Origin of the sequence: Aureimonas sp. Leaf324 (assembly GCF_001423245.1) — a bacterium.
Taxonomy (GTDB): Bacteria; Pseudomonadota; Alphaproteobacteria; order Rhizobiales; family Rhizobiaceae; genus Aureimonas.
This window is the reverse complement of the sequence record NZ_LMOH01000007.1, coordinates 53,947-109,730: the sequence shown is the minus strand read 5'-3', so window position 1 is coordinate 109,730 and position 55,784 is coordinate 53,947. Positions and strand designations below refer to the sequence as shown.

The window sequence follows — 55,784 nt, the reverse complement described above, 5'->3', positions numbered from 1 at the left end:
TCGAGGAGATAGGTCGTCTCCTCCTCGCTGATCGCCGCCTTCGCCGGATCGCCGGTGTAGTCGCGGTCGGTCGTGCCGACCAGCGTGAAGGCGCGCTCGTAGGGGATCGCGAAGATGATGCGGCCGTCGGCGTTCTGGAAGATGTAGGCCCGGTCATGGTCGAAGAGCTTGCGCATGACGATGTGCGAGCCCTGGACGAGGCGGATGTTGTGCGCGTCGTTCCGTCCCATCGCCGATCGGATCACCTGATCGACCCAGGGGCCGGCCGCGTTGACGAGGAAGCGGGCAGCGACGGTCTCGACCGCGCCGGTCTCGGCGTCCTCGAGCGTGATCGTCCAGCCGTCGGCCTCGCGCCGTGCGCCGGTGACGCGGGTTCGCACCCGGATCGAGGCGCCGTGGCGCTGCGCGTCGCGGGCGTTGAGCACCACCAGCCGCGTGTCGTCGACGCGTGCGTCGGAATATTCGAAACCCTTGGCGAACTCGCGCTTCAGCGGCGCGCCTAGCGGGCCACTGAGGTCCACCGTGCGCGTCGCGGCCAGCTTCTTCCGGCCGCCGAGATGATCGTAGAGGAAAAGGCCGAGGCGCAGCAGCCAGGATGGGCGCAGGCCCGCATGATGCGGCAGCACGAAGCGGAGCGGTTCGATGATATGGGGCGCGATGCCCCAGAGAACCTCGCGCTCCATCAACGCTTCGCGCACGAGGCGGAACTCGTAGTGCTCGAGATAGCGCAGCCCGCCGTGGATCAGCTTGGTGGACCAGGAAGACGTGCCGCTCCCCAGATCCTTGGCTTCCGCCAGACCCACCGAGTATCCGCGACCGGCCGCGTCGCGGGCGATGCCGCAACCGTTGATCCCGCCGCCGATGATGAAAACGTCGAACCGCTGCATGGCCTCACCGCTTTCGCAGTGCAGCAAAAACCGCGCAAATGCGAAAGTAACGTGATTACAAACGAAAATAAACGAAAGTCAAGCTGCGTCAGGTGTCGTCCGCCGCAACCGCCGTTTCGATCAGCCGAACCCCGGCTTGATGGCAGATGTCGCGCACCTCTTCCGAACCGCAGCGGTCCGTGACGAAGCTTTGCACCTGCGAGATATGACCGATTCGAACGGGTGCGCTGCGCTCGAACTTCGACGAGTCGGAGACGAGGATGACATGGCGGGCATTGGCCATGATCGCCTGCGCGACCCGGACCTCGCGGTAGTCGAAATCGAGAAGCGCGCCGTCGGAATCGATGGCCGAAACACCGACGATGGCGAAGTCGACCTTAAACTGGCGGATGAAATCGACTGCAGCCTCGCCGACGATGCCGCCGTCGGTGCGCCGGATCACGCCGCCGACCACGATCACCTCGATCTGCGGGCTCGCGCGCATCACGTTGGCCACATTGAGATTGTTGGTGATGACGAGGAGGCCGGCGTGATGCAGCAGCGCCTGCGCGGCCGCTTCCGTCGTGGTGCCGATGTTGATGAACAGCGAGGAGCGGTCGGGCACGAGATCGGCGGCGGCGCGGCCGATCTCCAGCTTCTCGGCGGCGGCGATGGCGCGGCGCGCGTCGTAGCCGACGTTCTCGGCGCCCGAGCCGAGTACGGCGCCGCCGTGGATGCGCGACAGGAGACGCTGCTCGCAGAGCTCGTTGAGATCCTTGCGGATCGTCTGGACGCTGACATCGAACCGCCCGGCCAGCGCGTCGACGAGAACCTTGCCCTCACGCTTGGCCGTTTCGACGATTCGGGCCTGGCGCTCGGACAACATGGGCAACCTCGATCGAAAACAGGCAAAAAGCGAAACCGAAATGCTACGAAACGAAACATACTGTCAGTTGCAGGCGAAAGGAAACGGGACCATCCTTTTTGCCGGAAACCATTGTCGGGAAAAATCGGCCTCGTCCTTTTGACGGGAGCTCCCGCTGCCCTATAGAGCGGCCCCGTCGCATGGTTGACCAAATGTTGTGATCCAGAAGACGGGAGGGACTGATGGATATCGTGAAGGAAAATCGAATGATGAAGGCAGCGAATTTCGCCCTGACGCGTGACGACATCGTGCGCATGGAAGGCGAGGATGCAGCCCGCAGCAGTCGGACGCGTCGGGACAACCCCTACCGCCCCGGCAGCGCCGACTGGCGCGCCTGGTGCAACGGTTTCGAGGCCGTTCGCTGACCAGCGAGCGCGCCTGATCTTGGAAGATCGACCGGGTCGGCTTGCGTCGGCCCGCTCACATCCGCCGGCTGCGGCCTTACCAGGTATGGCGCCCGCCTTCGCCGGAATGGTCGCTGATCGGCCCTATTACGTGCCGCAGAAGGTGCGGTAGGGCGCCGCCGGACCCGGATCGGCCCACCGCGACGCCTCCGGCTGGTCGTCGTATGGGCGCATCAGCACGGCGAGGAACGCCTCGAACGGCGCGAAATCCTCGTTCTGAACCGCGGCCGCAATCACCTCCTCGACGCGCTGATTGCGCGGGACGAAGGCCGGATTGGCAGCGCGGATCGTCGCGGCCACGGCCTGCGTGTCGAGGTGCTTCTCCAAGATCCGCTCGCGCCACGCGCCGACCCAGGCCGTGAACGCTGCGGGTTCGCGGAAACCCGCCCCCACGTTTTCTCCGTTCGCGCCTGCCGCGAGCGACGCCAGTCCGCGGAATGTCGCGGTGAAGTCGGCTTCGCCCGCCTTCATGATCGTCAGAAGGTCGTCCGCCAACGCCGAATCGCGTTCGTCGCCGCCCGGAAGGCCGATCTTTGCGAGCAGCCCCTCGCGGTAGGTCGTATTGAACGTCTCGGCGTAGATCGACAGCGCACCGGTCGCCTGTTCCATCGCCTCGGCTTCCACGTCGGACAGGAGCGGCAGCAGGCACTCGGCGAGGCGCGCGACGTTCCATTGCCCGATCGCCGGCTGGTTGCCGTAGGCGTAGCGGCCGCCGCGATCGATCGAGCTGAAGACCGTGGCCGGATCGTATCGGTCGAGAAACGCGCAGGGACCGTAGTCGATGGTCTCGCCCGACACGGCCATGTTGTCCGTGTTCATGACGCCATGAACGAAGCCGAGAAGCATCCAGCGCGCGATCAGGGCGCCCTGCCGACGCGCGACGCCCTCGAGAAACAGGCGATAGCGGTCGGGCGCCCCGAGCGCGTCCGGTTGGTGGCGGGCGATCGCGTGATCGGCGAGGGCGCGCAGGTTGTCGTCCTCGCCGCGCGCGGCGAAATACTGGAACGTGCCGACGCGGATATGGCTGGCGGCGACGCGCGTGAGGACGGCGCCGGGCAGTTCGGTTTCGCGATAGACGCTCTCGCCGGTCGTCACGATCGCCAGCGAACGGGTCGTCGGGACGCCGAGCGCATGCATCGCCTCGCTGACGAGATATTCGCGCAGCACCGGCCCCAGCGCCGCCAGCCCGTCTCCCTGCCGCGAATAGGGCGTGATGCCCGAGCCCTTCAACTGCAGGTCGCGCCGGCGTCCGAAGCGGTCGACGACTTCGCCGAGGAGAAGGGCCCGTCCGTCGCCGAGGCGCGGCACGAACTGGCCGAACTGGTGCCCGGCGTAGACGAGGGCGATCGGCTCCGCCCCCGCCGCGGCGCGAGCACCGGCGAGGACGGCGGCGCCCTCCTCGGTTTCGAGCGATGTCGGGTCGATCCCAAGGTCGTCGGCCAGCGCGTGGTTGACCTTCACGGTGCGGGGGGCGGCCAAAGCCTTCGGTGCGATTGGAGCATGGAACGCTTTGGGCAGGCGCGCATAGCTGTTGTCGAACGGAATGGCGATGCCCATCGCTTCTGGCCCCCGAGTTCAAGATTGCTCTTCGCAGATGGGACCGCGCCGGCGATCTTTCCACCGCGCTGGTGCGGTCGCAGGCAAGCTTCCGCTGGCATCTGGTATCATGAGCATTTATGACGTTCGTTGCGCGGGGATGGGCGCGGACGGGTGATCCTGCGGGAGGGGTGTGGCGATGCTGATCGGGATCGACTGGGGTGGCACCAAGATCGAGGGCGTGGCGCTGTCGCCGGACGGCCAAGAGCTCGCGCGCATCCGCGAGGACACGCCGCGCCACGACTACGACGGCTGCATCGCGATGATACGCGGCATCATCGACCGTCTGGAGGCGACCACGGGTCAATGGGGCTCGGTCGGCATCGGCATTCCCGGTTCGCTGGAGCCGAAGTCGCGTCTGGGGAAGGGCGCGAGTTCCACCTGGCTCCTCAATCGCCCTGTCGAGGCCGATCTTCACGCGCGCCTCGGCCGCCCGCTCCGCGTCGAGAACGACGCGGACTGCCTCGCCGCCTCCGAGGCGGTGGATGGAGCCGGCGCCGGCTACAATGTGGTCTTTGCGGTCATCCTCGGCAGCGGCGCGGGCGCCGGTATCGCAGTCGGCGGCCGGGCCCATCACGGTCCCAACAATTCGGCCGGCGAGTGGGGACACAATCCCCTGCCGATGCCGCACGCGTCGGAACTTCCCGGCCAGCCCTGCTACTGCGGCAAGCACGGATGCCTCGAGACCTGGGTCTCCGGCCGCGCCTTCGAGGCGGAGTATGCCCGCCACACCGGCACGGAGCTGAAGGCGCGCGAGGTGATGGAGAAGGTGCGGGCCGGCGATCGGCTGGCAGGCCTCATCTGGGACCGCTACTGCGACCGGACGGCGCGCGGTCTCTCGGTGGTCGTCAACACGCTGGATCCCGACGTCTTCGTCATGGGCGGCGGCATGTCGAACATTCCGGAGCTTTACGACGAACTGCCGGGTCGTATCGCGAAGTATACGTTCTCGACCGTCTTCCACACGCCGATCGTCCCGTCCCGCCATGGCGATTCCAGCGGCGTGCGCGGTGCCGCCTGGCTGTGGAAGGACGGCTGACGACGGCACGCTCCTCGCATCTTATCCGATTCCCGAAAGGCCTATCATGCAGTCCAGCGAACTCGACCGCCGCTTCGACCTTGCCCTCGCGCTGATCCGCGAGGCCGGAGCGCTGGCCCTCGACTATTTCGCCCGTGTCGAGACCCTGACGATCGCGTCCAAGGGCCTCCAGGACGTCGTCAGCGAGGCCGACGTCGCCGTCGAGAAGCTGATCCGAGGCCGGCTGGCCGAGAGCTTCCCGGACGATGCCTTCTTCGGCGAAGAGAGTGGGCGCAGCGAATTCGCGCCGGGCCAGGGCATCTGGGTGGTCGATCCGATCGACGGCACGCAGCCCTTCGTCTGCGGCATGTCGAGCTGGTGCATCTCGATCGCCTTCGTCGAGGGCGGCATCAACCGCTTCGGGCTGGTCTTTGCACCCGTGCGCGACGAGCTCTTCGCCGGCGGCGCCGGGCGGGGCGCGACGCTGAACGGCAAGCCGATCCGTGTCCGCACCGCTGCCAGCGTGCGTGAGGGGCTGGTTGCGACGGGATACTCGACCCGCCGCCCGCCGTCGGATCTCCTGCCGGTCTTCCAGCGCCTGCTCGAAGCCGGCGGCATGTTCTATCGCGACGGATCGGGGGCACTGTCGCTCGCCTATGTCGCGGCGGGCCGGCTGATCGGCTACGTCGAGTCCCATATCAACGCCTACGACTGCCTCGGCGCGATGGCGGTGATCGAGGGGGCGGGCGGACAGGTCAGCGATTTCCTGTCCGGCGACAGCCTGTTCTCCGGCAATGCGCTGGTGGCCGCCTCGCCGGAACTCTTCCCGTCCCTGAGCGATCTCGCCCGCTACGACTGAGCTTGCTTCGGCGCCGCAACTCGGCAACCTTCGGGGGGCGAGGCGGCGCACGCAACGACATCGCCCGATCGAGGAAGCGAACTGCGATGAGTGCCTACGACTACGTCATCGCCGGAGGCGGAACGGCGGCCTGCGTCGCCGCCATGCGGCTCGTGAAGGAGCACGGGGCCCGCGTCCTGATCCTGGAGCGCGGGCCGGCCAAGACCGCACGGTTGATGCGCATGCCGGCCGGGTACATGAAGTATCTCGCCCGCGACGACTTCCTCGAGATGCATCGGACCGCCGCCCAGCCGCGCCTCGGCGGGCGGGCGCCGATCGTGCCGCAGGCGAAGGCGCTCGGCGGCGGCAGCGCGGTCAACGCCATGGTCTACATGCGCGGCCAGCGCGAGGATTACGACGGCTGGGACGCCCATCTCGGCGGCGGTTCCGGCTGGGCCTACGAGGACCTGCTGCCGCATTTTCGCGCGCTCGAGCGCAACACCAAGTTCAACGACCGCTATCACGGGATCGATGGGGGGCTCCTCGTCTCCGATCCCGGCGCGCTCTGCGACACGACGCAGGACTATCTCCTGACGGCGCAGGGAATGGGCATTCCGCTGAACCCGGACTTCAATGGTGCACGGCAAGCCGGCGTCGGGGTGATGCAGCACACGATGGGCCTGCGGAATGGGCGGATGGAGCGCTGCGACGCCGTCACTGCCTTCATCGCCGACCTCCTGAACGACCGTCGCCTGACGATCGTCACGGGGGCGCAGGTGGACCGCGTCCTGTTCGAGGGAGGGCGCGCGGTCGGCCTGTCCTACCGCGTGGGCGGACAGGCGAAGACCGTCAACGCGACGCGCGAGGTGCTCCTTGCTGCGGGCACCTACAACACGGCCAAACTGATGATGCTGTCGGGCCTCGGGCCCGCCGATCATCTGCGTGAGCACGGGATCGACGTCCGCGCCGACTTGCCGGGCCTCGGCTCCAGCCTGCAGGACCACCACGAGGTTCCGGTCATCGCGACGACCAAGGGGCCGAGCGGCTATTTCGGTCAGGACAAAGGCTGGCCTATGGTCCGCAACGGCCTGCAATACATGCTCTTCGCCTCCGGTCCGGTGACGACGACGGGCATCGAGTCCTGCCTGTTCTATGACCCGGACGGGGGTGAGCGGCCGACGATCCAGCTCTATTGCGCGCCGATCGTCTATCTCGACCGCGACGTGTCGAGCGCCAAGCCCAGCCACGGCGTCACCCTGACGTCCTGTCTCCTGCGTCCCAAGGCGCGCGGCACCGTGCGGCTGCGCTCGGGCGATCCCGACGCGATGCCGCTGGTCGATTCGAACTTCTTCGGCGATCCCGACGACCTGCGCCTCACGGTCGCCTCGCTGCGCTTTGCGCGCGAGGTGCTGGCGTCGCGCCCGCTGTCGGACAGGATCCGGGACGAACTCCTTCCTGGCCGTGACGTGACGGACGACGCCGGCCTCGAGGCGTTCTGCGGCAAGACGGTGAAGACGAACTATCATCCGGTCGGCTCGGCGCCGATGGGCCCGGACGACGATCCGATGGCCGTGCTCGACGCGTCCTTGCGCGTGCGCGGCGTCGAGGGCCTGCGCGTGATCGACTGCTCGGCGATGCCGATGATCCCCTCCGGCAACACCAACGCGCCGGTGATGGCGCTGGCGAGCCGAGCGGTGGACCTGATCGCGGGGGTCTCGCAGGAAAGGGGCGCGGCGGCCTGACCGCCGCGTCCGGCTCCGTCAGGCGGCGTTCGAGACCTTGAGGCTGCCGTTCTTGTAGCGCTTGGCCATGTCGGCGAGGTCGATCGGCTTGATGCCGCCGGCATGACCGGCGGTGCCGAATTCCTCGAAGCGCTGGGCTGCGAGCTTGGTGATCGCGGCCATGCCGGGGCCGAGATACTTGCGCGGGTCGAACTCTTCCGGGTTCTCCGCGAAGACCTTGCGGATCGCGCCGGTCAGCGCGAGGCGGCAGTCGGTGTCGATGTTGATCTTGCGCACGCCGTGGCGGATTCCGCGCTGGATCTCCTCGACCGGCACGCCCCAGGTCGGCTTGATCTGGCCGCCGTACTTGTTGACGATTTCCTGCAGGTCTTCCGGCACCGAGGACGAACCGTGCATGACGAGATGCGTGTTCGGCAGCTTCTGGTGGATCGCCTCGATGACGTTCATCGCCAGGACGTCGCCGTCCGGCTTGCGCGAGAACTTGTAGGCGCCGTGCGAGGTGCCCATGGCCACCGCCAGTGCGTCGACATGGGTGTCCTCGACGAAGCGGGCGGCCTCCTCGGGGTCCGTCAGCAGCTGGTCGTGGTCGAGCGTGCCCTCGAAGCCGTGGCCGTCCTCCTGCTCGCCGCCGCCGGTCTCAAGGCTGCCGAGAACGCCGATCTCGCCCTCCACCGAAGCGCCGCACCAGTGCGCCATGTCGGACACCCGGCGGGTGATCGCGGCGTTATAGGCGTAGTCGGCGAGCGACTTGCCGTCTTCCTTCAGCGAGCCGTCCATCATCACCGAGGTGAAGCCGTGCTGGATGGCGGTGATGCAGGTGGCTTCGTTGTTGCCGTGGTCGAGATGCATGCAGATCGGGATGTCCGGGTGCATCTCGGACAGGCCTTCGATCAGCCGGGCGAGGATGAGGTCGTTGGCGTAGGCGCGCGCGCCGCGGCTCGCCTGCAGGATCACCGGCGAGTCCGTCTTGGCGGCCGCCGCCAGGATCGCGAGGCCCTGTTCCATGTTGTTGATATTGAAGGCGGGCACGCCGTAGCTGTGCTCGGCGGCATGGTCGAGAAGCTGGCGAAGCGTGATCAGGGCCAAGGGGTTTCTCCGGGCGGGGTCAGGACAGGGACGAGACGACGTCGGACACGATGGAGAGATAGCCCTCCGCATTCCAGGCGGAACGGCCGATGAAGAGGCCGTCGATATGCTCTTGATTGGCCAGCTCGACGCAGTTGCCGGGATTGACGCTGCCGCCGTAGAGGACGGGCAAGGCGAAGCCCAGTTTCTCGCGGGTCAGCTCCTTGATGCGGGCATGCTGTTCGTTCGCGAAGCTCGGTTCGGCCGGCGTCCCGCCTTCGCCGATCGACCAAACCGGTTCATAGGCGATGATGACCTTGGCGGGCTCGCTCCACTCGACGCGCGAGATCAGCGCCTCGGTCTGGCGACGCAGCGCCTCGGCCGTGCGGCCGGCGTCGTATTCCTCGCGCGTGTCGCCAATGCAGACGAGGGCGACGAGCCCGTGGCGCACGGCGGCCTCCGTCTTCAGCGCGACGGTCTCGTCGGTCTCGCCGAAATGTTCGCGCCGTTCGGAATGGCCGATCTCGACGAGGCGGCCGCCGCAGTCCTTGACCTGAACCGGGGACACTTCGCCGGTCCAGGCGCCGGCGTCCTTCCAGTGCGCGTTCTGTGCGCCAACGATGATGTCGGTCTTGTCGAGCGACTGGGAGACGCGATGAAGGACGGTGAAGGGCGGGATCACGAAAAGCTGGGCGCGATCGTCGCTCGCCCACGAGGATTTCGCGACGGTCTCGCAGAAGGCGTCGGCCTCCGCGATCGTCTTGTTCATCTTCCAGCTGGTGCCGATCCAGGGACGCTTGGTCATGCGGGTCGCCTTTCCTCCCGTAAGCGACTGAAGAAACGATCGGGGCCGGTCGATGGTGCTCGGCCGGCCCCGTTCGGGTGTATTCGCAGCCGTCAGGCGCCGGCCTTGGCGCGGGCCTTCTCGGCGACCTTCTCGGGCGTCAGCCCGAAATGCTTGTAGAGATCGCCGCCGGGCGCCGAGGCGCCGAAGCCGGGCAGGCCGACGACGTCGTCCTCGTCCTCGACGAAGCGCGTCCAGCCGAACGGCGAAGCGGCCTCGACCGCGATGCGCGGCGCCGAGCCCAGCACCTCGTCGCGATAGGATTTCGGCTGCTTGGTGAAGAGCTCCCAGCAGGGGAGGGACACCACCGCCGCGCGAACGCCGCTCTCGGTGAGCAGCTTCTGCGCCGCCACCGCGATCTCGACTTCGGAGCCAGTGGCGAGGATCGTCACCTGGCGCGCGCCGCCCTCGGCTTCGACCAGAACGTAGCCGCCCTTGGCCGACAGGTTCTCGCCCACCGTGCCGGTGCGCAGCGCCTTGAGGTTCTGGCGCGACAGGACGAGCGTCGTCGGCGACTTGGTGTTGACGAGCGCGGCTTCCCAGCACTCCGCCGTCTCGACGCCATCGGCCGGGCGCATGACCAGCATGTTCGGCATGGCGCGCAGCGAGGCGAGGTGCTCGATCGGCTGGTGCGTCGGGCCATCTTCGCCCTGGCCGATCGAGTCGTGCGTCATGACGTAGACGACAGGCTGGTGCATCAGCGCCGACAGGCGCATCGCGGGCCGCGCGTAGTCGGAGAAGCACAGGAACGTGCCGCCGAAGGGCGTGAAGCCGCCGTGCAGCGACAGGCCGTTCATGACGGCGGCCATGCCGTGCTCGCGCACGCCATAGTAGATGTAGTTTCCGGACGCATCCTGCACTGTCACCGGCTTCATCGCGCCAGCCTTGGTGAGGTTCGAGCCCGTGAGGTCGGCCGAGCCGCCGATGAGCTTGGTGGACTTCGCGACCAGCGCCTCGATCACCGTCTGGCTGGCCTTGCGGGTGGCGACCGACGCTGTGTCGGAGGCGAACTTCGCCTTCACGTCGGCGAGGATCGCGGCGGCGTCGCCGTCGAAGCCGTCCGCCATGATGGCCTTCCAGGCGTCGGCATGGGCGGAAGCGGCGAGGCGCTTCTCCCAGGCATCGGCTTCCGCCGCGCCGCGCGTCCCGACGGCCTTCCAGAAGTCGGTGACGACGTCGGGCAGGACGAAGGGCTCGTGCGCCCATTCGAAATGCTCGCGGGCGAACGCGATGCCCTCGGCGCCGATCGGCGAGCCGTGAACGCCCGACGTGCCGGCCTTCTTGCCCGCGCCGTAGCCGATCGTGGTGCGACAGGCGATCAGCGTCGGCTTGTCGGAGCGGCGCGCCGCGTCGATCGCGGCGGCCACCGCCTCCGGGTCATGGCCGTCGACCGCGGCGCTCGCCCAGCCCGACGCCTCGACGCGCTTGGCGAGATCGTCCGATGTGGTGATGTCGGTCGCGCCGTCGATGGTGATGCGATTGTCGTCCCACAGGACGATGAGCTTGTTCAGCTTCAGGTGGCCGGCGAGCGAGATCGCCTCCTGGCTGACGCCCTCCATGAAGCAGCCGTCGCCGGCGATCGTGTAGGTGTAGTGCGAGACGAGGTCCTCGCCGAAGCGCTCGCGCAGGATCTTCTCGCCGAGCGCCATGCCGACGGCCGTGGCGAGACCCTGGCCGAGCGGGCCGGTCGTGGTCTCGATGCCGGCGCCCTCGCCGAACTCGGGGTGACCGGCGGCCTTCGAGCCGAGCTGACGGAAGCGCTTCAGCTCGTCGATCGTGAAGTCCTCGTAGCCCGTGAGGTGCAGCAGGCTGTAGAGCAGCATCGAGCCGTGGCCGGCCGACAGCACGAAGCGGTCGCGGTCCGGCCAGTGCGGGCGCTTGGCGTCGAACTTCAGGAACTGGCTGAACAGGACGGTCGCCGCGTCCGACATGCCGAGCGGCATGCCCGGATGGCCGGAATTGGCCTTCTCCACCGCGTCCATCGACAGGAAGCGGATGCCGCTCGCCATGGCGCGGATCTGCTTGGCATCCAGGCTGGGGGCTTGTGTCGTGTCCACTTGTGTCGTCTCCCTCGATCTTGGTCGCGGCGCTTCCGCACGGTTCGGGCGGAGCGACCGGAGGTGCCGGATTCGCCCCATGCTGCGCCAGCAGAAACACGCCCCGCCGCTTGAATCAATCACCGCGACATGAAAAACGTTCATATGAACGCATGTCTGGCATATGAACAGGCATGGGATTTCGTTGCCCAACATGAAGCCTGATCTGCGGAAGCGAACATGGACGCCTTAGCACCCGCCGATGTCGATGCCATGATGCAGGTCGCCCGCCGCTACTACGAGGGGCAGGCCACGCAGGCCGAGATCGCCGCCGAACTCGGGCTGTCTCGCATGAAAGTGAACCGCCTGCTGCGCCAGGCGCGCGAGGCGGGAATCGTCGACGTACGGATCCGCGTCCACCGCGCGGTGGAGGCCGACCTCGAACGGCGATTCAGGGAGCGTTTCGGCGTCAAGACGGCGCTGATCGCGGTGGACCGGCGGGAGTCGGACGCGCAGCGCGCCGAGGTGGCGCTGCTGGTGGCGGATTATCTGGAGCGCGAGCTTTTCGAGGGTGCGGTCGTCGCCGTCGGCATGGGCCGCAACATCGCGGCCGTCGCCGAGACGCGCGGTCGCCCGTTCCTGGAACATGCGACCTTCGTCTCCGCCACGGGCGGCGCGCATCAGGCCGGCGAGCCGTCGAATGCCGACCACATCTGCCGCAAGCTCGCGCGCCGCTTCGGCGGGGTGCCGGAAACGCTCTATGCGCCGGCCTATGTGCCCGACGCCACGCTGCGCGCCGGATTGATGGCGAACCCGACCGTGAAGCAGACGCTGGATCTCGGGCGAAGCGCCGCCTTCGCGCTGGTCGGCATCGGCGACCTCGGCGAGGAAAGCCACATGGCGCGGATGGGCTGGTTTCGCCGGGAAGAACTCCTCAGCGCCCGTGCCGCCGGGATCGTCGGCGATCTCATGGGCTACGACTTCTACGACATCGACGGGCGCGAGCGGAACGAGATCCTCGGCGGCCGTGTCGTCGGCCTGCGCCTCGCCGACATCCGAGCGATCCCGACGACGATCGCGGTGGCCGCCGAGCCGACCAAGGCCATGCCGATCCTGGCGGCGCTGCGGACCGGAGCGATCGATGTCATCGCCACCTCGCTCGCCAACGCGCATGGCATTCTCGCGCTCGATCAGGCGACCAAGGGTGGCTGAGATATCTTGATCGTTTGAACAAGGCTACGATATTATGAACGGGAGGGCGCCCCGGCGTCGTCGGTCCGGATCCGCGGACCCGCTCCTCAACCATCAGGTGAGACCCATGAAGATCATTCTCGGCGGCGACAGCGCCGGCCAGCCCCTCGTCCAGGCCATCAAGGACCACCTCGCCGGCCGCTCCGGCCTGACGGTCGTCGACGCCAGCCAGGCGCCGGACGGCGCTTCGGAGAAGTATGCGACGACCTCCGAGCGCATCGCGCGGTCGGTGGTGGAGGGCGAGTACGACCGCGCGATCCTGTGCTGCGGCACCGGCATCGGCGTCAACATCTCGGCCAACAAGGTGCCCGGCATCCGAGCCGCGCTGACGCACGACACCTATTCCGCCGAGCGCGCCGCCAAGAGCAACAACGCGCAGGTGATTACGATGGGCGCCCGCGTGATCGGCCCCGAGCTCGCCAAGGCGATCGTCGACAAGTACCTGGAATCCGAGTTCGATCCGGCCGGCTCGTCGGCCGCCAATGTCGACGCGATCGACGCGCTCGACCGGAAGTACAACGCGTCCTGAACATTCCCGACGACGTCATGAAAAGGCCCGCCGCGTCCTTCGACGCGGCGGGCTTTTTCGTTTCGGAACGCTCGATCAGTTGAAGCGGTAGGACAGCTTCGCCGTGATCGTGTGGAAGTCGAAGTCGCCGCTCGAGCGGAAGTCGGTGAACTGGCCCGGGATGACCGCCGCGCCCGAACCNGAAGCGGTAGGACAGCTTCGCCGTGATCGTGTGGAAGTCGAAGTCGCCGCTCGAGCGGAAGTCGGTGAACTGGCCCGGGATGACCGCCGCGCCCGAACCATCGAACGGGCCGCCGTTCAGGATGGTCGAGGAACCGCCGTCGCCGAGGTTGGTGTAGAGGTACTCGGCGCCGAACGAGATGTTCTGCGTGACCTTCACTTCCATGCCGCCGCCGACCGAATAGCCCCAGTCGTCCTCGTCCGAGTTGATGACGGCCGGGAACGCGGCCGTGACGGCCGGGCTGTTGGTCGAGAAGCCGTAGTCGATCTCGCCGTAGGCGACACCGCCCGTGGCGTAGAGAAGCGCCATGTCGGTGACGAGGTAGCCCGCGCGCAGGCGGCCGGTCGCGAGGTAGTCGAGGCTGCGCTCGGCGGTGTAGAAGGCCGGCGTATTGGAGAAGGCGCTGGAGCGCTGCGCGATGTCGAGGGCGTTGATGTCGACGAGGGCGCCGACCACGAAGCGGTCGACCTGGTAGTCGTAGCCGATGTGCGCNGGAGAAGGCGCTGGAGCGCTGCGCGATGTCGAGGGCGTTGATGTCGACGAGGGCGCCGACCACGAAGCGGTCGACCTGGTAGTCGTAGCCGATGTGCGCGCCGCCGATGAAGCTCGACTCGAACTCCGACGAGAAGTTGTTGCCGAAGGCGTTGGTCAGGAAGGCAGCGCCGGCGCCACCGAAGTTCGGGACGATAGCGAGGTTGTCGCCGTTGTCCGGGTTGAACGCGCCGCCGCCCTGGATGCCGAGATAGAGGCCGGTCCAGTTGGAGACCGGGGCCATCACCGCCATCGGCGCTGCCGGCTCTTCGTAGACGACGTCGGCGGCCAGAGCCGGGGAGGCGAGGGCGGCGGAGGCGAGCAGCAGGGCAAGGCGCTTCATGGTGATCTCCAGCGTGCCGTCCTCCGTCGGTGCGGGGCGGCCGTTCTTTTCGAAACGGGAAGGTCGGTGACGCTCCCCCTCGTGAGTGAACCAGATAATGTCACGCGAGATGACGCAAGGCGGGCTCCGGCACCCCATCCCGAGCTGTTGCCGGCGGGACACGCAGGCGCCGAAGTGAATGGCTCCCCTCAGGAGGGATTGGTAAGTATTATGAAGCCTTTAGCGAACGTTCTCGCATGGGCCGACGAAGTTTTCACCACTGTGTGATCGGATGACAGGCGTGCCCCTGCGGCTGGCGGAGGCGCGATCGGCGGCACCGCGATCACGCTGCCCTGCCGGAACGTGAAAATTGCGGAGGTTTCGAAGGCAGCCTCTTAAGCATGTTCGGCAGTTTACGCACGATTGTCCTTTGTTTTACCGTGGGGAAACCCCGCCGCGAAGATAGTCCACCGCAGCTGACAGAGCCTCGGTAAGGACATCGTCATGGACACCTACGTCACGCGAACGGGACGACCCTTGTTCGTCGACCTCGACGGAACGTTGATCCGTGGGGACCTTCTCTGGGAAAGCCTGTTTCACTTCGCACGCCAGCAGCCGCTCGGCTTCTGGCGCCTGTTCGGGTGGGCGTTCCAGGGCAAGGCGGTTCTCAAGGACGAACTGGCCGCGCGCACCGAGATCGACGCGGCGACGCTTCCCTACCGCGAGGAGGTAGTCGCCACGCTGCAGGCCGAGCGCGAGGCCGGCCGGCCGATCATTCTCGCCACCGCTTCCAACGAGCGCCTCGCCCATGCCGTGTCGGCCCATCTCGGCCTCTTCGACGAGGTGATGGCGAGCGACCGGGCGACCAACCTGTCCGCCGACCGCAAGCTCGAGCGCATCCGCGCGCGCTGCAACGGCCAGGCCTTCGACTATGTCGGCAATTCGCACGACGACGTCTGCCTGTTCGAGGCGGCCGAACGCGCGACCGTGGTCCAGCCCGACCGCTCGGCGCGCCGCTGGCACGGTGCGGCGAAGAGGCCCTCGCGCCTCATCGTCGACCCCGGCTCGCTGGCGCGCGGCATGGTGAAGGCCATGCGTCCGCACCAGTGGACGAAGAACGTCCTGGTGTTCGTGCCGATGGCGCTGAACCACGAGTTCCTCGACGTGCCGATGGCGCTGAAGGCGCTTCTGGCGTTCGTCTGCTTCTCGCTCGCGGCTTCCTCGGTCTACATCCTGAACGATCTTCTGGATCTCGCCGCCGACCGTCGTCACAAGACCAAGCGCAAGCGCCCCTTCGCGAGCGGCCTCGTTCCGATCCCGGTCGGGCTGGCGCTGGCGGCGGGCCTGTTCCTGTCGTCCTTCGCGATCGCCGCCGTCCTGCCTTGGGAGTTCATGGCGACGCTCGCCTTCTACATGGTCGCGACCACGGCCTATTCCTTCGCGCTGAAGCGCATGCTCCTGATCGACGTCCTGACGCTCGCCGGGCTCTACACGACCCGCATCATCGCCGGCGCCATGGCGATCGACTCCAACGAGTCCTTCTGGCTCCTCGCCTTCTCGATCTTCTTTTTCCTGTCGCTGGCGCTGGTGAAGCGCTTCGTCGAGATCATGGATTTCGGCGGCGGCGCGAACCGTTCCTCGACCGGCCGCGGCTATGTCGACGTCGACCTCGACACGGTCGGCCAAGCGGGCATGGCATCCGGCTTTGCGGCGGTGATGGTTCTCGCGCTCTACATCGACAGCGCCGAGGTGCGCGAGCTTTACACGCATCCCTACCTTCTCTGGCCGCTCTGCCCGCTGGTCCTCTACATCATCGTGCGCATTTGGGTGCTCGCTCGCCGCAATCACATGCACGAGGATCCGGTCGTCTTCATCATGCACGACTGGCGCTCGCAGATCATGATGGTGCTCGGCGCCTGCATGTTCCTGGTGGCGGCCTATGCCTGAGCTCTACGAGAACTGGGGGCGGATGCCGCCCCCGCCGGAGGGGCGACGGTCGGTCCAGGCGCCGCAGGCTGACGTCTTCCCCGCAGTTTGGGATGCGGCCGGACTCCTGCCGCGCGGCAACGGTCGCTCCTACGGCGACACGTGCCTCAACGAAGCGGGCGTCCTCGTCGACATGCGCGGGCGCAACCGCATCCTCTCGCTCGACCTTCAGGACGGGGTGATCGAAGCGGAGGCCGGTGTCCTCCTTCACCACATCACTGAGCGGATCGCCCCGCACGGCTGGTTCCTGCCGGTCACGCCCGGCACCCAGTTCGTCACGCTCGGCGGGGCTCTGGCCAACGACGTCCACGGCAAGAACCATCACCGCCGCGGCACCTTCGGGGCCTGGGTCGAATCCTTCACGCTGACGCGCTCCGACCTCGGCACGCTCGTCTGCTCGCGCTCGCAGAACGCCGACATCTTCGCCGCCACGATCGGCGGGATGGGCCTGACCGGAATCGTCACGCGGATCCGCCTGCGGCTTCTCGCCGTGCCGTCCCTGACGATCCGCGAGACGACGCACCGCCTGTCCTGCCTCGACGACTACTTCGCGCGGGCCGCGGAGGCCGACGAGCGGCATGAATACGCCGTCGCCTGGATCGACCAGCTGGCGCGCGGGGCCCGTTTCGGCCGCGGCCACCTGATCTGCGGCGACCACGCCGGCAAGGGCGATCACACGGGCCGGGCCCGGCGCCCGCTGTTCTCGGTGCCGTTCACGCCGCCGGTCAGCCCTTTGCGGGGGCTCGCGCTGAAGGCCTTCAACGAGCTGAACTTCCGCAAGCTCCGCCGGGCGGAGGTCACGCGCAACGTGCCCTTCGACGGCTTCTTCTATCCGCTCGACCGTATCGGCGGATGGAACCGCCTCTACGGACCGCAGGGTCTCCACCAGCACCAGAGCGTGGTGCCGGAGGAGATGGGTCGGCAGGCCGCGCGGGCGCTGATGGAGTGTGCCGTCGCCCATGGGCAGGGCTCGTTCCTCACCGTGCTCAAACGCTTCGGCGACCTACCGAGCCCGGGGCTCCTGAGCTTCCCGCGGCGCGGCTACACGCTGACGCTGGACTTCCCCAACCGCGGTCCCTCGACGCTCGCCCTGATGGATGAGCTCGACCGGATCACGATCGAGGCCGGCGGTGCGGTGAACCCCTACAAGGACGCCCGCATGGCGCCGGAGGTTTTCGCCGCCTCCTTCCCGCGCTGGCGCCGGCTGGAGGCGATGCGCGACCCTGCGATCGTCTCGGACTTCTGGCGCCGCACGGCGCTGCGGCTCGACGCGGGACGCCAGCGCTACGGTGCGGCCGCGTAGGCAAGGATTGATTGACGCTGGCGGGGGAAATGCGGGTTCACAACCGCGCGAGCCCGCCCCGTCTTTACCCCATGGCATACCGGCTCCGGCAAGGATCCGGCCCGACACCCAACAGCCGGGAGGCGAGGCGTGAGCCGCTACATCCCCTTCATTCTCTTCACCGTGTTCACCAATGCGGCCGCGCAGATGCTCCTGAAATACGGGATGATGCAGCTCGGCCCTCTGAGCTTCGCCGGTGTCAACCCGATCCTCAAGATCCTCTCGATCGTCTTCAGCCCCTTCGTCTTCCTGGGGCTCCTGACCTTCGTGATTTCGATGGCCTCGCACCTCTACGTGCTGTCGAAGGTCGAGCTGACCTACGCCTATCCCTTCCTCAGCCTCGCCTATGTCGTCGTCGCCTTCGCGGCCTGGTTCCTCTTCGGCGAGGAACTGAACGCGGCCCGCATCGGCGGCATCGCCCTCATCTGCGCCGGCACGATCCTCATCGCCCGCACGGGCAGCACGATCGCCGACGACGTCCCGGTGACCATCACCGCCAAGACCCATTCCACCGAAGGAGCCATTCGATGAAGCACGTGATCTTCGGCGGCGACGGTTTCGTCGGCCGCCATCTCGCCCAGCGCCTCGCCTCGGACGGCGAAGAGGTCGTGGTCGCCGACATTGCCAAGGCCGACCTGCCGCACTACGCCCGCGCCACGCATCTCAACGTCGACGTCACCGATGCGGCCGCCGTGAACCGGGTGCCGATCACGCCGGACGACATGGTCTACAACCTGTCGGCCAAGATGCTGTCGCCGCTGCAGGTGCGCGCCAAGCGCCGCGAGTTCTTCTACCCCGTCAACTACGACGGTACGAAGCACATCATCGAGGCGATGGACCGGGCGGGCGCGGGCCGGCTCGTCCATTTCACCACCGACATGATCTACGGTCACACGGTGACGACGCCGATGACCGAGGACCATCCGGTCGCGCCGCTCGGCGAGTACGGCCAGTCCAAGCTCGATACCGAGGTTCTGGCGGCCGACTGGCGCCGCCGTGGCATGAACATCTCGCTGTTCCGCCCGCGCCTCATCATCGGGCCGGGGCGTCTCGGGATCCTCGAGAAGCTGTTCAAGCTGATCGACGCCAACCTTCCGGTGCCGATGATCGGCTCGGGTCGCAACCCGTATCAGTTCATCTCGGTCTTCGACTGCGCCGAGGCGGCGCGTCTCGCCTGGAAGGCGGGGGTGCCGAACGAGGCCTACAATCTCGGCTCGCTCAACCCGCCGCCGGTGAAGAAGCTTCTCGGCGACCTCGTGCGCCATGCCGGCTCGAAGTCCATCCTGATCCCGACGCCGGGCTTTGCGGTCAAGCGCACGCTCGACTTCCTCGATTGGCTGAACATGCCCTTGATGGACCCCGAGCAGTACCTCATCGCCGACGAGGAGTGCGTGCTCGACGTCTCGAAGGGCAAGCGCGACCTCGGCTGGGTGCCGCAGTATCGCGACGAGGACATGCTGATCGCCGCCTATACCGAGTACCGCGCGAAGAAGGAGGGCCGCTCGGCCGCCCGCTCCGCCTATCCCCATCCGGCCGAGTGAGGAGCCCGCGCCATGCTTGATCGTCCGACGACCACCGCCCCCGCGCTCGACGACGCCCCGCGCCTCGGGCCGCCCAAGCCCGACATGCTGACCCTCGACCAGGCGAAGGCCATGGACGTCGGCACCATGGCCGACGTGTTCAAGGAGCACATCAACCCCGGCCAGTTCCACTTCATGAAGCTGCTCGGCTTCCACAAGGTGAAGGTCGAGCGCGCCGAGGGCATGTTCTACATCGACCAGAACGGCCGGAAGATCCTCGACTTCTTCGGCGGTTTCGGCTCGCTCGCCTTCGGCCACAACCACCCGCGGATCGTGGGCGCGCGCAAGCAGTTCCAGGACGAGAAGCGCCACGAGATCGCCATCGCCTTCCTCTCGCAGTACGCGGCGGCGCTGGCCAAGAACGTCGCGGCCTGCTCGCCCGGCGACCTCGACATGGTGTTCCTCGGCTCGTCCGGCTCGGAAGCCATGGAAGCGGCGATCAAGGTCGCCGAGCGCGCGTCGGGTCGCAAGAACTGCAAGATCGTCCACGCCGAGAACTCGTTCCACGGCAAGACCAAGGGCGTCCTCTCGATCACCGATTCGCCGCTCTACAAGGGCGAGTTCAAGCTGGTCGAGAACACCTATCGCGTGCCCTTCGGCGATCTCGCGGCGCTGACCGCCGTCGTGCGCTCGGACCCGGACGTCGGCGTCGTCGTGCTGGAGACGGTGCAGGGCGGCGGCGGCATCGTCGAGGCGCCGACGGAATACTGGCAGGGCGTTCGCGCGCTGTGCGACCAGCACAAGGTCATCTGGGTCGCCGACGAGGTGCAGTGTGGCTACGGTCGCACCGGGCGCTTCTACGCCTTCGAGCATCACGGCGTCGTGCCGGACGTGACCGCGCTCGCCAAGAGCTTCGGCGGCGGCAAGGCGGCGATGGCGGCGATGATCGCCAAACGCGACGTCTACATGAAGGCCTACGGCACGCCGAAGACGGCGATGATCCACGCCCATGCCACGTTCGGCGGCATCGGCGAGGGCTGCGCCACCTCGATCGAGGCGCTGAACACGCTCTACGACGAGGATCTGATCGGCAACGCCGAGGTGGTCGGTGCGTACCTGAAGGAACGCCTTCAGGCGATCCAGCAGAAGTACCCGTCGATCATCAAGGACGTGCGGGGCAGGGGGCTGATGGTCGGCCTCGAGTTCCACGACTTCTCGCAGACGCTGCCCTTCGCGCTGCGTCCGGTGGTGGCGCTCCTCGACGACAAGCTCAAGGGCTCGCTGTCGGGTTTCATCGGCGCGCTGCTCCTGAAGGACTACGACTGCCTCGTCGCCTTCACCGAGTACAACCGCAACGTCATCCGCTTGGAGCCGCCGCTGATCTGCTCCCACGAGAACGTCGACCAGTTCTGCGACGCGCTCGACGAGCTTCTCGGCCGCGGCATCGTCTCGATCGTCAAGGACTTCGTGAAGACGCAGATGGGCTGAGCCTGGGCGCAGCTCCGACATGAAGAAAGGCCGGGTCGCTCGACCCGGCCTTTTTCGTTCGAGCCTTTAGCGGGCGGGAAGCAGTCCCGGCCGGATATAGGCCATCCAGCACCGCGAGAGCGGCACGGCGACGTGGTCGCGCAGGCCTTCCGCGTAGATCTTCTGGATCGTCTGGTTCGCCACGGTCACCGGGCAGAGCGGCAGGAGCGCGAGGTCCGTGTTGCGGACGGCCTCGATCGTCCGGGCGTTCGGCGGCGGCACGGCGCGGAACGGATCGGCGCCGATCGCGATGAGCGGCGTGCCCTGACGCCCCAATGCGTAGGGGAAGGGGTTCACGAAGTTGAGGTTCATGATCGTCTCGAACCGCACCCCATGCGCCGTCTCGTAGGCGCGGATCGCATCCACCGCCTCGTTCGCCGCCATCAGCCAGGCTGCCTGGAAATCGAGCTCGGAATAGAGGCTGAAGATCGGCAGCTGCCCGTCGGCGGCGAGCGCCTCGTAGGTCCGGGGATAGGCGACGTAGTTGTCGATCATATGCGCCGCCCGGTCGATCACCTCCGGCCGCTGCGTCACGCTGTCGAGCGCCTTGAGGTTCTGCGCTGGCACCTTCACGTACATCAGCTGCCCCACGACGGCCCGGGCGGACCGATGGAGAACGTTGACGAGCGGGGGCATCGCGACGGCGGCGACGAGGACGAGAATGACTGCCGTCGCGCGCTGGGAATGGCGCGAGGCGTCGCAGGCGATGCGCACCAGCACCGGCCAGATAAAGATGAAGGCCTGGCCACCGGTGTTCTGCGTCTCGAAGAAGAGGCCTGCAAGGAGCGCCATGCCGAGCCAGACGACGTTCCGGTCGAGAAGTGCGATCCAGGGCGCCGTACGCAACGGATGGCGCACGGCGGCGCCAAGCGCCGAGGCGATCGGCCGGCGGTCGAGGAACAGGAGGGCGGCGACGAGGAGGCAGCCCGAGGCGAAGATGCCGAAATGGATCGAGGCCGCCTGGATGAAGCGACTGGCGAGGACGCCCTCGTTCATGCCGACCAGCGAGGCGATATCGCCGAGATAGGCGCTGACGACGCCGGTCGTCAGCTCCAGCCCCGCCAGAACCGCGGCGAAGGCAGTCAGCGCACCGACCGCCGTCGACAGACGCACCCGCCCGGCCGCAAACGCGAAGGCGCACAGGCCGCCCGCCGCGATGAAGCCGGTGATCTTCGACAGGAACAGCGCCGCGCAGATCCAGGCGATGACGAACAGGAGCACGCGCTGCCGGCGCTCGAACACGAGCGCGACCATCAGCACGTAGAGAAGCTGCGTGCCGTGGCGGTTGTAGATGCCGAAGCCGTCGACGCCGGGATAGGAGGAGAACTGCTCGAGATTGGTCGGCAGCAGCTGAAACACGAGGAACGGCAACAGCAGCGCCAAAGCCAGCGTTCGCGAGCTTCGGTCGATGCGCACGAGAACGGGAAGGAGACCGGCGAGCGTCATCGGCAGCAGCATCCACTGCGCCAGCAGGAGCGGCTGCGGCTTGGCGAAGACCTCGAGCCCCGCCGCAAACAGCCAGTAACCGAGCGGGCCGACCGGCGCGAAGAAGTCCACCGAAGGCGTCTGGCCGTTGAGGACCCGCCAGCCGCCGTCGACGAACACGACGACGTCCCAGTACATCGCGCCGATCGGCAGCGAGATCGGCAGGGCGAGGAGCGCGAACGCGAACAGGAGGGTCGCAAGACCGATCGCCATCGGCGACAGGGCGGCGGCAAGCGGCGACACGCGCGGCAGGCCATGGACGCCGGCACGGGTTTCGAGGGGAAGGGACATGGACACGTTCCAGCGGTTGCGCGGCGTCCCCAATCTTGCAAACCGAGCTTAAGCCGCCATTAAGCAGCGTCGCGCTTTGCCACCTCTGGTCGCAGTGCCGCGATCGGGACTTGCATCCGAATCGGAATGGGCGGACGCTCGGCCCATGCTGAAGCTCGTCGCCCTTGCGATCTGCGGATCGCTCCTGAGCTCGATCCCCGCCGTAGCCGCGGGCGAGGAGCCGGTCGACGTCGAGCTGGTGATCGCGGTCGACGTGTCGTGGTCGATGGACTACGGCGAGCTCGACATTCAGCGCAACGGCTATGTGGCCGCCTTCCGCTCGCCGGAACTGCAGCAGGCGATCACCGACGGCATGCATGGTCGCGTGGCGGTCACCTATGTGGAGTGGGCCGGCGACACCTCGCAGCAGGTGGTCCTGCCTTGGACGCTGATCGACGGCAAGGATGCGGCCGAAGCCTTCGCCTATCGTCTCTCCGAGGCGCGGCCCGATCGGATGCGACGCACGTCGATCTCCTCGGCGATCGATTTCGCGGCCGGGCTGTTCGACCGCAACGGGTTCGAGGGCATGCGCCGCGTCATCGACGTGTCGGGCGACGGTCCCAACAACCAGGGCCGTCCCGTGACCGACGCGCGGGATGCCGCCGTCGCGCGCGGCATCACCATCAACGGCCTGCCGCTGATGACGCAAGGCGACGATCTCAGGGGCGGCTGGGGTTCGATCCGAAATCTCGACCGCTACTACAGCGACTGCGTCGTCGGAGGGCCGGGCTCCTTCGTGATCCCCGTGAATGACTGGGAGCAGTTCCCCCAGGCGGTGCGCCGCAAGCTCGTACTGGAACTCGCCGGGCTCTGGCCGATCCCGGCGAAGCCCCGCGCCGTCGTTCCGATTGCCGCCGATGGTCCGCCCGCCAATTGCCTCGTCGGCGAGGCGCAGTGGCAGGAGCGCTGGCAGCGCTGAGCGCGGTCAGGTCCGCGGAGCGGTGACGCCGGCCGCCGACCGGCGACGCTGTCGCATGACGCTCTGCTCGAAGCTCAGCACCATCACGATGGCCACCGCGAACGGGATCAGGAGATAGAGGATCCGGAACACGAACAGCGCGGCGAGGACGTCGGTCTCCGGCACGTCGGACAGGCCGGTCAGGAACGTGACCTCCAGAACGCCGAGCCCGCCCGGCGCGTGCGACACGAGCGCCAGCGAAAACGACACGACGAAGATCGCAAGCACGATGACGAAGCCCGGATTGGTCTCGGGCGGCAGCGCGAAATAGATGATGCCGGCGGCAGCCACGATCTCGAGCGGCGCCGCGATCAGCTGGCGCAGGACGACGTCGCGCCGCGGATACTGAAGCAGGAACCCGCCGATCTTGCGGGGCGGGAAGCCGCGGAAGCTCCCGAACACATAGAGCCCGACGAGAACCAGGATGAGGATTGCCAGGCCGACCGGCACCCATGGATCGACGTCGACATAGCGGCGGATCATGGTCGGGTCGGCAAGCTGCGTCACCGCCGTGAGGACGAGGATGCCGAGCGCAAAGGTGAACGAGCAGAACGCGATGAGGAGCGCGATCTCCGATGGCGTCAAGCCGCGCGAGCTGTAGGCGCGGTATCGCACCACCGCCCCGGAGAACACCGACGCTCCGATGTTGTGCGAAAGGGCGTACGTCGTGAAGGACGTCGCCGCTACGAATGGCAGCGAGACCTTCCGCCCGAGATGCCGGAGAGCCAGCCGGTCGTAGTAGGCCAGCACCGCATAGGCGAGAAGCGCGCAGACGATCGAAAGCGCCCATTGGTGGACGCTGACGTTCTGGAAGCTGACCCAGATGTCGTCGAGCGACAGGCCTCGCACTTCCTTGTAGAGGATCCAGCAGGAGAGGACCACGGCCGCGAGACCCACGATGGGCCAGATGGCGTCCTTCCACTTCATGCCTGTTCCTTCCCTCGCCGAATGGCTCCCCGGACCGTGCCGTCGAGCGAGCCGTCCCACAGACATAAGCCTCACGCCCTGGCGAGGAAAGCGATACGCCTTCAACTGTCGGACAGGTCGCGCGACGGAATGGCGCGCGCGGCGACCGCAACGGCAGATTTGATGTCCAAGTCGCGGCAAATTATGTCGAGACGTCGGGAACCGAATGTCGCCGTTGCCGTTACTTCGCCGCAATCGGGACCCTCAGGAGTTTGGTCATGATCCGTCGCATTTCCGCCGTCGCTGCAACGCTCGCCGCCGTCATGGTGGTCTCGGGTTGCGCTAATACCGTGCGCGGCGTGGGCCGTGACGTCGGCAACACGGTCGATGCGACCGGCGCCGCTGTGAAGGACGTGGCGCGCTGACCAGCGCGGCCGCCGACGGCGAGGAATACGGAAAGGCCGGCTTGCCGGCCTTTTTCGCGTGAGCATATCGTTCACGACAGCGCGTTAGTCGATTGGTAAGCATAAGGAGCGATCCTCAGTCCGTCGCCGTGCTGGCGCGCTCCGGATCAGGTCTCGCGTCCCGGAGCCAGCGCGGAGACAGTCGCCGCGCCCTCCCTAGCTCCCGCGTTCAGGCCGTCGTCAGCGCCCGAACGATGTCGTCGTGACGATAGGGCTTTGCGATCTTCGGGATGCGGTTGAAGCGGCTCGGCACGTCCGAGAGGCTGCCCGACACGAAGCAGAACGGCACCTTGAGCTCTTCGAGCGTCCGCGCGATCGACGCGGAGTTGTCTCCACCGAGATCGAAATCGAGAAGGGCGAAGTCGACACCCTCACGAATGTGCTGCAGACCGTCGTGGAGGCTGCTCGCCCAGACGCAGTCGGCCTGCAGCGTCTCGACCACGATATCCTCGAGGTCCATCGCAATCAGCGGCTCGTCTTCCAGGATCAGTACGCGCATCGAAGAAGCCCTCGTTTCCTGGAGAACGACCTGCTCCGCACAAGGTTCGCCTTAACAGGAAATAAATTTTCCGAGACTTATTGACTTCTCGTTTACCATTCTACTCGTCGGCGACGCGCGTTGGGAACGGTCAGGCGTTCGAGGCAAGAGGCAGGGAAGCCGTGGCTTCGAGTTCCAGCAACGGAGACCGATCCACGCGATGCGACAGTCGCGTCAGCAGTTCGGCCGCCACGCGCTCCGCCGCGACAGGCTTTCCAAACAGGTAGCCCTGCAGCTGATCGCAGCCGATCTCCATCAGCATCTTCGCCTGCGCCGCGGTCTCGATCCCTTCCGTGACGACCTTCAGCTTCATGTGGTGACCGAGATTGACGATGGTCCCGATGATATGCCGGATGTTCGGCTCGCCCTGCTCGAAAGCGATCATGAAGGACTGGTCGATCTTCAGCTTGTCGAACGGGAAACGCCAGAGATAGCCGAGCGACGAGTAGCCGGTGCCGAAGTCGTCCATGGCGATCGACACGCCGAGCGTCTTCAACTGCTGGAGTTGCTTGAGGATCGCGTCCGAGCGATCGAGGAGCAGGCTTTCGACGACCTCGATCTCGAGCCGATGACCCGCGATCCCGGCCGCCTTCAGGGCGCCGCGCACGATCGACACGAGATCCCCGTCGCGGAACTGGACGGCCGAGAGGTTGACCGAGATGAACAGCTCTTCCGGCCACAGCGCGATCTGGCGCGTCGCCTCGCGCAGCACCCAGTCACCGATCGCCTTGATGTGTCCTCGCGCCTCGGCGATCGGGATGAACACCGACGGCGGGATATAGCCGCCCTGACCGTCGGGCAGGCGGATCAGGCTTTCGAAGCCGAGGATCGTCTGGTCGCTGGCCCGCACGATCGGCTGATAGAACAGCTCGAACTGCTCGTGCTCCAGCGCCTCGCGCATGCGGCGCTCGATCATGCGCCGCCGCGTCGCCTCCTCGTCCATGGAGGGCTCGAACAGAACGAAATCGCCTTGCTTCGAGCTCTTGTGAACGAGCACGGCAAGCTCGGCATTCTGGAACAGCTCGCCGATCGTGCGCCCGTGCTCGGGCACCAGCGCGACGCCCATGCAGAGCTGCGGCGTCAACTCGACGCCCTCGATGGTCACGGGGGTCTCGATCTCCTGGCGGATGCGGCGGGCGAGGGCTTCGACGTCGTTGAGCCCCCTGAGGTTCCGCTGGACGATCATGAAGTCGTCGGCGCCGGTCCGGGCGACGAGGTCGTTGCGATCGATGATCCGCATGAGCCGGTCGGCGACCGTGCGCAGCAGTTCGTCGCCCCCCGCCTGATTGACCGTCTTGTTGATGTCGCCGAGGCCCTTGATGTCGACTGCCCAGACGGCGAGGCGCTCGCGCGTCGCGCGACAGGTCGCCAGAATGCGGCCCGCGTCCTCTTCGATCCGCTTCCGGTTCAGGAGCTTCGTCAGTGTGTCGTGGTTGGCGAGAAACTGGATGCGTTCGTCGGCCTGCTCGATGCGCCACTTGCGGCGCATGTAGATGAGGCTGGGAACGCCGGCGCCGGTGACGAGAGCCCCGATCAGCCCGGCCACCGCGAGCCCGACGGTCTTGGCGAGATTCTCCTCGACGCCCGTCATGTCGGGCGCGATCGACACGAAGCCTTGCCGGGTTCCCTCGCGTTCGACGGGCGAGATCACGAGGCTTTCGCCGGTTCCGGACCGGACGGCTTCGCTCCAGTCGCCGGGTCGCTCAACGGCGCTGGCCGCGAGCTTTTCGAGGCCGTTGATGCCGCCCGGGCGTTCGCGCAGCAGCCAGGCGTGGGCCTCGGACTTCAGGGCGAACTGCGGTTCGCCGGACAGATCGAAGACCGTGAAGTTGGTCAGACCGGAGGCAAGCGCCACCGCGCGGATTTCGCTCTCGAGCTCGGGATCGCGGGAGATGCCGGTGAGAAGGGCTTCCACCGCCCCGTTGGTCTCCTCGAGATACGTCACGAACCCCTGGACACGCTGCTGCGCCGTCGAGGCGAGCAGGCTCGAGACCGTTTCCTTGCTGATATAGACACCCGCGACCGAGACGGCCGCGAGCACTGCGCCCGCACCGATGGCCGTTGCCGAATACCGTTTCAGGAATGTGATCATCGCACCTGGATTCCTTCGCCCGGCGAACCTAGGCGACGAAAGTTAAGGAAGCGGATCGAATGTTCAGGCGAGCGGCGTTCGCTTCAGATCTGCCAGCGACGATGGAACCACATCCACTGGTCGGGATGCTCGCGCACCCAGCGCTCCACGACGTCGTTCAACTGCTGGCAACTCGCCGCCACGTCGATCGCCCCGTCGGCTCCCCGAGCCAGATCGAGACGAGGCTCCAGGACCAGGCGATAGCGACCGTCCGGCAGCCGGATGCAGCGGGCGGGATGGATGTCGCAGTCGAACTTGCGGGCAAGCTTGGGGACGAGAGGATTGGTGCGGCAGGGTCGGCCGAAGAAGGTTGTCGGCTCGCCGCGCTTGAACTTCTGATCGACCAGCATCCCGACATTGCCGCCGGCTTCCAGCGTGCCGGCCAAAGCCCAGGCCGCGCCGGCCTTGGAGGGAACGAGATGGCCACCGCTCGTGCGCCGTGCGGACAGGACCTCGCGGGCGATGTAGCGGTTGTTCGGCTGGCGGAAGAGCGCCGTCAGGTCAAGTCCGAAGGTCGCCGCGCAGATCGGCAGGAGCTCGAACGACCCGAGATGCGCCGTGAAGAAGATGATCGGCTTGGGGTTGTCGCGCAACGCCAGGAAGAGGTCGATCCCCTCCACGTCGACCATGCCCGATCCGGGCTCGCGCGCCGGGTCGAAGTCGAAGATCTCGTCGAGGAACACGTATTCGGCAGCGATGCGGCCCATCTGGCCCCAGTTGCGCCGGGCGATGTCCTCGATCTCCGCGGCGCTCTTCTCGGGGTAGGCGAGCGTCAGGTTCTCGATGGCGATCCGGTGCCGCGAGGTCTTCGGCCCGATCCACTGCGCAAGCCGATCGGCGAAGGCCAGACCCTTGCGCGCGGGAAACCGTCTGAGCACCGCGAGCATCGCGAACAGGGCCTGCGCGACCAGCCAGTCGCGCGACTGCCGCTGCCGCTTCCAGGCGCGCTCCAGAAACCGTCCGCTCATGCAGCGAGGTCGCGATCCACGTGCAGCACGATCTTGCCGAAGACCTGCCGGCTTTCCATGCGCTTCAACGCGACGTCGATGTCGTCGAAGCCGACCTCGGTGTCGATCACCGGCTTGACCCAGCCGCGCGCCATCTTTTCCATCGCGTCGGCCATGTTCTCCATGCGGCAGCCGAACGAGCCGAGGAGCTTCAACTGCTGCTGGAACAGCATCATCAGATTGACCTCGGTGGAGACGCCTGAGGTGGAGCCGCAGGTGACGAGCCGCCCGCCGCGCTTGAGGCACAGCATCGAGCCCGCGAACGTGTCCTTGCCGACATGCTCGAACACGACGTCGACGCCCTTCTTCTTCGTCAACTTGCGGACGACGCCCTCGAAGCGGTCGGAGCGGTAGTTGATGACGTGATCGGCGCCGAGTGCCTTGGCCGGTTCGATCTTCTCGTCGGAGCCGACCGTCGTGATCACCGTCGCGCCGTGGCGCTTGGCCAGCTGGATCGCCGCCGTGCCGATGCCGGAGCCGCCGGCATGGACGAGAATGGTCTCGCCGGGCTGGAGCCTGGCGTTGTCGAACAGCATGTGCTCGACCGTGCCGAAGGTGACCGGCGCCAGCGCCGCGCCGACCGCGTCGCAGCCGGGAGGAGCAGGCACGAGGAGGCGTGCCGGCAGGTTGATGCGCTCCTGCGCGAAGCCGTCGAGATGGAAGCCGTGGACGCCGCCGACATGCTCGCAGAGATTGTCGCGGCCCTCGCGGCAGGCATGGCAGAGCCCGCAGGTGCGCGCGCCGTAGATCGAGACGAGTTGCCCCGGCACCAGCCCGGAGGTGCCCGCACCCAGCGTCTCGACGACACCCGATGCTTCCGCACCGATCGTCAGCGGCAGCTTGCGCTTGGCAAAGGCCATGCCCCGCCAGCCCCAGACGTCGATATGGTTGAGCGCGACGACCTGGATGCGAACCGTGACCTCGCCGGGACCGGGGGCGCCGGGCGCGTCGACCTCGACGGTGCGAAGGTCTCGATCGGCGACGAGTTGCAAGGCTCGCATGGAGGCTCCTGGAATAACGGTCAGCGCGGCTCGCGGCCGAGAACGAGCGAGACGTTCTGGCCGCCGAAGCCGAAGGAATTGGACAGGACGGCCGAAACGTCGGCCGCGCGCGCCCTGTTGGGCACCACGTCGAGCGGGATGGCCGGGTCGGGCTGCTGGTGGTTGATCGTCGGCGGAAGCGTGCCGTTGCGCATCGACAGGATCGAGACCACGGCCTCGATCGCGCCGGCCGCCGTCAGCGTGTGACCGATCATCGACTTGTTGGACGAGATCGGCACCGAGGCGATCGCATCGCCGAACACGGCCGCAAGACCGGTATATTCCATCCGGTCGTTTTCCGGCGTCGAGGTGCCGTGGGCGTTGATGTAGCCGATGTCGGCCGGCGTCAGGCCGGCATCCTCGAGACCGGCGCGGATGGTCGAGATGATCGGCGAGCCGTCCGGCTTCGAGCGGGTGCGGTGAAAGTCGTCCGCCTGCTCGCCGATGCCGTGGATGACGCCGAGGATCTCCGCGCCACGCGCGCGGGCGGAGGCGAGCGACTCGAGCACGAGCGCGCCCGCGCCCTCGGCCATCACGAAGCCGTCGCGATCCTTCGAGAACGGCTTCGAGGCGCGCTCCGGGTTCTCGTTCTGCGTCGACAGAGCGGACAGGAGCGAGAAGCGGATCAAGGCTTCGGCGCCGACCGACCCATCGGTGCCGATGGCGATGCATCGCTCGGCATCGCCGCGCCGGATGGCTTCCAGCCCGAGCTGGATCGCGCTGGCGCCGGACGCGCAGGCGGTCGACAACGTGATGGGAAGACCGCGCGTGCCGAGCGTTTCCGACAGCCGCTCCGAGATGCCGCCGAAGAGCGTGAGGTCGTAGATCGAGGGCGAGCGGTTGGTGCGGGCGAGTTCGAGAAGGCGGTCGTAGCCGGCCTCCTCGCGCGCCTCGCCGGACATCTTGTCGAGCACAAGCCGCTGCGACCATTCCAGCTCGATCGGCGGGGCGGCGAGGAACAGTGGCGCGCCAAAGGCGGCCGGGTCGAAGCCCGCCATCGCGATGGCTTCCGTCCCGGCGGCTTCCGCCAGCGCATAGGACAGTGCGATGCCGCTCCAGGGCTCGACGGCCATGAAGTCGATCGTGCCGGCGATCGTGGTGCGAAGGTTGTCGGTGGGAAAGCGGGTGATCCGGTGGATGCCCGAGCGGCCCGCTGTGAGCGCCGACCAGTTGTCGGCGACGCCGCGCCCGAGCGACGACACGATGCCGACGCCCGTCACCGCGACCACCGGCCGCCCCTGAAAATCGAGATCACGAGACGTCATCCGTTCCATCCGTCCTGCGCCGGAGCGCCCGGCTCACACATCATGCTTCAGCGCGGCTCGATCGCCTCGACGAGGGCGACCCCTTCGCCTCGGACGTGGCCGACGCCGGTGACGAGCGCGCGAGCGGGCGCGAACTCGGCCGGGCGTTCCTCGCCGCCAGCCGCCGGACCCGGCAGGCGGCCCGCCGACAGGTGAATCGCGGCGAGCGCCACGCCGGTCGGAAACTGCGCTTCCATCGCATGGCCGACGGCGCTGCCGTAGGTCCGCAAAGCCGCGTTCGGAAAACGGCGGCTGAGAAGCGAGATCTCCTCGCCCGTCGCGCCGGAGATGCCGGTCGCGCCCGACAGGATCAGAAGTTCGTCGTCTCCGACGCCGCTCTCGTCGAGAAGCCGCCCGAGGCGCTCGGCGAGCCGTCCATCCCCGCGCGGCCCGCGATCGCCGGCGACGAAGCTGAGACGCCCGTAGGCCGTCGCGCCGCGCGAGTGGGCGTGCTCGGCATCCTCCAGCACCAGGAAGGCGCCGACGCTGCCGGGCACGAAGCCCGCGTCCTCGCCCGTGCGGGCGGGAACCGGCCGCCACTCGCCGCCGAGGAGATGGCCGCCGAGTTCGTAGTTGACGAGAAGGTCCTTGCGGGCGGCGGAAAAGGCGCCGCCGACGAGGCAGATGCGGCTCTGGCCCGCGCGGATGCGCGCCGCCGCCACCTGCACGGCGGAGATGCCGGCGCTCTCCTCGCCCATGAAGGTGCGCGAGGAGCCTGTCACCTTGTGAACGATCGAGATGTTGCCGGCCATGAGGTTGGAGAGCTGCGCGAGAAACAGCGTCGGGCGCAGTTCGCTCGACAGAAGCTCGTTCATCATCGGCAGCGGATCGTTCTGCCCGCGCGCGCGCGCCATCACCAACGCGTCGACCTCGGGATCGCGTTCGCCGCCGCCCGCCGCGACGATCATGTCCACCTTCGCGCGCGTCGCCTCGTCGGCCGCGACATCGGCATCCGCCAGCGCGAGGCCCGCCGCATAGACACCGAGCTTCTGCCAGGTTTCCATCTGGCGCTGGTCGCCCTTCTTCGGGATCTGCAGCGACCAGTCGATCGGGGGGAGGGGATGGACGAAATGCCCGGTCGGCTCGACGCTTTCGATCGCCGGCTGAAAGCTGCCGTGCGGGGCCAGCCGAGCCAGATGCGTCTCGACGCCCTCGCCGAGCGAGGAAACCAGGCCGACCCCGGTGATCAAGACGTCTCGCGCGGGCTGATCCATGGTCGGTTCCGTCGAAGGGTAAGCACGGGCGCGCCAGGCGCCCGCGATGGGGAAATGGTCCGTCGAGCGGTCGGCCGCGTCAGACCGCCTTGGCGGCCCGCAGCTCGTCGATCTTGGCGCAGAGGTTCTTCATGACGAAGTACTCTTCCGTCGTGGCCGCGCCCTCGTTGACCTGCTGCGTCCACTTTTCGAGCGGAATCTTGATGCCGAATTCCTTGTCGATCGCGAAGACGATGTCGAGGAAGTCGAGCGAATCGATGCCGAGGTCGTCGATCGTGTGGCTCTCGGGGGTGATCTGGTCGCGGTCGATCTCGCTGGTCTCGGCGATGATGTCGGCGACCCGGTCGAAGGTTGAAGACAAGGGATCTTCCTCGTAAATCTGTCGGATCGTTCGTGCGGCGAACCTATATGCAATCCTCCAGCGTTTGCAAAGCGAACCCGCCGGCTCCTCTTTTGCCCCATCGCTCGCGGAAATGGCCCGGACTTCATGCGCCCATACCTTCCCGTCCGGTTCGCCGTCGCACCGATGATCGACTGGACCGATCGTCATTGTCGCTACCTGCACCGGCAGCTGGCGCCCCGGGCGCTCCTCTATACCGAGATGGTGGTCGCCGACGCGATCCTGCATGGCGACCGGGATCGGCTGCTCGGCTTCGACGCCGCCGAACACCCGCTCGCGCTCCAGATCGGCGGATCGGACCCGGCCAAGCTGGCTGAAGCCGCGCGGATCGGCGAAGCCTTTGGCTACGACGAGATCAACCTGAATGTCGGCTGCCCGTCGGACCGGGTACAGTCGGGTGCCTTCGGTGCCTGCCTGATGCGCGATCCCGAGCTCGTCGGGCGCTGCCTCGCCGCAATGCGCGAGGCGGTCGCGATCCCCGTCACGGTGAAATGCCGGATCGGCGTTGACGATCAGGACCCCGAGCCGGCGCTCGATGCGCTCGCCGATCGGGCGGTGGATGCCGGCGTCTCCGCGATCTGGGTCCACGCGCGCAAGGCCTGGCTGCAGGGGCTGAGCCCCAAGGAGAACCGCGAGATCCCGCCGCTCGACTACGAGCGCGTCTATCGGCTGAAGCAGCGCCTGCCGGACATGTTCATCGGGCTCAACGGCGGCCTCGCGACCACCGAGTCCGCGGCATCGCATCTGACCCGCGTCGATGGGGTGATGATGGGGCGGGGCGCCTACCAGACCCCGTCCCAACTCGCGCGCGTCGGCGAGCTCTGCCATGGCGAGCAGCCGGTGCCGGTCGACTACCCCGCTTTGATCGACGCGATGGTCGCCTATTCCGAGCGGCACATGGCCGCCGGCGGCCGGTTGTCGAACGTCACGCGCCACATGATCGGGCTGTTCACAGGTCTGCCGGGCGCTCGCCGCTGGCGGCAGCTTCTGTCGGAGCGCGCGGTGCGTCCCGGCGCAACACCCGATCTCCTGCGCGAAGCCTTCGCCGAGGTCCAACTGACCCCCGCCGGCGCAGCCGCGGCCTGACGACGGGAAAGATCGAGATGGATTGGGCCGACATCGGAATGCTCGTCGGCCTGCTCGCGGCCGGCGCGCTGCTCTCTGGCTTCCTTGCGGGACTTCTGGGGATCGGTGGCGGCGCCGTCACGGTTCCCGTCCTTTATCAGGTGCTCACGACCCTCGACGTCGCGCCCGATACGCGGATGCAGATCGCGGTTGGAACGTCGCTGGCGCTGATCATTCCGACCTCGATTCGCTCGTTGCGCGCCCACATGGCGCGGGGAGCGGTCGATATGGTGCTCCTCCGGCAATGGCTGATCACGGTGCCGCTCGGCGCCCTTCTCGGCGGCGCGGTGGCGAACCTCCTGCCGTCCGACGTGCTGGCCGCGATCTTCGCCGCCATCGCGCTCGTTCTCGGCGTGCGGATGCTGATCGGCAAGCTGCCCTTCGTGCTTGGCAGCGATCTGCCCGGGCGCGTCGGACGCACGGTCTCGGGGTCCCTGATCGGCGGGCTGTCGGCGATCATGGGGATCGGCGGCGGAGTTCTCAACAACACGTTCATGACGCTCTACGGCCGCTCGATGCACCAGGCGGTGGCGACGTCGGCCGGCGTCGGCGTGCTGATCGCCGTTCCGGGCGTCGTGCCTTTCATCGTCGGCGGGTGGGGGCATCCCGACCTTCCGCCGCTCAGCCTCGGCCATGTCAGCCTCGCGGCGCTCGCGATCCTCATCCCGATGTCGATGCCGACGGTCCGGCTCGGCGCGACGCTGGCGCACCGTCTGACGAAGCGTCAGCTGGAGGTCGGCTTCGGCTTGTTTCTCCTGACCGTTGCGATCCGCTTCATGATCGGCGCCTTCTGAGGCGGCCTCAGTCCGAAAGGACGAGGCGGTCGCCGCGGAAGTCGAGCGACGACAGGGTGCCGAGGAAGCTCATTCCGAGAAGGTTGACGCCGATCCCGTCGCCCTGCGTCACGACCGCAGGCACGCGACGGCGTTCGATCGAGCCGACGCGCACGCTGTCGAGCGTCACCGGCGCGGCGACCGTGTCGCCATTGGCGGTGCGGATCCGGGCGGTGTAGCGAAGGCTCGCCGGATCGATGCCGATGGCCGCCGCCGTATCTGGATCGATGGCGACGACGCTGGCGCCGGTATCGACCAGGAACGGAGTGCGCCGCCCGTTCACCTCCGCATCGACGGCGAAATGACTGCCGTCGCCGCGCGCGACCATGACCTGACCGTCTGCGCCGGCGAGCGTCACCGTCCGACCGGGGACGAGCACCGCCATCATCCGGTCCCCGACGCCGCGAAGCTCGGGACCGAACGCGTAGGCCGCGATCAGGACGGCGAAGGCCACGACCCAGATCGCGGCGCTTTTCGCCGCCTCGCCCCATCGTCCGCGAAAGGCGACGAGGAGACCCGAGCCGAGGAGCGTCGTCCAAAGGCCCATGTAGACGAGCGAGGCGAAGGCGTCGTCCCGCATTCCCAGCACTTCGCCGCCGCCGAACGTCAGGGCGAGGAGGGCGATGCCGATGACGGCGAAGACGAGGAGAAGCAGAGTTCCCGATCGCATCTCAGAGCGCCTCCACCGAGCGAAGGCGCTCGTCGAGCACGCCCATCACGGCGAGCCGTGCACCCTCCGACATGCTCGACCAGCCGGAGATTTCCTCGATCGTGCGTCCGCAGCCGATGCAGAGGCTCCCCGCCGCGTCGAGGACGCAGATGCGGACGCAGGGCGAGGCGAGGGGGGACGGCGTCGATGTCATGCCGGGGAGATATGGCGCCGCCCGACCCGCCGCAACGCGCCCTCTCCGCGACGTGTTCGCCGCTTGGTCAGGAGAGGTCGCCAAGCGCCGGCATGACCTCGAGAACGCGGGCGTGCGGGAAGGTCGCCAGCGCCTCGGTGCCTTGGCCGGGCGCCGAGTTCAGCTCGAACGAGCCGTTGTGGAGGTTCACCAGCGCCTGAACGATCGGCAGGCCGAGGCCGGTGCCCTGTTCGGCGCTCTTGATGGCATTCGTGCCCTGCCCGAACGACGATAGCACCAGCGGCATTTCCTCCTTCGGGATGCCCGGCCCGTTGTCGCGCACCGACACGTACTGCCCGCCGCCCGCCGTCCATCCGACACGCACGAGGATGCGCCCCTTCGCGGGCGTGAACTTCACCGCATTGGACAGAAGGTTCAGGATCACCTGACGGAGCGATCGCGGATCGCCCCAGAGCTGCGGCAGGTCCGGCTCGAACTCGGCGCGGATTTCGATCCGCTTCGTATCGGCCTTCATCTGCACGAAGCCGATGGCCGCCTTGGCGATGGCGACAAGGCTCACCGCCTCCTCGTTCAGCGTGTAGCGCCCCGCCTCGACGCGCGACAGGTCGAGGATCTCGTTGATCAGGTCGAGGAGGTGCTGGCCGGAATTGTGGATGTCGCGGGCGTAGTCGCGATAGGTCTCGTTGCCGACGGGGCCGAGGATCTCCTCTCCGATCACTTCCGAAAAGCCGAGGATCGCATTGAGCGGCGTGCGCAATTCGTGGCTCATCGTGGCCAGGAACTGCGACTTCGCCAGGTTGGCCTCCTCGGCGCGCTGGCGGGCCTGATCCGACGCGATCCGTGCCGCCTCGATCTCGAAGGTGAACTGGTCTCGTTCCGTGCGGTGGCGGATGCGATCCGTCTTCGACGAACGCAGCCGGCTCGACACGACGGCAAAGAAAGGCACGGCCGAAAGAAGCACCCCATGCAGCGCCATGCGCGACGGGTCGTCGGTGGTGACGGCGAGGTAGGCGGTGACCAGCGCGAGCGGTCCGAAACTCCAGAGAACGACGCCCTTCAGGCTCGCGCCGATCAGCGCGAGCGTTCCGATCGCGGCCGCGACGACGGCGAGCCGGACCGGATCGAACGCCTCGAAGCCGCAGGCCTCGCAGGCCGGCCACAGCATCAGCACCGCCCAGGGCAGGCCGAGAACGAGATGCCCGATCTGGAACCGGCGCCGCCAGGTGAAGGCGGCGACCATCGACGGGGCGGCCTTTTCGAAGCCGCGCAGCAGGAAAAGAAGCGGAAGGGCGGTGATCAGGTTCAGCCCGATCCAGGCGACCATGATCGGAAGGTCGGCGAGGGCGAAGAGCGCACCGGCGGCCCCGACGATGACCGCCAGTACGGGCAAGCCGGCCGAAAACTGGGGAACGTGCTGGCGCAGGAGCTCCAGTTCGATTCGCGGCGGCATGCCGTCGGCCGAGATCAGCTGGTCGCGGGTCCTGCGAAGCGTGCGCGCCAGTTCCACGCGCTGGCCGGCCGCTCCGCCGCGGGGCATGCTCGACTTGTCCAGGGATGGCGGGGCGGCAAGCGACATCGAAACGGTTCGGGCAAGGGTTGCATGCAGTGGTTCGGCATCATCCTGTTGCGGAAAACTTAAAGAATTGGCTTAAGAAACCGCGAAAGATCGTGGTTCGACGGTGGGATGGCGGCGAAGGGTCGCGCGAGACCGCCGTTTGCCGGAAAGAGGTGGGGATTGGACAGGCTCGACAAGAAGATCCTTCGGCTGCTGCAGGAAGACGCCACGCTGGCCGTCGCCGACGTCGCCAAGCGCGTCGGTTTGTCCACGACGCCGTGCTGGCGACGTATCCAGAAGCTGGAGGAAGAGGGCGTCATCGTCCGGCGCGTCGCGGTCCTCGATCCGGTCAAGGTCAATGCGCGCGTCACGGTCTTCGTCTCGGTGCGCACCGGTTCCCATTCGGTGGAATGGCTGAAGCGCTTCTCCGAAGTGGTCCAGGAGTTTCCCGAGGTCATCGAGTTCTACCGCATGAGCGGCGACGTCGATTACCTCCTGCGGGTCGTGGTGCCGGACATCGCGGCCTACGATTCGTTCTACAAGCGGTTGATCGCGAAGATCGAGATTCGCGACGTCTCCTCGGCTTTCGCGATGGAGCAGATCAAGTACACGACCGAACTGCCGCTCGACTATCTCGTGCTCGACAAAGACCAGCGGGAGAGCTGACGCCTCCCGCCGGCCCGTGACGCTCAGCGATTGAGGCGCGCCAGCAGCGAGGACGTGTCCCAGCGCTTGCCGCCCATCGCCTCGACCTCGGCATAGAACTGGTCGATCAGCGCGGTGCCGGGCAGCGAGGCGCCGTTGCGCTTGGCTTCCGCGAGGCAGATGCCGAGGTCCTTGCGCATCCATTCGACCGCGAAACCGAAGTCGTAGCGGCCTTCGTCCATGGTCTTGTGGCGGTTCTCCATCTGCCACGAACCCGCCGCGCCCTTCGAGATGACCTCGACGACCTTCTTGATGTCGAGGCCGGCCTTCTGGCCGAAATGCACGGCTTCCGACAGGCCCTGGACGAGACCCGCGATGCAGATCTGGTTCATCATCTTGGTCAGCTGACCGGACCCGGCGGGACCCATCAGCCCGATCATCCGCGCATAGGACTCGATCACCGGGCGGGCCGCGTCGAAGGTCGCAGCCTCACCGCCCACCATCACCGTGAGGACGCCGTTCTCGGCACCGGCCTGACCGCCCGACACGGGCGCGTCGAGGAAGCGCAGGCCCTTCTCGCCCAGGGCGCCTTCCAGTTCGCGCGCGAGTTCGGCGGACGCCGTGGTGTGGTCCACGAGGATCGCGCCGCTCTTCATGCCGGCGATCGCCCCGTCGTCGCCGTAGATCACGGAGCGCACATCGTCGTCGTTGCCGACGCAGACGAAAACGATGTCGGCGTTCGCCGCGGCCTCGCGCGGCGTCGGAGCGCTGCGCCCACCGTGCTGGGCCACCCAGGCCTCGGCCTTCGCCGGGTTGCGATTGAACACGGTGACGTCGTGGCCCCTGGCAGCGAGATGCCCGGCCATCGGAAAGCCCATGACACCGAGGCCGATGAAGCTGGTTGCAACCATTCGAACGTCCTTCCGTTTGCGAAACATTGCGAAAAGTTTAGCTGCCGAACGAGCGGCATCTTCCGAATCGCATCGGGTGAGAGAATGATGGCGGAGAGGGCGAAAGATCCAGTTCCGAAAGTCGGAAAGAGGTCTCACACCGTCTCGCGTCGGGGTCGTATCAAGCGGGAAGGGCGCGCTCGTGGGCGGCAGTGAGACGACGCAGTTGAGTTTGAGTGACGGTACGCCGCACGCGGCGAGGTTGGAGCGTCGAAGAGGCCGCCCGACCAAATCGGCGGCGGCCAGCCTGTCCCACACCATTCTCGAGATCGCCTTCCGCCAATTCCTCGACGCCGGCTACAGTGCCACCAGCATGGATTCCGTCGCTGCCGAAGCTCGAACGTCGAAGCGGACACTCTACGACCGGTTTCCGTCGAAACAGCGCCTGTTCGAAGCGGCGCTGCATCATCAAATCCTCTTCAATTACGACGCCCTTCGCGTGCTTGAAGCGAAGACGGGCTCGATCGGCGAGACCCTTCCCCAGGTGGCCGCTTGGCTGCGCACCAACACGTTCGCACCCCGCACGATCGCGCTGTTCCGCCTCCTCGCGGCCGAAGGGCACCGTCATCCAGAGCTTGCCGACTATTCCGAAAGCCGTGTGCTCCGGCCGATCGTCGTCGCGCTGACCCATATCTTCGAGCGAGCCCGCGAGCGCGGCGAGGTCCGCGACATGCCGCCGGAGTTTCTGGCCAACCAGTTCATCCAGGCGATCTGCGGCGGCGACATCCGAGCCAGCATCTACGGCATTCCGAAGGGTGAGGATGCCGACGCGGTCGCCAGACGGACCGACCAAGCCGTCGATCTGTTCCTCCACGGCGTCGCCCGCCAAAGCTGATGGGTGATAGCCCGGCGCCGCTCGGCGTCAGCGCTTGAGGTGTCGGGTCAGCCGCGCCTCGGCACGGTTGGTCAGTCGCCGGACGATCTCGACCAGCATGAGGTAGAAGATCGCAGCCCAGACATAGGTCTGGAAATCGAAGCTGCGGGAGAAGGCCCGCCGCGTCTCGCCGAAGAGATCGAAGACGCTGATGATGGCGACGATCGCCGAGGCCTTGACCATGAGGATGAACTCGTTGGCGTAGGGCCGCAGCGCGACGATCATCGCTTGCGGGGCGATCACGCGACGGATGATGACGCGGCGCGGCAGCGCGAGCGCCCGCGCGCCTTCCCACTGGCCCTGTCGCACGCTCTGGATGGCACCGCGCAAAATTTCGGCCTGATAGGCAGCGGTGTTCAGGGACAGCGCGAAGATCGCGCAATACCAGGCGTCGCGGAAGAACCACCAGAGACCGACGGTCTCGAACGCGGACCGGAACGTGCCGAACCCGTAGTAGATCAGGAAGACCTGCGCGATCAGCGGCGTGCCGCGAAAGAACGAGACGTACGAGAAGGACGCGCCGCGCGCGAGCCCGTTCTTGGCCATGCGGCCCGCCGCGATCGGCACCGACAGGATCGCCCCGAGCACGTAGGACAGCGTGACGATCGTCAGCGTCGTCCAGAGGCCCCGCAGGTACACGGGACCATAGGTCGCGATGAGGTCCGGATTCCAGACCTCGATGAGATAGGCGACGAGCGCGAGGGCGCCGGCCGCCCACAGCCCGAGCGTCAGGAGACCGGCGACACCGGGGCGACGGCGCACGGCGGGGGGAGGAGCAAGGCTCATCGTGCCACCTCGCCGCGCTTGGTCCAGAGTTCCAGGCGCCGGAGGCCGACCGCGGAAACCAGCGTCAGGACGAGATAGAGGACGCAGGCGAAGCCGAAGAAGAAGAACGGCTCGCGCGTCACGCGCGCCGCGACGCCGGTCTCGCGCATGATGTCCGCAAGACCGATCACTGACACCAGCGCCGTATCCTTCAGGAGGTTCAGCCAGACGTTGGAGAGGCCGGGAAGGCTGATGCGCAGGAGCTGCGGCAGGATCACCAGCCAAAGGATGCGCCGATGCGGCAGGCCGAGCGCACGCGCGCCCTCCCACTGGCCGTCGGGGATGGCGCGGAAAGCCGAAAGAAAGACCTCCGACGAATAGGCAGCGAACACGAGCCCGAGCGCGACCATGCCGGACACGAAGCTCGACAGCGTCCACTGTCCGAGGCCGAGCGCCCCGGTCGCCGCGTTCAGGAGGTTCTGCCCGCCGTAGTAGACGAGGAACAGGGTGAGAAGCTCGGGCAGGCCCCGAAACAGCGTCGTGTAGATATCGGCGGACAACCGCAGGCCGGGATCCTCGCCGCGCTTGGCGAGAGCGAGCCCGAGACCCAGAAGCAGCCCGAACGGAAGCGTCGCCAAAGCCAGCGAGACCGTGACGAGCACGCCCCGGGCGATCTCGTCACCCCAGCCGGTGTCGCCGTAGGCGAGTAGCGAAAGATAGTCCATCTGCCGATCGCGACCCGCCGACGCTGGAAAGCCAGGGCGCCGGACCCGGGGCGATGGCCCGGATCCGGCGCGGGTTCAGGAGGTCCGGATCAGCCGCCGTAGACGTCGAACTTGAAGTACTTGTCGTTGATCGTCTTGTAGGTGCCGTTCTGACGGATGGCGATGATCGCGTCGTCGAACATCTTCTTCAGCTTCTCGTCGTCCTTGCGCAGCGCGATGCCGGCGCCCTTGCCGTAGATTTCCTCATCGACGGGAAGCGTGCCGAGCAGCTTGCAGCAGGCACCGGCCGGGCTGTCGAGCCACTGGCTCAGAACCACGACGTCGTCGCTGACGGCATCGAGGCGGCCGTTCTCGATGTCGAGCTTGTACTCCTCGGCGGTCGGATAGACCTTCACGTCGGCGTCCGGGAAGAACTTCTGGACGGCCTGCGAGTGGGTGGTCGACCCTTGCGCGCCGATCGTCTTGCCGGAGAGCGAGGCGGCGCTCGTATCGGTGATCGTCGAGTCCTTGGGCACGGCGATCGCGCCCGGCGTGTTGTAGTACTTGTTGGTGAAGAGCACCTGCTGCGAGCGCTCCGGCGTGATCGACATCGAGGCGATGATCGCGTCGAAGCGGTTGTTCTGGAGCGCGGGGATCATGCCGTCCCAGTCCTGCGTCACGAAGGTGCACGTCACCTTCATCTGCTCGCAGAGCGCGTTGGCGATGTCGATGTCGAAGCCGAGCAGCTTGCCGGAGGCGTCGAGGTAGTTGAACGGAGGATAGGCGCCCTCCGAGCCGATGCGGATTTCGGTCCAGGTCTTGTTCGCGTCGCTCTCCTGCGCCGCGGCGGGCCCGGCGACGAGGGCGGTCAGCGCGACGGCTGCCAGAAGGTTCTGAAACATTGTCATGGGCGTGAGTTATCCTGCCGAGCCGAAAATGAACCGTGCCTGCCTTATGAGCATGCTTCTCGATGGGGCGATGTTGCCGTTTCCGTCAATTTTGGCAACCCGTCCGGTCGCGGCCTCTGCGCCTCATCCCCGAGAAACGGCGAAATCGCGAGCTGTCGCCAGATCCTGCGGCGTGTTGACGTTGAAGAACGGGTCGCCGCCGGGCGCTGATAGGGAGATCGGAAACGCGATGTCCTCGATCGCATAGGTGGCCATGACCGATCGGAGCGAGGGCGCCCTGGTCGCGTCGAGGGTGAGGCTCGCGAGGTGATCGATGGCCGTCGGCGGCCAGGTGGCACATGCGGGATGCCATCGGTCGAAGCTGGTGGCAACGCGCAGCCCGTCGAGCGTTGCGCCATCGAGGAGGCGAGGAGCGAAGTCCGCAGGCAGGAACGGCGTATCGGCCGGTGCCGTCACGAGCCGCAGATCGCGATTCGCGGCGGCTTGCAGGTGGTTGGCGGCGGCCTGCAATCCGGCGAGGGGACCGGCATATCCCGGCACCGCGTCGCAAACGCAGAGGCCGCCGAGATCGCCATAGAGATCCGGCCGGTCGGTCGCGATCACGAGCTCGTCGACATAGGGGGCCAGTCGGTCGGCGACGCGGCCGATCATGCTGCGCGCACCGATCTCAAGACAGGGCTTCGGCGGGCCGGGCCCCATCCGCGACGACCGACCACCGGCGAGGATCAGGCCGACGAGGCGCGTCGGAGCGCGGCTCACGCTGCGCTCTCGGCCGGGCGCCTGCGAGCCTCGCGGTGCAGTGTGTAGAGCCCGCTCCCGACGACGATCAGCGAGCCCAGCGTCTCGCGCGGCGTCGGACGCTCGCCGAAGGCGGCGATGCCGAGCAGGATCGAAAAGAGAAGGATCGTGTACCGGAACGGGGCGACGAAGCTCATCTCCCCGAGCCTCACAGCCGCGACGATCAGGGCGTAGCCGCAGGCGAGCGTGAACGACGCACAGACGAGGACGATCCAGACGGATCCCGACATGGGGCGCCATCCCATCACCGGCAGGAGCGCGAAACCGGTCAGCGTCACCGCGATCGAGGTCACCAGCGCGATCTGCGGCGAAGACAGGTCCGGCGGCATCCGGCGGGTCGCAAGATCGCGCATCGCGGCGAAGACCACCGAGGCGAGAACCCACAGACCGTAGGCGTTGAAGCCGTCGACGCCGGGCGCCAGGATGACGAGAACGCCCGCAAAGCCCACCGCGATCGCGCTCCAACGCCGCCAGCCCACCGTCTCGCCGAGAAACAGGAAGGCGCCGAGCGTGATGGTGAGGGGCAGCGCCTGAAAGATCGCGGCGGTGTTGGCCAACGGCAGGTGCCGGAGCGCGTTCAGGTAGGTCAGCGTGGTGCAGATGTCGGCGAAGGCGCGCACGAGCACGATCGGATGGCGCAGGACCGAGACGGACAGCGCCGCCCTCCGCCACTTCGCGAACAGGAACAGGAGGATCGACGCCATCACGCCGCGCACGGCCATGATCTGCACCGGTTCGATCGACTGCGTGGCGAACTTGGTCAGCATGTCGTTGGTGGCGAAGGTCGCCATCGACAGCGTCATCAGGATGCTCGCCTGCACGTTGGCGCCGAGCGATGCGAAGCGAAGGGAAGCAGAGGACACGGAGCGGAACCGGACGAATCGTCAGTCAGGCGTAGCGTGTCCGCCGCGCATTGGCGAGGTCTGGCGGTCGATTGTGCACCCGATGAAAAAAGCCCCGCAGCGAATGCTGCGGGGCTCGACCGACGCGAAGCGTCGGATGGATCAGTAGCGGGAGTAACCGCGGTCGCGGCGGCCCATGTCGCGGCCGACCAGAGCGCCCGCCGTACCGCCGGCCAGACCGCCGATCACGGCGCCGCCCGAGCCGCCGATGGCATTACCGATCACGGCGCCGCCAGCGCCGCCGACGACAGCGCCGCCCACGGTGCGCTCGGTCGTGGTGCAGCCAGCCATGGTCAGGGTCGCGGCGCCGAGCACCAGCGCGATCTTCCAGGTGGACGTCATATCCGTCTCCAGTCCTCAACAAGGTTTTACTGCGGCGGAAATGCGCAGCCCCTCGTTCGGTTCCCTGGAATGAACTCAGCCGCCGGTCACGCTCATGTGCCGGGAGACGCTCGGACGGCTCGTGGCGCGGTCGATCACGAAATCGTGGCCCTTGGGCTTTCGGGCGATCGCCGCGTCGATGGCACGGTGCAACGTTTCGTCGCTTTCGCTTGAGCGCATCACCGATCTCAGATCGGCGGCATCCTCCTGACCGAGGCACATGAAGAGGGTGCCGGTGCAGGTGAGGCGAACCCGGTTGCAGCCTTCGCAGAAGTTGTGCGTCATCGGCGTGATGAAGCCGAGCTTGCCGCCGGTCTCGGAGACGGAGACGTAGCGGGCCGGACCCCCGGTCCGCTCCGGCAGGTCGGACAGCGTGAACTCCTGCGACAGCCGCTCGCGCACCACGCTGAGCGGCAGGTAGCGGTCGGTGCGGTCCTCGTCGATCTCGCCGAGCGGCATCGTCTCGATCAGGGTCAGGTCCATCCCCTGTCCGTGCGACCAGCGCACCATCTCGGACAGCTCGTCCTCATTCACGCCCTTCAGCGCGACGGCATTCAGCTTGATGCGGATGCCTGCCGCCTGGGCCGCGCGGACGCCGTCCATCACGGTGGCGAAATCGCCGCGCCGTGTGATGCGGCGGAAACGATCGGGGTCCATCGTGTCGAGCGACACGTTGATGCGGCGGACACCGCAGTCGGCGAGCTCGCCGGCGAACTTCGCCAGTTGCGACCCGTTGGTGGTGAGCGTCAGTTCCTGCAGCGCGCCGGTTTCGAGATGACGCGAGAGCCGGCGCACCAGCTGCATCAGGTTGCGGCGGACGAGCGGCTCGCCGCCCGTCAGGCGAAGGCGCTTCACGCCCCGGTCCACGAAAGCCGACGAGATCCGGTCGAGCTCTTCCAGCGTCAGGAGATCGCGCTTGGGCAGGAACTGCATGTCCTCGGCCATGCAGTAGACGCAGCGGAAGTCGCAGCGATCGGTGACCGAGACGCGAAGATAGGTGACATGCCGACCGAAGGGATCGACCAGCCCCGCCTTGGACGGCGCTGCACGTTGGACGGTGGGAATGTCGAGCATGTCGCCGGGCGGAAAACCGCCCCCTTCTCGTTGCCTTGCCTTGTGAATGTGGCTTCGGGGGTGCATGGGGTCAACCCGAGCGAAGACGAGAACGGACGCAGACCATGACCGGAGCGATCGCACCCGAACAGTTGGCCGTCTCGCGCGACCGCCGCCTCCTGACGGTTCGCTACGCCGACGGGCGTCGCCATGAACTGACGGCGGAGATGCTGCGCGTCCTTTCGCCCTCCGCCGAAGTGCAGGGGCACTCGCCGGACCAGCGCGTGACGGTGGCCGGCAAGAGCGAGGTGGCGATCAGCGACATCAGGCCCATCGGCCACTACGCCGTGCGTATCGTCTTCGACGACGGGCACGATTCCGGGCTCTTCACCTGGTCCTACCTCGACCGGCTGGGAACCGAGAAGGATGCGCTCTGGCAGGCGCACCTCGACGACCTCGCGAAGAAGGGCCTTCGGCGCTAGGCGCCGATGGCGATCAGCGGCGCGTCGGCACGAAGGGCGGCAGGCTTTCGAAGGCCGACTTCAAGGCATCGGACCAACCGTCCGAAATCGTGCGGTAGTACGGGTCGCGGTCGTCGAAGCGCTGGCGGAAACCCGCTTCCAGGCTGTCGGTCTCGTACACCTGGACGTCGATCGGCAGGCCGACCGAAAGGTTCGACTTGATGGTGGAATCGAAGGACACGAGAAGGAGCTTCACGGCGTCCTCCAGCGGCATGTCGGGGTCGTAGGTCCGCACAAGGATCGGCCGGCCGTACTTGTGCTCGCCGATCTGGAAGAACGGATTGTCGGGCCCGGCTTCGATGAAGTTGCCTTCCGGGTAGATCATGAACAGGCGCGGCTGGCCGCCCGCGATCTGCCCGCCGAGAATGAAATTCCCGGTGAAGCGGCCGCTGGCCTCCTGTCCGCTGTCGGCGGTGTAGGAGATGACCTCGCGCAGCGTTTCGCCGACGAGTTTGGCTGTCTGGAACATCGACGGCTGGGCCAGGAGCGCCGACTTGCGCTGCGCCGGCGCAAGGCCGCGCTCCTCCAGAAGCGAGATTGTCGACTGGGTGGTCGCGAGGTTTCCCGCGCTCAAAAGCGTGATGAAGCGGTCGCCCGGCACGTTCCAGGAGCGCATCTTGGTCACGACGGAGATGTTGTCGATGCCGGCGTTGGTGCGCGTGTCGGACATGAAGACGAGGCCACGCTTCAGGAGAAGCCCGACGCAATAGGTCACGTTGCAGTCTCCGCATCCACGCCGCGCCCGGCGTTCCTCCACCATCGGACAAGCGGTATCCCCGGCGGCGGGCGTGCGGGCAAGTGGGCTCCGACGAACATATTCCGGGTGCGGCTTTCGGGCCGCACGGGAAAGCCTCAGGAGTAGAAGCTGTAGGAGCGGGCGATCTCGTTCGAGAGCCTGTTGTTTTCGGTAATCAGCGTCTCGATGAATTCGTGCAGGCCGCCATCGATGATCTCCTTCACCGACCGGTCCTCCAGCCGCGCGGCGATCGCGCGCGCCGTGGCGTGGCACTCGTGCTCGACACCGTAGGCGCGGGCGAGGAAGTCCAGGCTGTCGTTGATGCAGCGGTAGGAATAGGCGAGCGAGCGCGGCATGCGCTTGTTGAGGAGCAGGAAGTCGATGATGTCCATCGCGCGGAAATCGGCGTCGTATTCCCAGGCGTAGGAGCGCAGGGCCGAGACCGAGCGCAGGATCGAGCCCCACTGGTAGTTGTCGAGCGACGAGCCGATCGAGGAGTGCTCGGGCAGGAGCACCCAGTACTTCACGTCGAGGATGCGCGCGGTGTTGTCGGCGCGCTCGACGAAGGTGCCGAGGTTGCAGAAGTCGAAGATCGTGTTGCGCAGCATCGTGCCGTAGAACGTGCCGCGGATCAGCGCCGTGCGCGCCTTCACGAAATCGAGGAGGGCGGGCAAGTCCTCGACGGGGCGGGACAGACGCTGGCGCAGCATCATCCAGCTTTCGTTCAGCGCCTCCCACGTCTCGCGCGTCAGGGCCGTGCGGACCATGCGACCGTTGGTGCGCGCCACGCCGATCGAGGATAGGACGCTGGACGGATTGTCGAGGTCGCGCAGCATATAGTCGATGATGTGCTCGGGATCGTATTCCGGATACTTGGCGAGGTAACCGCTCTCGACGCCCGCCGAAACCAGCACGGACTGCCACTCGTCGGGTTCCGCCGACAGGTTGGTGAGAGACAGGCGCAGGCCGGCATCGAGAAGGCGCGCCATGTTCTCGGCGCGCTCGATGTAGCGCTGCATCCAGAAGAGGCCGTTGGCGGTACGTCCGAGAAGAGGCATGGGCGGTCGACGATCCTTGGTGAGCGGTGCGGTGCGGGTGGCGGGGCGTCGTTTCCGTCAGTCCTCCAGAACCCAGGTGTCCTTCGTGCCCCCGCCCTGGCTCGAATTGACCACCAGCGAGCCCTCGGTGAGGGCGACGCGGGTGAGCCCGCCCGGAATGATCTTGACGGTATCCGACACGAGCACGAAAGGGCGCAGGTCGACGTGGCGCGGCGCCAGGCCCTTTTCGGTCAGGATCGGCACGGTCGACAGGGCGAGCGTCGGCTGGGCGATGTAGTTGCCGGGCCGCTCGCGCAGCTTCGCCGCGAAGGTCTCGCGCTCGGCCTTCGACGCGGCCGGTCCGACCAGCATCCCGTAGCCGCCGGAACCGTGCACCTCCTTCACCACCAGATCGGCGAGGTGCTCGAGCACGTAGGCGAGGCTGTCCGCCTCGGCGCAGCGCCAGGTCGGCACGTTCTCGAGGATCGCCTTGCGGCCGGTGTAGAACTCGACGATCGCCGGCATGTAGGAGTAGATCGCCTTGTCGTCGGAGATGCCGGTGCCGGGCGCGTTGGCGATGGTGATGCCGCCGTTCTTGTAGACCTCCATGATGCCGGGGACGCCGAGAAGCGAGTCCGGCTTGAAGGAGAGGGGATCGAGATAGGCATCGTCGACCCGGCGGTAGAGGACGTCGATCGGCAGGTAGCCCTCGGTCGTCCGCATGGCGATGCGGCCGTCGATCAGCTTGAGGTCCGATCCTTCCACGAGTTCCACGCCCATCTGGTCGGCGAGGAAGGCATGCTCGTAATAGGCGGAGTTGTGGATGCCGGGCGTCAGGATCGCGACGCGCGGAACGCCGGTCGTCGCGGCCGGGGCCGTCGCCTGGAGCGAGCGGCGAAGGTGGCGCGGATAGGTCTCGACCGGGCGCACGCGGTTCTGCGCGAAGAGCTCGGGAAACATCTGCATCATCGTTTCCCGGTTCTCGATCATGTAGGACACGCCGGACGGGGTCCGCGCGTTGTCCTCCAGGACGTAGAACTGGTTCTCGGCGGTGCGCACGATGTCGACGCCGATGATGTGGGTGTAGACCCCGCCCGGCGGCCGAAAGCCGACCATCTGCGGAATGAAGGCCTCGTTTCCCTCGATCAGGCGCTGGGGCACGATGCCGGCCTTCACGATCTCCTGATCGTGGTAGATGTCGTCGAGGAAGGCGTTGAGGCCGCGGACGCGCTGCTCGATCCCTTCGGCGAGCACCGACCATTCCGAGCCCGAGATGATGCGCGGCACGAGATCGAACGGGATCAGCCGTTCGGCGGCCTCCTCCTTGCCGTAGACATTGAAGGTGATGCCGGTGCGGCGGAAGAAGCTTTCGGCCTCGCCAGCCTTGGCGGCGAGCGTCGCCGGCACCTGCTTCTCGTACCAGGATTGGAAACGACGATAGGGAGCGCGCACGCCGTCGCTTCCGTTCAGCATTTCGTCGAATCCAGCCACGCCCCGTCTCCTCGCTGCTGTGCAGCATCAGAATGCGCGAAATGCGCGAGATTCCAAGATGCCACGGGCTGCCGATGCGATATTCTGCCGAGGAACGTGGTCGGGCGACTGTGATGCGCGGCTCTCCGGCGTGGGAGGGCGGTCGGCGCGGCGTCCGGCATCAAGACGAGGGAGCAGGCGAGGATGAGCAAGGCGACGGAGGAGGCTTCGGCCCGTCTCGACGACGCGGCGCGCGCCGGCTGGCTCTACTACATCGCGGGCAACACGCAGGAGGAGATCGCCGTCAAGCTCGGCATTTCGCGGCAGGGCGCCCAGCGGCTCGTGTCGCTGTCGGTGTCGGCGGGTCTGGTCAAGGTTCGCATCGACCATCCCATCGCCGCCTGCCTGGAGCTCGGCGCCCGCCTGATGGATCGCTTCGGCCTCCGCTCCGCCGAAGTGGTGCCATCGGATCCCGAATCGCCCTCGACGACCCTCGGGATCGCGGAAGCCTGTGCGGCGCGGTTGGAGCGCACGCTCCTGCGCCCCGATCCGCTGGTGATCGGCGTCGGCACCGGGCGGACACTGCGAGCCGCCGTCGAGAACCTGCCGCGGATGAAGTGCCCGCAGCATCGTCTCGTGTCGCTGACGGGAAACATCGCCCCGGATGGCTCGGCTGCGATCTACAACGTAATCTTCTCGCTCGCCGACAAGATCGACGCGGCACATTACCCGATGCCGCTGCCGGTGGTCGCCACCTCGCCGCAGGAGCGCGCGCTGCTGCATCAGCAGAAGGTGGTCCAGGCGTCGCTGGAACTCGCGCGGCAGGCCGATATCGCCTTCGTCGGGATCGGCGAGGTCGGCCCGCAGGCGCAGCTTCTCATGGACCGCTTCATCTCCGAATCGGAGCGGGACGAACTGGTGGCGACCGGCGGGATCGGCGAGGTCGTTGGCTGGGTCTACGATGCCGACGGGCGCATTCTCGATTGCGCCTTCAACAAGCGCGTCGTCAGTCCGGCGTTCCCGCTGGCGACGGGAACCGAGGTGATCGGCGTCGCGATGGGTGCGTCGAAACGCGACAGTATCCTTGCCGCCCTCAAAGGGGGTCTGATCGGAGGTCTCATCACGGACGAGGTCACGGCATCCGCGCTGGTGGAGAGTTAGTTTTGGCGCCGGCAGCCGTTCGACCTGAAAGTTCGTGGGATACGCTGCAATGCAGCGTCTGAATCATTTGACACCTGCGCAAGCGGGTGAGAATTTGCTCGCAGAGTGGGTATTTGCCCATGTGGGGCTGGGAGGCTTCTGATTATGAACCAACGGTTTTGGATCGCCGGCGCCATGGCGCTTGCCGCTTCGGTCGCGCTGCCCGCGCAGGCGCAGACGACGCTGACGATCGGCACGGTCAACAACAGCGACATGATCCGCATGCAGGGTCTGACGGGTGAGTTCACCAAGGCTCATCCGGATATCCAGGTGAACTGGGTGACCTTGGAAGAGAACATCCTGCGCCAGCGCGTGACGACGGACATCGCCACCAAGGGCGGCCAGTTCGACATCATGACGATCGGCACCTACGAGGTTCCGATCTGGTCGAAGCAGCAGTGGCTGGCGCCGCTCGACAATCTCGGCGCCGAGTACGATGCCGACGACCTCCTGCCGCCGATCCGCGCGGCGCTGTCGACCGACGGCAAGCTCTATGCGGCACCGTTCTACGCGGAGAGCGTGATGACGCTCTACCGCAAGGATCTGCTCGAGAAGGCCGGGCTGACGATGCCCGAGAAGCCGACCTGGGACTTCATCTCGCAGGCCGCCGAAAAGATGACCGACAAGAATGCCGGCGTCTACGGCATCTGCCTGCGCGGCAAGCCGGGCTGGGGCGAGAACATGGCCTTCCTCGGCAACATGGCCCGCGAGTTCGGCGCCAACTATTTCGACGCGTCCTGGAAGCCGCAGTTCGAGAGCGAGGGCTGGAAGAAGGCGGTCACTCTCTACGTCGACCTGATGACGAAGTACGGCCCTCCGGGCGCCGCCGCCAACGGCTTCAACGAGAATCTCTCGCTGTTCGGCCAGGGCAAGTGCGGCATGTGGATGGACGCCACCGTCGCCGCCTCGTTCGTGACCGATCCGAAGCAGAGCCAGGTGGCTGACAAGGTCGGCTTCGCGCCGGCACCCTGCGGCACCGACAATTGCCCGAACGAGGGCGCGAACTGGCTATGGGCCTGGTCGCTCGGCATCCCGGCCTCCTCGCAGAAGAAGGAAGCCGCCGAGACCTTCATCTCCTGGGCGACCTCGAAGGCCTACGCCGAACTCGTCGCGGCGAAAGAAGGCTGGGCGAACGTTCCTCCGGGCACGCGCTCCTCGCTCTACGCCAACGAGAACTACACGAAGGCCGCTCCCTTCGCCGCGCAGACGCTCGCCGCGATCAACAAGGCCGACCCGTCGGCCGGTCCGGACAAGCCCTATGTTGGCCTTCAGTTCGCCGCGATCCCCGAGTTCCAGGGTCTCGGCACCGCGGTGGGTCAGGTGATGGCTGCGGCGCTGTCGGGCCAGCAGACCGTCGACCAGGCGCTCGCCGCCGCGCAGGCGCAGGCCACCCGCGAAATGACGCGCGCCGGCTACATCAAGTAAGCCGTCTCCAGCTCCCCGGCCTCGCAGCCGGGGAGCCGCCGACCGTTCGGACGGCAGGCGCGGCCCGAACGGTCGCGCCGCTTCCGCTTTCCCCCGTGAGAATTTCCCGTCGCCGCGTTGGACGCCGACCGAAAGGGTTCGGTTCGTCGCGCTGCATCGGCCTTTTTCGGAGCGATCCCATGGCGACAACGCACACGCGGTCCGCAGCGCGCCTGATGGTGGCGCCGTCCGTCATCGCGCTCTTCATCTGGATGATCGTCCCGCTGGCGCTGACGCTGTGGTTCTCGACGCTCCGCTACACGTTCTACGATCCGCTGACGCCCTTCATCGGCATCGAGAACTACACCTACTTCCTGACCGACCCGCGCTTCATCAGCGCCTTCCAGAACACGCTGATCCTCGTCGCGGGAGTGCTGTGCATCACCGTCATCGGCGGCACGCTGATCGCGCTCCTTCTCGACCAGCAGTTCTTCGGCCAGTCGCCGGTGCGCCTCCTGGTGCTCGCCCCGTTCTTCGTGATGCCGACGGTCGCCGCGCTCGTCTGGAAGAACATGATGATGAACCCGGTCTACGGCGTCATCGCGCAGGGGCTCACTGCGATCGGCCTGCCGCCGATCGACTGGCTGACCAACTATCCGCTCCTGTCGATCATCATCATCGTCGCCTGGCAGTGGCTGCCGTTCGCGACGCTGATCCTCCTCACCTCGCTCCAGTCCCTGTCGGAAGACCAGAAGGAGGCCGCGGAGATGGACGGCGCGAAGGCGCTATCGATCTTCTGGTACATCACGCTGCCGCACATGAAGCGGGCGATCACGGTCGTCATCCTGATCCAGACGATCTTCCTCCTGTCGGTCTATGCCGAGATCTTCGTGACGACCGGCGGCGGCGTCTCCTCGTCGAACCTGCCGTTCCTGATCGCCTCGATCATCTCGCTGGAAGGGGATGTGGGCACGGCGTCGGCCGGCGGCATCGTCGCCGTGGTGCTCGCCAACATCGTCTCGATCTTCCTCGTGCGCCTCGTCGGCAAGAATCTGGAGGCCTGAGATGGCGCGCCGCGTTTCCACCCAGCGCAAGATCGGCATGACGGTTCTCGCCTGGGCCGTCGGTCTCCTGATCTTCTTTCCGATCCTCTGGACGGTCCTGACCTCGTTCAAGACCGAGCTCGACGCGATCTCGATCCCGCCGAAGTTCCTGTTCTTCGACTGGACGACCGAGAACTACGTGGCGATCCAGGAGCAGCGGAACTACTTCGCCTTCCTCCTGAACTCGGTCTACCTGTCGCTCGGCTCGACGGCGCTCGGCCTCGTCTTCGCGATCCCCGCGGCCTGGGCCATGGCCTTCTCGCCGACGCCGAAGACCCGCGGCGTTCTTCTCTGGATGCTGTCGACGAAGATGATGCCGGCGGTCGGCGCGCTGGTGCCAGTGACGATCCTGTTCCGCAACTTCGGCCTTCTCGACAGCCGCTTCGGCCTGATCGTGATCCTCTTCCTGATCAATCTGCCGATCATCGTCTGGATGCTCTACACCTACTTCAAGGAGATCCCCGGCGAGATACTGGAGGCCGCGCGCATGGACGGCGCGAACCTGCGGCAAGAGCTCTTCCGGGTGCTGGCGCCGATGGCGCTGCCGGGCATCGCCTCGACGGTGCTCCTCAACGTCATCCTCGCCTGGAACGAAGCGTTCTGGACGCTGCTGCTGACGACCACGAACGCCGCGCCGCTGACGGCCTTCATCGCCTCGTTCTCGAGCCCGCAGGGCAACTTCTACGCCAAGCTTTCGGCGGCCTCGACGCTTGCCATCGCGCCCATCCTCATCATCGGCTGGTTCTCCCAGAAGCAGCTCGTCCGCGGCCTGACCTTCGGCGCCGTGAAGTAAGAAGCCGTTTCGGGAGATCCAAGCATGAGTGCCATCACCCTCAAGAACGTCCAAAAGCGCTTCGGCGACGCCGTGATCATTCCCGGGATCGACCTCGAGATCCGCGACGGCGAATTCGTCGTCTTCGTCGGCCCGTCCGGCTGCGGCAAGTCCACGCTGCTGCGCCTGATCGCGGGGCTCGAGGACGTGTCCGGCGGATCGATCGTGATCGACGGCAAGGACGTCACCGACGCGCCGCCGGCCAAGCGCGGCCTTGCCATGGTGTTCCAGTCCTACGCGCTCTATCCGCACATGAGCGTCGCGGCCAATATCGGCTTTCCGCTGAAAATGGCGGGGATGGACAAGGCGGCAATCGACAAGAAGGTCCAGGCCGCGGCCTCCACGCTCAACCTCACCGACTACCTCAACCGCCGTCCGCGCGAGCTGTCGGGCGGCCAGCGCCAGCGCGTGGCGATCGGGCGCGCCATCGTGCGCGAGCCCAAGGGGTTCCTGTTCGACGAACCGCTGTCGAACCTCGACGCGGCGCTGCGCGTCAACATGCGGCTCGAGATCTCCGAGCTGCATGCGCAGCTGAAGACCACGATGATCTACGTCACGCACGACCAGGTCGAGGCGATGACGATGGCGGACAAGATCGTGGTGCTCAACCGCGGCAACATCGAGCAGGTCGGCTCGCCGCTGGAGCTCTACGCCAACCCCCGCAACCTCTTCGTCGCCGGCTTCATCGGTTCGCCGAAGATGAACTTCCTCGCCGGCGCCTATGCCAGCCAGCACGGCGCGGCCACCGTCGGCGTGCGGCCCGAGCACTTCACGCTGTCGACGACGGGTGGCGCCCTTCGCGGGACGGCCGGGGTCTCCGAGCATCTTGGCTCCGATACGTTCGTCCATGTGAAGATGGATACGGGCGAGCTGGTCACGGCGCGCTCGCCCGGCGACTTCCGCGTCGGACACGGCGACATCGTGTGGCTGACGCCGGAGGAGGGGCGGATGCACCGTTTCGACGCACAAGGGATCGCGATCCGCTAGGACGATCGTCTTCCGAAGCGTCGCCTGCGGACGATGCGGCGAAAGGGGACTGACCGCCTCGTCCGTTCGAGGTTGTGCGGCCATGGCGACACGTCCGCAACCCGCCGCGATTTCCAATTTCGTCGGAAACGTGAGAGATGCTGCGGACAGTTGTGAATTTGGCGAGACAGTTCGTTTGACCGTGACCTCTGAGGCCGCCGGCGGAACCCCGCTTTCCGTCGTGGCCATCATCGCGCTTTATAATGGCGCGGAATTCATCGAACGTTCGATCCGGACGGTTCTGTCGCAGACGCGCAAGCCCGACGAGTTTATCGTCGTGGACGATGGATCGACCGATGGCGGGGCGGCGATCGTCGAGCGCCTTGCGCAAGAGTTTCCGTCCATCCGCCTCTTGCGGAAGGAAAACGGCGGCCAGTCTTCGGCGCGCAATTTCGCCGTCGCGAACTCGACCAGCCGCCTGATCGCTCTCCTCGATCAGGACGACGGGTGGTACCCCGATCACATCGCTGAACTCATCAAGCCGTTCGAGGCCGGCGATCGCTTCAAGCTCGGATGGGTCTACAGCGATCTCGACGAGTGCGATCGCTTCGGGCGGCTGCGCAACCGCGGCATGCTCCGGATGCTGCCGCAGGAGCACCCGAAGACGCAGCTTGCGCGCTGCCTGTCGGAGGACATGTTCATCCTTCCGTCCGCTTCGCTGATCGCGCGCGAGGCGTTCGAAGACGTCGGCCGCTTCGATGAGCGTTTGAGCGGCTACGAGGACGACGACCTGTTCATTCGGCTGTTCTATGCCGGCTGGGACAACGTCTTCCTGCCGAAATCGCTGTCCTACTGGTGCATCTATACCGGCTCGACCTCGTATTCGCCGCGCATGGCCCGCTCGCGGATGATCTATTTCGAGAAGCTCTATAACGACTTCGATAACTCCGACATGCCGCTGATGCCGCAGTGGAAGCCGATCATCGCGCAGCGCTTCTACATGACGGTCCTCGGCGAACTGCAGCGTGCTGCGATGCTGCACGACCGGCCGCTCTATGAACGGTCGGTGGCCGATCTCGGACACATCATCCCCTATCTGCCGGCTGGCGTTCAGCGGCGTGCCCGCATCCGCCTCAAGGTCTTGCGCTCCTTCGAGCGGTCCCAGTTCCTCGAGCGGATCGGGGTGTTCCGGGTTCTGCGCGCCGGTCGGCGCATCGTGCTGCGCCTTCGCTGACGTCCCGCGCGGGCGCTGACCGCGCTGCTGCGCCTCGCCCCGCGATCGACGCCGACGGGGCCGGGCCCGAGACCGTCGCGGCCAGTTCGTATCGAGAGACCCGCGTTTCAGCCGTGCAGCGACGCCTGATAGGCGGCGAGCACCTCCTCGATCGGCCCGTGCATGCGCATCCGGCCGTGCTCCATCCAGAGCGCGGTCGTGCACCACTGCCGAAGGAGGTCGTCGGAATGCGAGGCCAGCACCAGGAGTCCGGCTTCGCCGATGAAGGAGCGCATGCGCTCCTTCGCCTGCTGGATGAAAGCCGCGTCGCCCGCGCCGATGCCCTCGTCGATCAGCAGGATGTCGGGCCGGATCGAAGTAGATACCGCGAAGGCGAGGCGGGTCGCCATGCCGGTGGAATAGGTGCGCATCGGCATGTCGAGGAAGCCGCCGAGGTCGCTGACGGCGCCGATCTCGTCCATCCGCTTGCGGATCTCGGACTTCGAGAAGCCAAGCAGGCGACCGCGCAGGATGATGTTGTCCCAGCCGGTCGAGTCGGGATCCATGCCGAAGGCGAGGTCGAACATCGGCGCGACGTCGCCCTCGA

At 66.9% G+C, this 55,784-nt stretch carries 55 protein-coding genes and 1 pseudogene (2 of these 56 only partly in view); 24 read left to right on the top strand and 32 right to left on the bottom strand.

All coding sequences use genetic code 11. The features are described 5' to 3' along the window. Window positions 1–887: the 5' portion of a glycerol-3-phosphate dehydrogenase gene (glpD, locus tag ASF65_RS06505; RefSeq protein WP_055886857.1), read on the bottom strand. Its footprint begins 628 nt before the window's first position; only the first 887 of its 1,515 coding nucleotides appear in the window; its start codon is at window positions 885–887; its stop codon lies beyond the left edge, outside the window. Between the two features lie 88 nt (window positions 888–975). After that, window positions 976–1,752: a DeoR/GlpR family DNA-binding transcription regulator gene (locus ASF65_RS06500; protein ID WP_055886855.1), complete on the bottom strand. Its 777-nt coding sequence runs from the start codon at window positions 1,750–1,752 to the stop codon at window positions 976–978. A 221-nt stretch (window positions 1,753–1,973) separates the two neighbouring features. On the opposite strand from ASF65_RS06500, the gene ASF65_RS06495 reads away from it, so the two are divergent. After that, complete coding sequence (locus tag ASF65_RS06495; RefSeq protein ID WP_055886852.1) at window positions 1,974–2,156, top strand: hypothetical protein; 183 nt, start codon at window positions 1,974–1,976, stop codon at window positions 2,154–2,156. 126 nt (window positions 2,157–2,282) lie between these two features. Here the strand turns inward: ASF65_RS06495 and ASF65_RS06490 are convergent, their stop codons facing one another. Next, window positions 2,283–3,752, bottom strand: coding sequence for a protein adenylyltransferase SelO (locus ASF65_RS06490; RefSeq protein ID WP_055886850.1), 1,470 nt, complete (start codon window positions 3,750–3,752; stop codon window positions 2,283–2,285). Window positions 3,753–3,930: 178 nt separating this feature from the next. Here ASF65_RS06490 and ASF65_RS06485 point away from each other — a divergent pair, with 178 nt between their 5' ends. The 3 genes from ASF65_RS06485 to ASF65_RS06475 all read left to right on the top strand — a co-directional run bounded on the left by ASF65_RS06485 (window position 3,931) and on the right by ASF65_RS06475 (window position 7,389). Beyond that, on the top strand, window positions 3,931–4,830 hold the full coding sequence (locus tag ASF65_RS06485) for an ROK family protein (RefSeq protein WP_055886846.1): 900 nt from the start codon (window positions 3,931–3,933) through the stop codon (window positions 4,828–4,830). 46 nt (window positions 4,831–4,876) lie between these two features. Then, entirely contained in the window at window positions 4,877–5,668 is a 792-nt protein-coding gene (locus tag ASF65_RS06480) for an inositol monophosphatase (protein ID WP_244486576.1), read from the top strand. An 86-nt stretch (window positions 5,669–5,754) separates the two neighbouring features. Next, a complete protein-coding gene (locus ASF65_RS06475; protein WP_055886844.1) occupies window positions 5,755–7,389 on the top strand; it encodes a GMC family oxidoreductase N-terminal domain-containing protein in 1,635 nt (544 codons plus the stop codon). Between the two features lie 18 nt (window positions 7,390–7,407). On the opposite strand, the gene fba is transcribed toward ASF65_RS06475, so the two are convergent. From fba to tkt, 3 genes are all read right to left on the bottom strand, one after another. Beyond that, window positions 7,408–8,475: a class II fructose-bisphosphate aldolase gene (gene fba, locus ASF65_RS06470; protein WP_055886840.1), complete on the bottom strand. Its 1,068-nt coding sequence runs from the start codon at window positions 8,473–8,475 to the stop codon at window positions 7,408–7,410. 19 nt (window positions 8,476–8,494) lie between these two features. Further along, the gene (locus ASF65_RS06465) at window positions 8,495–9,259 is read right to left on the bottom strand and encodes a triose-phosphate isomerase (RefSeq protein WP_055886839.1); all 765 of its coding nucleotides are present in this window, start codon (window positions 9,257–9,259) and stop codon (window positions 8,495–8,497) included. A gap of 92 nt (window positions 9,260–9,351) precedes the next feature. Continuing rightward, complete coding sequence (tkt, locus tag ASF65_RS06460) at window positions 9,352–11,355, bottom strand: transketolase (protein ID WP_280137616.1); 2,004 nt, start codon at window positions 11,353–11,355, stop codon at window positions 9,352–9,354. A 219-nt stretch (window positions 11,356–11,574) separates the two neighbouring features. Between tkt and ASF65_RS06455 the strand changes: the two genes are divergently transcribed. Together ASF65_RS06455 and ASF65_RS06450 are read left to right on the top strand one after the other, a co-directional pair. Further along, window positions 11,575–12,546, top strand: a complete 972-nt coding sequence (locus ASF65_RS06455; protein WP_055886833.1) for a sugar-binding transcriptional regulator — start codon at window positions 11,575–11,577, stop codon at window positions 12,544–12,546. 106 nt (window positions 12,547–12,652) lie between these two features. Continuing rightward, entirely contained in the window at window positions 12,653–13,114 is a 462-nt protein-coding gene (locus tag ASF65_RS06450) for an RpiB/LacA/LacB family sugar-phosphate isomerase (RefSeq protein WP_055886828.1), read from the top strand. 181 nt (window positions 13,115–13,295) lie between these two features. Here the strand turns inward: ASF65_RS06450 and ASF65_RS21910 are convergent. Both ASF65_RS21910 and ASF65_RS21905 read right to left on the bottom strand, forming a co-directional pair. Then, the coding region (locus ASF65_RS21910; RefSeq protein WP_244486581.1) for an outer membrane beta-barrel protein at window positions 13,296–13,790 on the bottom strand (495 nt) is incomplete at its 3' end. Window positions 13,791–13,827: 37 nt separating this feature from the next. Continuing rightward, a pseudogene (locus tag ASF65_RS21905) lies at window positions 13,828–14,208 on the bottom strand (porin family protein); the annotation flags it as partial. A gap of 483 nt (window positions 14,209–14,691) precedes the next feature. Here ASF65_RS21905 and ASF65_RS06445 point away from each other — a divergent pair. From ASF65_RS06445 to ASF65_RS06425, 5 genes are all read left to right on the top strand, one after another. Next, complete coding sequence (locus ASF65_RS06445) at window positions 14,692–16,134, top strand: UbiA family prenyltransferase (protein WP_055886825.1); 1,443 nt, start codon at window positions 14,692–14,694, stop codon at window positions 16,132–16,134. Continuing rightward, a complete protein-coding gene (locus ASF65_RS06440; RefSeq protein WP_055886823.1) occupies window positions 16,127–17,476 on the top strand; it encodes an FAD-binding oxidoreductase in 1,350 nt (449 codons plus the stop codon). Before ASF65_RS06445 ends, ASF65_RS06440 begins: the two co-directional genes overlap by 8 nt. 186 nt (window positions 17,477–17,662) lie before the next feature. Further along, window positions 17,663–18,046, top strand: a complete 384-nt coding sequence (locus tag ASF65_RS06435; protein WP_055886973.1) for an EamA family transporter — start codon at window positions 17,663–17,665, stop codon at window positions 18,044–18,046. Continuing rightward, a complete protein-coding gene (locus tag ASF65_RS06430) occupies window positions 18,043–19,056 on the top strand; it encodes an NAD(P)-dependent oxidoreductase (protein WP_055886821.1) in 1,014 nt (337 codons plus the stop codon). Before ASF65_RS06435 ends, ASF65_RS06430 begins: the two co-directional genes overlap by 4 nt. Before the next feature lie 12 nt (window positions 19,057–19,068). Then, window positions 19,069–20,523 carry an aminotransferase class III-fold pyridoxal phosphate-dependent enzyme gene (locus tag ASF65_RS06425; protein ID WP_055886817.1) on the top strand — a complete coding sequence of 485 codons (1,455 nt, stop codon included), beginning with the start codon at window positions 19,069–19,071 and terminating at the stop codon, window positions 20,521–20,523. A 66-nt stretch (window positions 20,524–20,589) separates the two neighbouring features. On the opposite strand, the gene ASF65_RS06420 is transcribed toward ASF65_RS06425, so the two are convergent. Continuing rightward, entirely contained in the window at window positions 20,590–22,338 is a 1,749-nt protein-coding gene (locus ASF65_RS06420) for a hypothetical protein (RefSeq protein ID WP_082505221.1), read from the bottom strand. Between the two features lie 145 nt (window positions 22,339–22,483). Here ASF65_RS06420 and ASF65_RS06415 point away from each other — a divergent pair, with 145 nt between their 5' ends. Beyond that, window positions 22,484–23,296, top strand: a complete 813-nt coding sequence (locus ASF65_RS06415) for a DUF1194 domain-containing protein (RefSeq protein WP_055886812.1) — start codon at window positions 22,484–22,486, stop codon at window positions 23,294–23,296. A 6-nt stretch (window positions 23,297–23,302) separates the two neighbouring features. Here ASF65_RS06415 and ASF65_RS06410 read toward each other — a convergent pair whose 3' ends face one another. Continuing rightward, window positions 23,303–24,262 carry a YbhN family protein gene (locus ASF65_RS06410; protein WP_055886809.1) on the bottom strand — a complete coding sequence of 320 codons (960 nt, stop codon included), beginning with the start codon at window positions 24,260–24,262 and terminating at the stop codon, window positions 23,303–23,305. Between the two features lie 257 nt (window positions 24,263–24,519). On the opposite strand from ASF65_RS06410, the gene ASF65_RS21775 reads away from it, so the two are divergent. Then, window positions 24,520–24,666: a hypothetical protein gene (locus ASF65_RS21775; protein WP_200940005.1), complete on the top strand. Its 147-nt coding sequence runs from the start codon at window positions 24,520–24,522 to the stop codon at window positions 24,664–24,666. A 208-nt stretch (window positions 24,667–24,874) separates the two neighbouring features. On the opposite strand, the gene ASF65_RS06405 is transcribed toward ASF65_RS21775, so the two are convergent. The 7 genes from ASF65_RS06405 to ASF65_RS06375 form a co-directional block, all read right to left on the bottom strand. Continuing rightward, window positions 24,875–25,204 (bottom strand): hypothetical protein, encoded by a 330-nt coding sequence (locus ASF65_RS06405; RefSeq protein ID WP_055886806.1) that lies wholly within the window; start codon window positions 25,202–25,204, stop codon window positions 24,875–24,877. Between the two features lie 130 nt (window positions 25,205–25,334). Beyond that, the gene (locus ASF65_RS06400; protein ID WP_082505220.1) at window positions 25,335–27,335 is read right to left on the bottom strand and encodes a bifunctional diguanylate cyclase/phosphodiesterase; all 2,001 of its coding nucleotides are present in this window, start codon (window positions 27,333–27,335) and stop codon (window positions 25,335–25,337) included. Between the two features lie 83 nt (window positions 27,336–27,418). Further along, window positions 27,419–28,342, bottom strand: a complete 924-nt coding sequence (locus tag ASF65_RS06395; RefSeq protein ID WP_055886803.1) for a lipid A biosynthesis lauroyl acyltransferase — start codon at window positions 28,340–28,342, stop codon at window positions 27,419–27,421. After that, window positions 28,339–29,382, bottom strand: a complete 1,044-nt coding sequence (locus ASF65_RS06390; RefSeq protein WP_055886800.1) for a zinc-binding dehydrogenase — start codon at window positions 29,380–29,382, stop codon at window positions 28,339–28,341. Before ASF65_RS06390 ends, ASF65_RS06395 begins: the two co-directional genes overlap by 4 nt. Before the next feature lie 20 nt (window positions 29,383–29,402). Then, complete coding sequence (locus tag ASF65_RS06385; RefSeq protein ID WP_055886797.1) at window positions 29,403–30,686, bottom strand: beta-ketoacyl-ACP synthase; 1,284 nt, start codon at window positions 30,684–30,686, stop codon at window positions 29,403–29,405. 47 nt (window positions 30,687–30,733) lie between these two features. After that, window positions 30,734–31,939, bottom strand: a complete 1,206-nt coding sequence (locus ASF65_RS06380) for a beta-ketoacyl-ACP synthase (RefSeq protein ID WP_055886794.1) — start codon at window positions 31,937–31,939, stop codon at window positions 30,734–30,736. A 79-nt stretch (window positions 31,940–32,018) separates the two neighbouring features. Further along, window positions 32,019–32,300, bottom strand: a complete 282-nt coding sequence (locus ASF65_RS06375; RefSeq protein ID WP_055886791.1) for an acyl carrier protein — start codon at window positions 32,298–32,300, stop codon at window positions 32,019–32,021. A 126-nt stretch (window positions 32,301–32,426) separates the two neighbouring features. On the opposite strand from ASF65_RS06375, the gene dusA reads away from it, so the two are divergent. Together dusA and ASF65_RS06365 are read left to right on the top strand one after the other, a co-directional pair. Next, a complete protein-coding gene (gene dusA, locus ASF65_RS06370) occupies window positions 32,427–33,425 on the top strand; it encodes a tRNA dihydrouridine(20/20a) synthase DusA (RefSeq protein ID WP_055886788.1) in 999 nt (332 codons plus the stop codon). A gap of 17 nt (window positions 33,426–33,442) precedes the next feature. Further along, window positions 33,443–34,258, top strand: coding sequence for a sulfite exporter TauE/SafE family protein (locus ASF65_RS06365; protein ID WP_055886785.1), 816 nt, complete (start codon window positions 33,443–33,445; stop codon window positions 34,256–34,258). A 7-nt stretch (window positions 34,259–34,265) separates the two neighbouring features. Here the strand turns inward: ASF65_RS06365 and ASF65_RS06360 are convergent, their stop codons facing one another. From ASF65_RS06360 to ASF65_RS22255, 3 genes are all read right to left on the bottom strand, one after another. Continuing rightward, a complete protein-coding gene (locus ASF65_RS06360; RefSeq protein WP_055886783.1) occupies window positions 34,266–34,967 on the bottom strand; it encodes a TIGR02281 family clan AA aspartic protease in 702 nt (233 codons plus the stop codon). A gap of 1 nt (window position 34,968) precedes the next feature. Next, a complete protein-coding gene (locus ASF65_RS06355) occupies window positions 34,969–35,160 on the bottom strand; it encodes a DUF1289 domain-containing protein (RefSeq protein WP_055886781.1) in 192 nt (63 codons plus the stop codon). A gap of 67 nt (window positions 35,161–35,227) precedes the next feature. Then, window positions 35,228–36,697 (bottom strand): ATP-binding protein, encoded by a 1,470-nt coding sequence (locus ASF65_RS22255; protein ID WP_280137615.1) that lies wholly within the window; start codon window positions 36,695–36,697, stop codon window positions 35,228–35,230. Between the two features lie 198 nt (window positions 36,698–36,895). Here ASF65_RS22255 and ASF65_RS06345 point away from each other — a divergent pair, with 198 nt between their 5' ends. Next, a complete protein-coding gene (locus tag ASF65_RS06345; protein ID WP_055886774.1) occupies window positions 36,896–37,381 on the top strand; it encodes an Lrp/AsnC family transcriptional regulator in 486 nt (161 codons plus the stop codon). A 23-nt stretch (window positions 37,382–37,404) separates the two neighbouring features. Here the strand turns inward: ASF65_RS06345 and ASF65_RS06340 are convergent, their stop codons facing one another. After that, a complete protein-coding gene (locus tag ASF65_RS06340) occupies window positions 37,405–38,271 on the bottom strand; it encodes an NAD(P)-dependent oxidoreductase (protein WP_055886771.1) in 867 nt (288 codons plus the stop codon). A 205-nt stretch (window positions 38,272–38,476) separates the two neighbouring features. On the opposite strand from ASF65_RS06340, the gene ASF65_RS06335 reads away from it, so the two are divergent. Further along, complete coding sequence (locus ASF65_RS06335; protein WP_156369190.1) at window positions 38,477–39,145, top strand: TetR/AcrR family transcriptional regulator; 669 nt, start codon at window positions 38,477–38,479, stop codon at window positions 39,143–39,145. A gap of 27 nt (window positions 39,146–39,172) precedes the next feature. Here the strand turns inward: ASF65_RS06335 and ASF65_RS06330 are convergent, their stop codons facing one another. The 7 genes from ASF65_RS06330 to moaA form a co-directional block, all read right to left on the bottom strand. Next, window positions 39,173–39,970, bottom strand: a complete 798-nt coding sequence (locus tag ASF65_RS06330) for an ABC transporter permease (RefSeq protein ID WP_055886767.1) — start codon at window positions 39,968–39,970, stop codon at window positions 39,173–39,175. Next, a complete protein-coding gene (locus tag ASF65_RS06325) occupies window positions 39,967–40,674 on the bottom strand; it encodes an ABC transporter permease (protein WP_055886764.1) in 708 nt (235 codons plus the stop codon). Before ASF65_RS06325 ends, ASF65_RS06330 begins: the two co-directional genes overlap by 4 nt. Window positions 40,675–40,763: 89 nt before the next feature. Further along, complete coding sequence (locus tag ASF65_RS06320) at window positions 40,764–41,555, bottom strand: ABC transporter substrate-binding protein (RefSeq protein WP_156369195.1); 792 nt, start codon at window positions 41,553–41,555, stop codon at window positions 40,764–40,766. Between the two features lie 129 nt (window positions 41,556–41,684). Continuing rightward, window positions 41,685–42,320, bottom strand: a complete 636-nt coding sequence (locus tag ASF65_RS06315; protein ID WP_055886759.1) for an NTP transferase domain-containing protein — start codon at window positions 42,318–42,320, stop codon at window positions 41,685–41,687. After that, entirely contained in the window at window positions 42,317–43,222 is a 906-nt protein-coding gene (locus ASF65_RS06310) for a DMT family transporter (protein WP_244486575.1), read from the bottom strand. The genes ASF65_RS06315 and ASF65_RS06310 overlap by 4 nt, the downstream gene beginning before the upstream one ends. A 141-nt stretch (window positions 43,223–43,363) precedes the next feature. Continuing rightward, the gene (locus ASF65_RS06305) at window positions 43,364–43,603 is read right to left on the bottom strand and encodes a YMGG-like glycine zipper-containing protein (RefSeq protein ID WP_055886756.1); all 240 of its coding nucleotides are present in this window, start codon (window positions 43,601–43,603) and stop codon (window positions 43,364–43,366) included. A 75-nt stretch (window positions 43,604–43,678) separates the two neighbouring features. Further along, window positions 43,679–44,716 (bottom strand): GTP 3',8-cyclase MoaA, encoded by a 1,038-nt coding sequence (moaA, locus tag ASF65_RS06300; protein ID WP_055886752.1) that lies wholly within the window; start codon window positions 44,714–44,716, stop codon window positions 43,679–43,681. A 104-nt stretch (window positions 44,717–44,820) separates the two neighbouring features. On the opposite strand from moaA, the gene ASF65_RS06295 reads away from it, so the two are divergent. Then, window positions 44,821–45,177, top strand: coding sequence for a DUF971 domain-containing protein (locus ASF65_RS06295; RefSeq protein WP_055886750.1), 357 nt, complete (start codon window positions 44,821–44,823; stop codon window positions 45,175–45,177). 13 nt (window positions 45,178–45,190) lie between these two features. On the opposite strand, the gene ASF65_RS06290 is transcribed toward ASF65_RS06295, so the two are convergent. The 3 genes from ASF65_RS06290 to ASF65_RS06280 form a co-directional block, all read right to left on the bottom strand. Beyond that, on the bottom strand, window positions 45,191–45,931 hold the full coding sequence (locus tag ASF65_RS06290; protein WP_055886963.1) for a proteasome-type protease: 741 nt from the start codon (window positions 45,929–45,931) through the stop codon (window positions 45,191–45,193). A 137-nt stretch (window positions 45,932–46,068) separates the two neighbouring features. After that, complete coding sequence (locus ASF65_RS06285) at window positions 46,069–47,010, bottom strand: alpha-E domain-containing protein (protein ID WP_055886747.1); 942 nt, start codon at window positions 47,008–47,010, stop codon at window positions 46,069–46,071. 57 nt (window positions 47,011–47,067) lie between these two features. Continuing rightward, window positions 47,068–48,462: a circularly permuted type 2 ATP-grasp protein gene (locus tag ASF65_RS06280; RefSeq protein WP_055886744.1), complete on the bottom strand. Its 1,395-nt coding sequence runs from the start codon at window positions 48,460–48,462 to the stop codon at window positions 47,068–47,070. 201 nt (window positions 48,463–48,663) lie between these two features. Between ASF65_RS06280 and ASF65_RS06275 the strand changes: the two genes are divergently transcribed. The 6 genes from ASF65_RS06275 (at window position 48,664) to ASF65_RS06250 (ending at window position 55,198) form a co-directional block, all read left to right on the top strand. Continuing rightward, window positions 48,664–49,620: a sugar-binding transcriptional regulator gene (locus ASF65_RS06275; RefSeq protein WP_055886741.1), complete on the top strand. Its 957-nt coding sequence runs from the start codon at window positions 48,664–48,666 to the stop codon at window positions 49,618–49,620. 144 nt (window positions 49,621–49,764) lie between these two features. Beyond that, a complete protein-coding gene (locus tag ASF65_RS06270; RefSeq protein WP_055886739.1) occupies window positions 49,765–51,084 on the top strand; it encodes a sugar ABC transporter substrate-binding protein in 1,320 nt (439 codons plus the stop codon). A gap of 179 nt (window positions 51,085–51,263) precedes the next feature. Beyond that, window positions 51,264–52,127 carry a sugar ABC transporter permease gene (locus ASF65_RS06265; protein ID WP_055886736.1) on the top strand — a complete coding sequence of 288 codons (864 nt, stop codon included), beginning with the start codon at window positions 51,264–51,266 and terminating at the stop codon, window positions 52,125–52,127. A gap of 1 nt (window position 52,128) precedes the next feature. Next, window positions 52,129–52,959 (top strand): carbohydrate ABC transporter permease, encoded by an 831-nt coding sequence (locus ASF65_RS06260; RefSeq protein ID WP_055886733.1) that lies wholly within the window; start codon window positions 52,129–52,131, stop codon window positions 52,957–52,959. 24 nt (window positions 52,960–52,983) lie between these two features. Then, a complete protein-coding gene (locus tag ASF65_RS06255) occupies window positions 52,984–53,985 on the top strand; it encodes an ABC transporter ATP-binding protein (RefSeq protein ID WP_055886730.1) in 1,002 nt (333 codons plus the stop codon). Between the two features lie 181 nt (window positions 53,986–54,166). Further along, window positions 54,167–55,198, top strand: a complete 1,032-nt coding sequence (locus tag ASF65_RS06250; RefSeq protein ID WP_244486580.1) for a glycosyltransferase family A protein — start codon at window positions 54,167–54,169, stop codon at window positions 55,196–55,198. A gap of 107 nt (window positions 55,199–55,305) precedes the next feature. Here the strand turns inward: ASF65_RS06250 and ASF65_RS06245 are convergent, their stop codons facing one another. Beyond that, window positions 55,306–55,784, bottom strand: the 3' portion of a protein-coding gene (locus tag ASF65_RS06245; protein ID WP_055886726.1) for an ABC transporter ATP-binding protein. It continues 274 nt past the right edge of the window; only the last 479 of its 753 coding nucleotides appear in the window; its start codon lies beyond the right edge, outside the window; the stop codon is at window positions 55,306–55,308.

Coding starts and splice junctions, on each gene's coding strand:
- ASF65_RS06500 (WP_055886855.1), bottom strand. CDS start 1,752: ATGTTGTCCGAGCGCCAGGCCCGAATCGTCGAAACGGCCAAGCGTGAG.
- ASF65_RS06495 (WP_055886852.1), top strand. CDS start 1,974: ATGGATATCGTGAAGGAAAATCGAATGATGAAGGCAGCGAATTTCGCC.
- ASF65_RS06490 (WP_055886850.1), bottom strand. CDS start 3,752: ATGGGCATCGCCATTCCGTTCGACAACAGCTATGCGCGCCTGCCCAAA.
- ASF65_RS06485 (WP_055886846.1), top strand. CDS start 3,931: ATGCTGATCGGGATCGACTGGGGTGGCACCAAGATCGAGGGCGTGGCG.
- ASF65_RS06480 (WP_244486576.1), top strand. CDS start 4,877: ATGCAGTCCAGCGAACTCGACCGCCGCTTCGACCTTGCCCTCGCGCTG.
- ASF65_RS06475 (WP_055886844.1), top strand. CDS start 5,755: ATGAGTGCCTACGACTACGTCATCGCCGGAGGCGGAACGGCGGCCTGC.
- ASF65_RS06465 (WP_055886839.1), bottom strand. CDS start 9,259: ATGACCAAGCGTCCCTGGATCGGCACCAGCTGGAAGATGAACAAGACG.
- ASF65_RS06455 (WP_055886833.1), top strand. CDS start 11,575: ATGGACGCCTTAGCACCCGCCGATGTCGATGCCATGATGCAGGTCGCC.
- ASF65_RS06450 (WP_055886828.1), top strand. CDS start 12,653: ATGAAGATCATTCTCGGCGGCGACAGCGCCGGCCAGCCCCTCGTCCAG.
- ASF65_RS06445 (WP_055886825.1), top strand. CDS start 14,692: ATGGACACCTACGTCACGCGAACGGGACGACCCTTGTTCGTCGACCTC.
- ASF65_RS06440 (WP_055886823.1), top strand. CDS start 16,127: ATGCCTGAGCTCTACGAGAACTGGGGGCGGATGCCGCCCCCGCCGGAG.
- ASF65_RS06435 (WP_055886973.1), top strand. CDS start 17,663: ATGCTCCTGAAATACGGGATGATGCAGCTCGGCCCTCTGAGCTTCGCC.
- ASF65_RS06430 (WP_055886821.1), top strand. CDS start 18,043: ATGAAGCACGTGATCTTCGGCGGCGACGGTTTCGTCGGCCGCCATCTC.
- ASF65_RS06425 (WP_055886817.1), top strand. CDS start 19,069: ATGCTTGATCGTCCGACGACCACCGCCCCCGCGCTCGACGACGCCCCG.
- ASF65_RS06420 (WP_082505221.1), bottom strand. CDS start 22,338: ATGTCCCTTCCCCTCGAAACCCGTGCCGGCGTCCATGGCCTGCCGCGC.
- ASF65_RS06415 (WP_055886812.1), top strand. CDS start 22,484: ATGCTGAAGCTCGTCGCCCTTGCGATCTGCGGATCGCTCCTGAGCTCG.
- ASF65_RS06410 (WP_055886809.1), bottom strand. CDS start 24,262: ATGAAGTGGAAGGACGCCATCTGGCCCATCGTGGGTCTCGCGGCCGTG.
- ASF65_RS21775 (WP_200940005.1), top strand. CDS start 24,520: ATGATCCGTCGCATTTCCGCCGTCGCTGCAACGCTCGCCGCCGTCATG.
- ASF65_RS06405 (WP_055886806.1), bottom strand. CDS start 25,204: ATGCGCGTACTGATCCTGGAAGACGAGCCGCTGATTGCGATGGACCTC.
- ASF65_RS06400 (WP_082505220.1), bottom strand. CDS start 27,335: ATGATCACATTCCTGAAACGGTATTCGGCAACGGCCATCGGTGCGGGC.
- ASF65_RS06395 (WP_055886803.1), bottom strand. CDS start 28,342: ATGAGCGGACGGTTTCTGGAGCGCGCCTGGAAGCGGCAGCGGCAGTCG.
- ASF65_RS06390 (WP_055886800.1), bottom strand. CDS start 29,382: ATGCGAGCCTTGCAACTCGTCGCCGATCGAGACCTTCGCACCGTCGAG.
- ASF65_RS06385 (WP_055886797.1), bottom strand. CDS start 30,686: ATGACGTCTCGTGATCTCGATTTTCAGGGGCGGCCGGTGGTCGCGGTG.
- ASF65_RS06380 (WP_055886794.1), bottom strand. CDS start 31,939: ATGGATCAGCCCGCGCGAGACGTCTTGATCACCGGGGTCGGCCTGGTT.
- dusA (WP_055886788.1), top strand. CDS start 32,427: ATGCGCCCATACCTTCCCGTCCGGTTCGCCGTCGCACCGATGATCGAC.
- ASF65_RS06365 (WP_055886785.1), top strand. CDS start 33,443: ATGGATTGGGCCGACATCGGAATGCTCGTCGGCCTGCTCGCGGCCGGC.
- ASF65_RS06360 (WP_055886783.1), bottom strand. CDS start 34,967: ATGCGATCGGGAACTCTGCTTCTCCTCGTCTTCGCCGTCATCGGCATC.
- ASF65_RS06355 (WP_055886781.1), bottom strand. CDS start 35,160: ATGACATCGACGCCGTCCCCCCTCGCCTCGCCCTGCGTCCGCATCTGC.
- ASF65_RS22255 (WP_280137615.1), bottom strand. CDS start 36,697: ATGCCCCGCGGCGGAGCGGCCGGCCAGCGCGTGGAACTGGCGCGCACG.
- ASF65_RS06340 (WP_055886771.1), bottom strand. CDS start 38,271: ATGGTTGCAACCAGCTTCATCGGCCTCGGTGTCATGGGCTTTCCGATG.
- ASF65_RS06330 (WP_055886767.1), bottom strand. CDS start 39,970: ATGAGCCTTGCTCCTCCCCCCGCCGTGCGCCGTCGCCCCGGTGTCGCC.
- ASF65_RS06325 (WP_055886764.1), bottom strand. CDS start 40,674: ATGGACTATCTTTCGCTACTCGCCTACGGCGACACCGGCTGGGGTGAC.
- ASF65_RS06320 (WP_156369195.1), bottom strand. CDS start 41,555: ATGTTTCAGAACCTTCTGGCAGCCGTCGCGCTGACCGCCCTCGTCGCC.
- ASF65_RS06305 (WP_055886756.1), bottom strand. CDS start 43,603: ATGACGTCCACCTGGAAGATCGCGCTGGTGCTCGGCGCCGCGACCCTG.
- moaA (WP_055886752.1), bottom strand. CDS start 44,716: ATGCTCGACATTCCCACCGTCCAACGTGCAGCGCCGTCCAAGGCGGGG.
- ASF65_RS06295 (WP_055886750.1), top strand. CDS start 44,821: ATGACCGGAGCGATCGCACCCGAACAGTTGGCCGTCTCGCGCGACCGC.
- ASF65_RS06285 (WP_055886747.1), bottom strand. CDS start 47,010: ATGCCTCTTCTCGGACGTACCGCCAACGGCCTCTTCTGGATGCAGCGC.
- ASF65_RS06280 (WP_055886744.1), bottom strand. CDS start 48,462: ATGCTGAACGGAAGCGACGGCGTGCGCGCTCCCTATCGTCGTTTCCAA.
- ASF65_RS06275 (WP_055886741.1), top strand. CDS start 48,664: ATGAGCAAGGCGACGGAGGAGGCTTCGGCCCGTCTCGACGACGCGGCG.
- ASF65_RS06270 (WP_055886739.1), top strand. CDS start 49,765: ATGAACCAACGGTTTTGGATCGCCGGCGCCATGGCGCTTGCCGCTTCG.
- ASF65_RS06265 (WP_055886736.1), top strand. CDS start 51,264: ATGGCGACAACGCACACGCGGTCCGCAGCGCGCCTGATGGTGGCGCCG.
- ASF65_RS06260 (WP_055886733.1), top strand. CDS start 52,129: ATGGCGCGCCGCGTTTCCACCCAGCGCAAGATCGGCATGACGGTTCTC.
- ASF65_RS06255 (WP_055886730.1), top strand. CDS start 52,984: ATGAGTGCCATCACCCTCAAGAACGTCCAAAAGCGCTTCGGCGACGCC.